Annotated in this window: 57 protein-coding genes, 1 pseudogene and 1 riboswitch (1 of these 59 only partly in view); of the genes and pseudogenes, 36 read left to right on the top strand and 22 right to left on the bottom strand. The window is 71.3% G+C overall.

From position 1 onward, the window contains the following. From ACWEBX_RS17720 to ACWEBX_RS17680, 9 genes are all read left to right on the top strand, one after another. Positions 1-832 carry the 3' portion of a sugar phosphate nucleotidyltransferase gene (locus ACWEBX_RS17720; protein ID WP_451885760.1) on the top strand. 1664 nt of this gene lie to the left of the window's left edge, so the window shows 832 of its 2496 coding nt (coding positions 1665-2496); the start codon falls outside the window, past its left edge; its stop codon occupies positions 830-832. 99 nt (positions 833-931) lie between these two features. Beyond that, complete coding sequence (locus tag ACWEBX_RS17715; RefSeq protein ID WP_451885759.1) at positions 932-1837, top strand: DUF881 domain-containing protein; 906 nt, start codon at positions 932-934, stop codon at positions 1835-1837. Continuing rightward, entirely contained in the window at positions 1834-2166 is a 333-nt protein-coding gene (locus tag ACWEBX_RS17710; protein WP_003988855.1) for a small basic family protein, read from the top strand. Before ACWEBX_RS17715 ends, ACWEBX_RS17710 begins: the two co-directional genes overlap by 4 nt. Before the next feature lie 5 nt (positions 2167-2171). Beyond that, a complete protein-coding gene (locus ACWEBX_RS17705) occupies positions 2172-3017 on the top strand; it encodes a DUF881 domain-containing protein (RefSeq protein WP_451885758.1) in 846 nt (281 codons plus the stop codon). A gap of 61 nt (positions 3018-3078) precedes the next feature. Further along, positions 3079-4035: an FHA domain-containing protein gene (locus ACWEBX_RS17700; RefSeq protein WP_451885757.1), complete on the top strand. Its 957-nt coding sequence runs from the start codon at positions 3079-3081 to the stop codon at positions 4033-4035. Positions 4036-4076: 41 nt separating this feature from the next. Continuing rightward, positions 4077-4832: a transcriptional regulator FtsR gene (gene ftsR / locus ACWEBX_RS17695; protein ID WP_451885756.1), complete on the top strand. Its 756-nt coding sequence runs from the start codon at positions 4077-4079 to the stop codon at positions 4830-4832. Positions 4833-4918: 86 nt separating this feature from the next. Beyond that, positions 4919-5392: a bifunctional nuclease family protein gene (locus ACWEBX_RS17690; RefSeq protein WP_006123076.1), complete on the top strand. Its 474-nt coding sequence runs from the start codon at positions 4919-4921 to the stop codon at positions 5390-5392. A gap of 218 nt (positions 5393-5610) precedes the next feature. Continuing rightward, complete coding sequence (locus ACWEBX_RS17685; RefSeq protein WP_451885755.1) at positions 5611-6285, top strand: MerR family transcriptional regulator; 675 nt, start codon at positions 5611-5613, stop codon at positions 6283-6285. Positions 6286-6354: 69 nt separating this feature from the next. Continuing rightward, positions 6355-7860: a DNA polymerase IV gene (locus ACWEBX_RS17680; RefSeq protein WP_451885754.1), complete on the top strand. Its 1506-nt coding sequence runs from the start codon at positions 6355-6357 to the stop codon at positions 7858-7860. On the opposite strand, the gene ACWEBX_RS17675 is transcribed toward ACWEBX_RS17680, so the two are convergent. Next, a complete protein-coding gene (locus tag ACWEBX_RS17675; RefSeq protein ID WP_326789027.1) occupies positions 7785-8153 on the bottom strand; it encodes a PRC-barrel domain-containing protein in 369 nt (122 codons plus the stop codon). The two genes, ACWEBX_RS17680 and ACWEBX_RS17675, sit on opposite strands and share 76 nt — an antisense overlap. Before the next feature lie 114 nt (positions 8154-8267). Next, positions 8268-8364, top strand: a riboswitch (glycine riboswitch). 178 nt (positions 8365-8542) lie between these two features. Between ACWEBX_RS17675 and gcvP the strand changes: the two genes are divergently transcribed. Then, entirely contained in the window at positions 8543-11428 is a 2886-nt protein-coding gene (gcvP, locus tag ACWEBX_RS17670) for an aminomethyl-transferring glycine dehydrogenase (RefSeq protein ID WP_451885753.1), read from the top strand. Positions 11429-11564: 136 nt separating this feature from the next. On the opposite strand, the gene ACWEBX_RS17665 is transcribed toward gcvP, so the two are convergent. Beyond that, the gene (locus tag ACWEBX_RS17665; RefSeq protein ID WP_355769682.1) at positions 11565-11771 is read right to left on the bottom strand and encodes a DUF5999 family protein; all 207 of its coding nucleotides are present in this window, start codon (positions 11769-11771) and stop codon (positions 11565-11567) included. A 396-nt stretch (positions 11772-12167) separates the two neighbouring features. Further along, entirely contained in the window at positions 12168-12752 is a 585-nt protein-coding gene (locus ACWEBX_RS17660; RefSeq protein WP_389837486.1) for a hypothetical protein, read from the bottom strand. Between the two features lie 539 nt (positions 12753-13291). On the opposite strand from ACWEBX_RS17660, the gene ACWEBX_RS17655 reads away from it, so the two are divergent. After that, complete coding sequence (locus ACWEBX_RS17655; protein ID WP_451885752.1) at positions 13292-14809, top strand: glutamate--cysteine ligase; 1518 nt, start codon at positions 13292-13294, stop codon at positions 14807-14809. Positions 14810-14828: 19 nt separating this feature from the next. Here ACWEBX_RS17655 and ACWEBX_RS17650 read toward each other — a convergent pair whose 3' ends face one another. After that, the gene (locus ACWEBX_RS17650) at positions 14829-16586 is read right to left on the bottom strand and encodes a VWA domain-containing protein (RefSeq protein WP_451885751.1); all 1758 of its coding nucleotides are present in this window, start codon (positions 16584-16586) and stop codon (positions 14829-14831) included. A 185-nt stretch (positions 16587-16771) separates the two neighbouring features. Between ACWEBX_RS17650 and ACWEBX_RS17645 the strand changes: the two genes are divergently transcribed. Next, positions 16772-17572: a CPBP family intramembrane glutamic endopeptidase gene (locus ACWEBX_RS17645; RefSeq protein WP_451885750.1), complete on the top strand. Its 801-nt coding sequence runs from the start codon at positions 16772-16774 to the stop codon at positions 17570-17572. On the opposite strand, the gene ACWEBX_RS17640 is transcribed toward ACWEBX_RS17645, so the two are convergent. Then, positions 17573-18385: a PhzF family phenazine biosynthesis protein gene (locus ACWEBX_RS17640; protein ID WP_451885749.1), complete on the bottom strand. Its 813-nt coding sequence runs from the start codon at positions 18383-18385 to the stop codon at positions 17573-17575. Between the two features lie 163 nt (positions 18386-18548). On the opposite strand from ACWEBX_RS17640, the gene ACWEBX_RS17635 reads away from it, so the two are divergent. Further along, positions 18549-19220 carry a PadR family transcriptional regulator gene (locus ACWEBX_RS17635; RefSeq protein ID WP_451885748.1) on the top strand — a complete coding sequence of 224 codons (672 nt, stop codon included), beginning with the start codon at positions 18549-18551 and terminating at the stop codon, positions 19218-19220. Positions 19221-19328: 108 nt separating this feature from the next. On the opposite strand, the gene ACWEBX_RS17630 is transcribed toward ACWEBX_RS17635, so the two are convergent. Next, complete coding sequence (locus ACWEBX_RS17630; RefSeq protein ID WP_451885747.1) at positions 19329-19757, bottom strand: type II toxin-antitoxin system Rv0910 family toxin; 429 nt, start codon at positions 19755-19757, stop codon at positions 19329-19331. 317 nt (positions 19758-20074) lie between these two features. On the opposite strand from ACWEBX_RS17630, the gene ACWEBX_RS17625 reads away from it, so the two are divergent. Continuing rightward, complete coding sequence (locus ACWEBX_RS17625; RefSeq protein ID WP_451885746.1) at positions 20075-20620, top strand: Clp protease N-terminal domain-containing protein; 546 nt, start codon at positions 20075-20077, stop codon at positions 20618-20620. A 116-nt stretch (positions 20621-20736) separates the two neighbouring features. Here ACWEBX_RS17625 and ACWEBX_RS17620 read toward each other — a convergent pair whose 3' ends face one another. After that, positions 20737-20874 carry a hypothetical protein gene (locus ACWEBX_RS17620; RefSeq protein ID WP_451885745.1) on the bottom strand — a complete coding sequence of 46 codons (138 nt, stop codon included), beginning with the start codon at positions 20872-20874 and terminating at the stop codon, positions 20737-20739. On the opposite strand from ACWEBX_RS17620, the gene ACWEBX_RS17615 reads away from it, so the two are divergent. Both ACWEBX_RS17615 and ACWEBX_RS17610 read left to right on the top strand, forming a co-directional pair. Continuing rightward, entirely contained in the window at positions 20875-21885 is a 1011-nt protein-coding gene (locus ACWEBX_RS17615; RefSeq protein ID WP_451885744.1) for an EamA family transporter, read from the top strand. It abuts the gene before it with no gap. 202 nt (positions 21886-22087) lie between these two features. Then, complete coding sequence (locus ACWEBX_RS17610) at positions 22088-23086, top strand: DMT family transporter (RefSeq protein WP_451885743.1); 999 nt, start codon at positions 22088-22090, stop codon at positions 23084-23086. Positions 23087-23242: 156 nt separating this feature from the next. Here ACWEBX_RS17610 and ACWEBX_RS17605 read toward each other — a convergent pair whose 3' ends face one another. After that, positions 23243-23935, bottom strand: a complete 693-nt coding sequence (locus tag ACWEBX_RS17605; protein WP_451885742.1) for a pyridoxamine 5'-phosphate oxidase family protein — start codon at positions 23933-23935, stop codon at positions 23243-23245. Positions 23936-23970: 35 nt separating this feature from the next. On the opposite strand from ACWEBX_RS17605, the gene ACWEBX_RS17600 reads away from it, so the two are divergent. Then, positions 23971-25302, top strand: a complete 1332-nt coding sequence (locus tag ACWEBX_RS17600) for an aminotransferase class I/II-fold pyridoxal phosphate-dependent enzyme (RefSeq protein WP_451885741.1) — start codon at positions 23971-23973, stop codon at positions 25300-25302. A 49-nt stretch (positions 25303-25351) separates the two neighbouring features. Here ACWEBX_RS17600 and ACWEBX_RS17595 read toward each other — a convergent pair whose 3' ends face one another. Continuing rightward, positions 25352-26287 (bottom strand): DMT family transporter, encoded by a 936-nt coding sequence (locus tag ACWEBX_RS17595; protein ID WP_451885740.1) that lies wholly within the window; start codon positions 26285-26287, stop codon positions 25352-25354. Positions 26288-26362: 75 nt separating this feature from the next. Between ACWEBX_RS17595 and ACWEBX_RS17590 the strand changes: the two genes are divergently transcribed. Beyond that, on the top strand, positions 26363-27265 hold the full coding sequence (locus tag ACWEBX_RS17590; RefSeq protein ID WP_451885739.1) for a LysR family transcriptional regulator: 903 nt from the start codon (positions 26363-26365) through the stop codon (positions 27263-27265). Between the two features lie 55 nt (positions 27266-27320). Here the strand turns inward: ACWEBX_RS17590 and ACWEBX_RS17585 are convergent, their stop codons facing one another. Further along, positions 27321-27788, bottom strand: a complete 468-nt coding sequence (locus tag ACWEBX_RS17585) for a pyridoxamine 5'-phosphate oxidase family protein (RefSeq protein ID WP_382797020.1) — start codon at positions 27786-27788, stop codon at positions 27321-27323. Between the two features lie 132 nt (positions 27789-27920). Between ACWEBX_RS17585 and ACWEBX_RS17580 the strand changes: the two genes are divergently transcribed. Continuing rightward, positions 27921-28559: a cysteine hydrolase gene (locus ACWEBX_RS17580; RefSeq protein ID WP_451885738.1), complete on the top strand. Its 639-nt coding sequence runs from the start codon at positions 27921-27923 to the stop codon at positions 28557-28559. Between the two features lie 54 nt (positions 28560-28613). On the opposite strand, the gene ACWEBX_RS17575 is transcribed toward ACWEBX_RS17580, so the two are convergent. Continuing rightward, a complete protein-coding gene (locus tag ACWEBX_RS17575; RefSeq protein ID WP_451885737.1) occupies positions 28614-29051 on the bottom strand; it encodes a Rieske (2Fe-2S) protein in 438 nt (145 codons plus the stop codon). A 220-nt stretch (positions 29052-29271) separates the two neighbouring features. Here ACWEBX_RS17575 and ACWEBX_RS17570 point away from each other — a divergent pair, with 220 nt between their 5' ends. The 7 genes from ACWEBX_RS17570 to ACWEBX_RS17540 all read left to right on the top strand — a co-directional run bounded on the left by ACWEBX_RS17570 (position 29272) and on the right by ACWEBX_RS17540 (position 35533). Beyond that, complete coding sequence (locus tag ACWEBX_RS17570) at positions 29272-30045, top strand: HipA family kinase (protein WP_451885736.1); 774 nt, start codon at positions 29272-29274, stop codon at positions 30043-30045. Next, on the top strand, positions 30042-30425 hold the full coding sequence (locus ACWEBX_RS17565) for a DUF3037 domain-containing protein (RefSeq protein WP_451885735.1): 384 nt from the start codon (positions 30042-30044) through the stop codon (positions 30423-30425). The genes ACWEBX_RS17570 and ACWEBX_RS17565 overlap by 4 nt, the downstream gene beginning before the upstream one ends. Positions 30426-30628: 203 nt before the next feature. After that, positions 30629-31390: a 3-oxoacyl-ACP reductase FabG gene (gene fabG / locus ACWEBX_RS17560; protein ID WP_151470604.1), complete on the top strand. Its 762-nt coding sequence runs from the start codon at positions 30629-30631 to the stop codon at positions 31388-31390. A gap of 17 nt (positions 31391-31407) precedes the next feature. After that, positions 31408-32169 carry an SDR family oxidoreductase gene (locus ACWEBX_RS17555; protein ID WP_451885734.1) on the top strand — a complete coding sequence of 254 codons (762 nt, stop codon included), beginning with the start codon at positions 31408-31410 and terminating at the stop codon, positions 32167-32169. A gap of 263 nt (positions 32170-32432) precedes the next feature. Beyond that, positions 32433-34013 carry an ABC transporter substrate-binding protein gene (locus tag ACWEBX_RS17550; protein WP_451885733.1) on the top strand — a complete coding sequence of 527 codons (1581 nt, stop codon included), beginning with the start codon at positions 32433-32435 and terminating at the stop codon, positions 34011-34013. A gap of 157 nt (positions 34014-34170) precedes the next feature. Beyond that, positions 34171-34854 carry a uracil-DNA glycosylase gene (locus tag ACWEBX_RS17545; protein ID WP_451885732.1) on the top strand — a complete coding sequence of 228 codons (684 nt, stop codon included), beginning with the start codon at positions 34171-34173 and terminating at the stop codon, positions 34852-34854. Positions 34855-34975: 121 nt separating this feature from the next. Further along, positions 34976-35533 (top strand): hypothetical protein, encoded by a 558-nt coding sequence (locus ACWEBX_RS17540; RefSeq protein ID WP_451885731.1) that lies wholly within the window; start codon positions 34976-34978, stop codon positions 35531-35533. A 26-nt stretch (positions 35534-35559) separates the two neighbouring features. Here the strand turns inward: ACWEBX_RS17540 and ACWEBX_RS17535 are convergent, their stop codons facing one another. Then, a complete protein-coding gene (locus ACWEBX_RS17535; protein ID WP_451885730.1) occupies positions 35560-35982 on the bottom strand; it encodes a hypothetical protein in 423 nt (140 codons plus the stop codon). A gap of 283 nt (positions 35983-36265) precedes the next feature. On the opposite strand from ACWEBX_RS17535, the gene ACWEBX_RS17530 reads away from it, so the two are divergent. Beyond that, on the top strand, positions 36266-37177 hold the full coding sequence (locus tag ACWEBX_RS17530) for a Gfo/Idh/MocA family protein (protein WP_451885729.1): 912 nt from the start codon (positions 36266-36268) through the stop codon (positions 37175-37177). Here the strand turns inward: ACWEBX_RS17530 and lnt are convergent. Both lnt and ACWEBX_RS17520 read right to left on the bottom strand, forming a co-directional pair. Beyond that, positions 37095-38681, bottom strand: a complete 1587-nt coding sequence (gene lnt / locus ACWEBX_RS17525; RefSeq protein WP_451885728.1) for an apolipoprotein N-acyltransferase — start codon at positions 38679-38681, stop codon at positions 37095-37097. The two genes, ACWEBX_RS17530 and lnt, sit on opposite strands and share 83 nt — an antisense overlap. A gap of 192 nt (positions 38682-38873) precedes the next feature. Beyond that, on the bottom strand, positions 38874-39359 hold the full coding sequence (locus ACWEBX_RS17520) for a nuclear transport factor 2 family protein (protein ID WP_451885727.1): 486 nt from the start codon (positions 39357-39359) through the stop codon (positions 38874-38876). Between the two features lie 184 nt (positions 39360-39543). Here ACWEBX_RS17520 and ACWEBX_RS17515 point away from each other — a divergent pair, with 184 nt between their 5' ends. Then, positions 39544-40284: an SDR family NAD(P)-dependent oxidoreductase gene (locus tag ACWEBX_RS17515; RefSeq protein WP_451885726.1), complete on the top strand. Its 741-nt coding sequence runs from the start codon at positions 39544-39546 to the stop codon at positions 40282-40284. 65 nt (positions 40285-40349) lie between these two features. Here ACWEBX_RS17515 and ACWEBX_RS17510 read toward each other — a convergent pair whose 3' ends face one another. Further along, the gene (locus tag ACWEBX_RS17510; protein ID WP_451885725.1) at positions 40350-40529 is read right to left on the bottom strand and encodes a hypothetical protein; all 180 of its coding nucleotides are present in this window, start codon (positions 40527-40529) and stop codon (positions 40350-40352) included. Positions 40530-40608: 79 nt separating this feature from the next. Between ACWEBX_RS17510 and ACWEBX_RS17505 the strand changes: the two genes are divergently transcribed. Continuing rightward, positions 40609-40770, top strand: coding sequence for a hypothetical protein (locus ACWEBX_RS17505; protein ID WP_451885724.1), 162 nt, complete (start codon positions 40609-40611; stop codon positions 40768-40770). A gap of 255 nt (positions 40771-41025) precedes the next feature. Then, entirely contained in the window at positions 41026-41418 is a 393-nt protein-coding gene (locus ACWEBX_RS17500; RefSeq protein ID WP_451885723.1) for a hypothetical protein, read from the top strand. 30 nt (positions 41419-41448) lie between these two features. Here ACWEBX_RS17500 and ACWEBX_RS17495 read toward each other — a convergent pair whose 3' ends face one another. Next, a complete protein-coding gene (locus tag ACWEBX_RS17495; protein ID WP_451885722.1) occupies positions 41449-42324 on the bottom strand; it encodes an undecaprenyl-diphosphate phosphatase in 876 nt (291 codons plus the stop codon). 205 nt (positions 42325-42529) lie between these two features. Beyond that, complete coding sequence (locus ACWEBX_RS17490; RefSeq protein WP_451885721.1) at positions 42530-42991, bottom strand: winged helix-turn-helix transcriptional regulator; 462 nt, start codon at positions 42989-42991, stop codon at positions 42530-42532. 158 nt (positions 42992-43149) lie between these two features. Between ACWEBX_RS17490 and ACWEBX_RS17485 the strand changes: the two genes are divergently transcribed. Then, positions 43150-44325, top strand: coding sequence for a thiolase family protein (locus ACWEBX_RS17485; protein ID WP_451885720.1), 1176 nt, complete (start codon positions 43150-43152; stop codon positions 44323-44325). 70 nt (positions 44326-44395) lie between these two features. Here the strand turns inward: ACWEBX_RS17485 and ACWEBX_RS17480 are convergent, their stop codons facing one another. Beyond that, positions 44396-45214 carry a TVP38/TMEM64 family protein gene (locus tag ACWEBX_RS17480; protein ID WP_451885719.1) on the bottom strand — a complete coding sequence of 273 codons (819 nt, stop codon included), beginning with the start codon at positions 45212-45214 and terminating at the stop codon, positions 44396-44398. A 50-nt stretch (positions 45215-45264) separates the two neighbouring features. On the opposite strand from ACWEBX_RS17480, the gene ACWEBX_RS17475 reads away from it, so the two are divergent. From ACWEBX_RS17475 to ACWEBX_RS17465, 3 genes are all read left to right on the top strand, one after another. Beyond that, positions 45265-45999, top strand: coding sequence for a DNA alkylation repair protein (locus ACWEBX_RS17475; RefSeq protein WP_451885718.1), 735 nt, complete (start codon positions 45265-45267; stop codon positions 45997-45999). Positions 46000-46317: 318 nt separating this feature from the next. Then, positions 46318-47487: an elongation factor Tu gene (gene tuf, locus ACWEBX_RS17470; protein WP_451885717.1), complete on the top strand. Its 1170-nt coding sequence runs from the start codon at positions 46318-46320 to the stop codon at positions 47485-47487. A 180-nt stretch (positions 47488-47667) separates the two neighbouring features. Next, positions 47668-48513 (top strand): spermidine synthase, encoded by an 846-nt coding sequence (locus tag ACWEBX_RS17465; RefSeq protein WP_451885716.1) that lies wholly within the window; start codon positions 47668-47670, stop codon positions 48511-48513. Here ACWEBX_RS17465 and ACWEBX_RS17460 read toward each other — a convergent pair. From ACWEBX_RS17460 to ACWEBX_RS17450, 3 genes and pseudogenes are all read right to left on the bottom strand, one after another. Further along, positions 48475-49839 (bottom strand): MFS transporter, encoded by a 1365-nt coding sequence (locus ACWEBX_RS17460; protein WP_451885715.1) that lies wholly within the window; start codon positions 49837-49839, stop codon positions 48475-48477. The two genes, ACWEBX_RS17465 and ACWEBX_RS17460, sit on opposite strands and share 39 nt — an antisense overlap. A 60-nt stretch (positions 49840-49899) precedes the next feature. Further along, complete coding sequence (locus tag ACWEBX_RS17455) at positions 49900-50946, bottom strand: hypothetical protein (RefSeq protein ID WP_451885714.1); 1047 nt, start codon at positions 50944-50946, stop codon at positions 49900-49902. 182 nt (positions 50947-51128) lie between these two features. Then, a pseudogene (locus ACWEBX_RS17450) lies at positions 51129-51562 on the bottom strand (hypothetical protein); the annotation flags it as partial. Between the two features lie 213 nt (positions 51563-51775). On the opposite strand from ACWEBX_RS17450, the gene ACWEBX_RS17445 reads away from it, so the two are divergent. Next, positions 51776-52213: a DUF4442 domain-containing protein gene (locus tag ACWEBX_RS17445; protein WP_103552027.1), complete on the top strand. Its 438-nt coding sequence runs from the start codon at positions 51776-51778 to the stop codon at positions 52211-52213. Between the two features lie 72 nt (positions 52214-52285). On the opposite strand, the gene ACWEBX_RS17440 is transcribed toward ACWEBX_RS17445, so the two are convergent. Next, on the bottom strand, positions 52286-52690 hold the full coding sequence (locus ACWEBX_RS17440) for a PaaI family thioesterase (RefSeq protein WP_451885713.1): 405 nt from the start codon (positions 52688-52690) through the stop codon (positions 52286-52288). 240 nt (positions 52691-52930) lie between these two features. Here ACWEBX_RS17440 and ACWEBX_RS17435 point away from each other — a divergent pair, with 240 nt between their 5' ends. After that, positions 52931-54793: a LamG-like jellyroll fold domain-containing protein gene (locus tag ACWEBX_RS17435; RefSeq protein ID WP_451885712.1), complete on the top strand. Its 1863-nt coding sequence runs from the start codon at positions 52931-52933 to the stop codon at positions 54791-54793. The last annotated feature ends 254 nt before the right edge of the window (positions 54794-55047 follow it).

Raw genomic sequence — 55047 nt, 5'->3', positions numbered from 1 at the left:
CGACGCCTCCAACGGAAGTGCCGGACTGGTGCTGCCCAGCCTGCTGGGCAAGCTCGGTGTGGACTCCCTGACCATCAATCCGGGCCTCGACGAGTCCAGGCCGACCGAGACGGCCGAGACACGGCGGGCCGGCCTGGTGCGGCTGGGCGAGATCGTCGCGTCCGCGCGGGCCGCGTTCGGAGTGCGCTTCGACCCGGTGGGCGAGCGGCTGTCCCTCGTCGACGAGAAGGGGCGGATCGTCGAGGACGACCGGGCCCTGCTCGTGATGCTCGACCTGGTGGCCGCGGAGCGGCGCAGCGGGCGGGTGGCGCTGCCGGTCACGACCACGCGGATCGCCGAGCAGGTGGCGGCGTACCACGGCACGCAGGTGGAGTGGACGACCACGTCACCGGACGACCTGACCCGGGTCGGCCGCGAGGAGTCGACGATCTTCGGCGGCGACGCGCGCGGCGGCTTCATCATTCCCGAGTTCAGCGGCGTCTTCGACGGCGCGGCGGCCTTCGTACGGCTCATCGGTCTGGTCGCGCGGACACAGCTCACGCTCAGCCAGATCGACGCCCGGATTCCGCGGGCGCACGTCCTCAAGCGGGATCTCGCGACGCCGTGGGCCGTGAAGGGTCTGGTCATGCGCCGGGTCGTTGAGGAGGCGGGAGACCGCTTCGTGGACACGACGGACGGCGTCCGTGTCGTGGAGACGGACGGGCGCTGGGTGATGGTGCTGCCGGACCCCGCCGAGGCCGTCACCCATCTGTGGGCGGAAGGACCGGACGACGCCTCCGCGGAGGCTCTGCTCGACGAGTGGGCGGCCGTCGTGGACAGCGCCGGCCGCTGAAACGTTCTCTTCACCCGTACGTGTCGGACAAGTGCCCCCAGGGGGCCTGTCCGGCACGTTGGTGGGGCCATTCGGAGGTAGCACCCACGACGTGCGACGATGTGCGGCATGCCGCAGCAGCCCCCCGTTCGGAGCAGCGCTCCGCGCCCCTCGCGCCCGGACGCCTCCATGTCGCTGCTCACCAACGTCATGGACCACAGCCTCGACGAGGGGTACGCCGAAGCGGCTGCCCGCAAGCGGGCCGAGGGCACAGGCGGCCTGCCGAAGACACTCAAGGCCAAGGCGGGTCTCGCCGCGGGTCTGGTGCTCGCCGCGCTCGTGGTCACCTTGGGAGCGGCGAACGCCCGGCTCGCGGCCCCTGTCGTGGCCAAGGAGCGCCAGGAGCTCATCGACCGCATCGAGCGCGAGACGACGGCCGCGGACAGGCTGGAGAACGGCGTCGACACCCTGCGCGCCGATGTCGGCGCCCGCCAGCGCGCGGCGCTGAAGAAGGACGGCGACGATCAGGCCGACCTGGTGAGCGTCCTGTCCGGTGCCACCGATGTGCACGGACCGGGCGTGAAACTCGTCGTCAACGACGCCAAGGAAGCCAGCACGGGCGGTGACGGCACCAATCCGCGGGAGACCTCGGGCTTCTCCGACACCGGACGGGTGCGGGACCGTGACATGCAGCGCGTGGTCAACGGTCTGTGGGAGTCGGGCGCCGAGGCCGTCTCCGTCAATGGACAGCGGCTGACCGCACTGTCGGCCATCAGGGCCGCGGGTGACGCGATACTGGTCGACAACAAGCCGCTGGTGCCGCCGTACACGGTGCTCGCGGTGGGGGACGGCCAAAGGCTCAGCACCAGGTTCCAGAACAGCGCCGACGGGCTGTATCTGCATGCCCTGCAGGAGAACTACGGCATCAGGACCGGCATCTCCGTCGAGGCGGACGTCCGGTTGTCCGCCGCACCGAGTGTGATCGTACGTACAGCAGAGCCGAGAACAGAGAAGGGCACACCGTGATCGCCGTACTGGGCCTCGTCGTGGGAGTCGTGGCTGGACTGTTGGTCCGGCCCGAGGTTCCGGCGGTCGTCGAGCCGTACCTTCCGATCGCCGTCGTGGCGGCGCTCGACGCCGTGTTCGGCGGTCTGCGCGCGATGCTGGACGGCATCTTCGACGACAAGGTCTTCGTGGTCTCGTTCCTGTCGAACGTGGTCGTCGCCGCGCTGATCGTTTTCCTGGGTGACAAGTTGGGTGTGGGTGCCCAGCTCTCCACGGGTGTCGTGGTCGTCCTCGGCATCCGGATCTTCTCCAATGCCGCGGCCATCCGCCGGCACGTGTTCCGGGCGTGAGGCCGATGAGCGACGAGAACGAAGCCGAGACCCCCGAGAACCCGCTGCGCAGGGAGCTGCCGGAAGAGGTCCCGGCGGCCGCGGAGGAGCCCGGGCCGCAGGTGGCCGAGGAGAGTGGCGTGCAGCCGCTGTCCGGCCGTCAGAGGCTGGTCAAGGGGCTGTGGCCGCCGCGGGTGTCGCGCGCCCAACTCATCGTCGCGGTGCTGCTGTTCGGTCTGGGATTCGGCCTGGCCGTCCAGGTGGCGTCCAACAGCGACGGCGACAGCGCGCTGCGCGGCGCGCGCCAGGAAGATCTCGTGCGCATTCTCGATGAACTCGACAGCCGGACTCAGCGTCTTGAGGACGAGAAGCAGGGTCTCGAGGATCAGCGCACCGAGCTGGAGAACAGCTCGGACCAGGCCGAGGAGGCCCGCAAGCAGACGGTCGAGAAGGAGAAGCAACTCGGCATTCTGGCGGGCACCGTGGCCGCGCAGGGGCCCGGCATCACGTTGACCATCGACGACCCGAAGGGGACGGTCAAGGCGGACATGCTGCTCGACGCCATCCAGGAACTCCGCGCCGCCGGTGCGGAGGCGATCCAGGTGAACGGCGTGCGCGTGGTCGCCGGTACCTATCTGTCCGACTCCGGGAGCGGAGTGAAGGTCGACGGGAACAAGATCACCCAGCCCTATCGTTTCAAGGTCATCGGCAAGCCGCAGGACCTTGAGCCGGCCCTGAACATCCCGGGAGGCGTGGTGCAGACACTGGAGAAGGAGCAGGCCACCGTCACGGTGGACCGCTCGACGAAGATCGTCGTAGATGCCTTGCGACCGGCGGAGCGGCCTGACTACGCTCGGTCGTCCTCCCGGTGAACGGCGGTCGGATGCCGGCCGTCGGGCGAGGGCGGGAGGTTGCGGGGGGTCGGCGCACCGAATGGGTGGTGCGTGGTGGAAACTGTCTGGTGGATACGGACGTTGTGAGGATGTCCGGGTCGACCGGTGTGTTCAATCAGGGTTCGTCCTGCCCCACGGGCGGGTCTGTTTCGGTCAAGGGGAATCGCCCGTGAAGTTGTTTGCGAAGTTGTTCGGCAAGAGCTCGCGAGAGGACAGCGGCGACAGCGCGGCTGCCCGCCATCGCGCACCGCGCCAAGGGGACGCGGAGTCCCAGAGCGGCGACCGCCCGCTGTTCCGGGACCAGGTCGGCGGTCCCGCTGGTCAGGGCGCGTCGTCTGTTGACCCTGGCCAGCCCGGCCGCATAGGTTTCGGAGAACCGTCAGCCTCGAGCGCGGGCGGAGGGTACGCCTCCGACCCGTATGCGTCCCATGCCCCTGGTGGGCAGCCGCGGCAGGAGGATCCGTCCATGTCGGCCCAGGTGTGTACGAGGTGCGGGAACCGCAACGCGGAGAACAGCCGGTTCTGTTCCAACTGCGGTGCGCCGCTGCGGGGCGGACCGGAGCGTCCGTCGGAGACGACGTCCACGATCTCCATCTCCGGCATCGAGGCCTACGACGCCGAGGTGACGGGCCAGACGCCCTCGCCGATGCTCTCCCCGGAGGCGCAGGCGGCCGTGGACGCGCTGCCGGTCGGTTCGGCGCTCCTGGTGGTGCGCCGTGGCCCCAACTCGGGCAGCCGCTTCCTGCTGGACGGTGAGCTGACCACGGCGGGGCGTCATCCGCAGAGCGACATCTTCCTCGACGACGTGACGGTGTCGCGCCGCCACGTGGAGTTCCGTCGCGTCGCGGACGGTTCGTTCACGGTCGCCGACGTCGGCAGCCTGAACGGCACGTACGTCAACCGGGAGCGGATCGACCAGGTCCCTCTGTCGAACGGTGACGAGGTGCAGATCGGCAAGTACCGGCTGGTCTTCTACGCGAGCCAGCGGGGCATCTGACCCTCCCCCGACTCCGTCCGGGGGCCACCGAGGGAATGTCCATGCTTCAAACACCGAGCGGCGGTGCCGGCAGCGGTACCGCCGCCGCGGACAGTGGGCTGATGAGCATCGGCGCGGTGCTGAGTCTGCTGCGCGACGAGTTCCCCGAAGTCACCATCTCCAAGATCAGGTTCCTGGAGTCGGAGGGGCTCGTCGAGCCACGGCGGACCCCGTCGGGGTATCGCAAGTTCAGCCCGGACGATGTCGAGCGCCTCGGCCATGTGCTGAGGATGCAGCGTGACCACTACCTCCCGCTGAAGGTGATCCGCGAGCATCTGGACGCGATGGCGCGCGGTGACCAGGTGCGTCTGCCCTCTGTCGGCCGCCAGCGTGACGCGGGGGAGCAGGAACCCCTCGGGGAGCTCTACGGCGAGCCCGAGGGCCCCACGGTGGCCCGGGTGGGCCGTGAGGAGCTGCTGGCCGCCGCCGAGATCGGTGAGCAGCAGCTCCAGGAGTGGGAGTCGTACGGACTGATCGGTCCGCTGCCCGACGGTGTCTACGACGCGGAGGCGGTGACCGTCGCCGCGCTCGTCGTCGAGCTGGGACGCTTCGGGATCGAGCCGCGCCATCTGAGGGCGATGAAGGCCGCGGCGGAGCGTGACGCGGGACTGGTGGACCAGGTGGTCGCCCCTCTGCGGCGCCACCGCAATCCGCAGACCCGGGCGCACGCGGAGGCCCGTACGAAGGAACTGGCGGGCCTCACGGTGAAGCTGCACGCTGCGCTCGTGCAGACCGCGCTGGGCGTGCGTCTGCGCTGATACGCGCCACCGGCGCGGACTGTGGATCGTCCACCCGTTCTGTGCCCGACTACCCAAACGTCCCGGGCACGGCCTAGGGTTGCTGTGTGAACGAGCTCGATGTCGTAGGTGTCCGGGTCGAAATGCCCTCCAACCAACCGATCGTGCTTCTGCGTGAAGTGGGAGGCGACCGCTACCTCCCCATCTGGATCGGACCGGGGGAGGCGACGGCGATCGCCTTCGCTCAGCAGGGCATGGCCCCCGCCCGACCGCTGACCCACGACCTGTTCAAGGACGTGCTGGAGGCCGTCGGCCAGGAACTCACCGAAGTACGCATCACCGACCTGCGTGAGGGCGTCTTCTACGCCGAGCTCGTCTTCGCCAGCGGGGTCGAGGTGAGTGCCAGACCGTCCGACGCCATAGCGCTGGCGTTGCGCACCGGAACGCCCATCTACGGCAGCGACGGGGTGCTCGACGACGCGGGAATCGCGATCCCGGACGAGCAGGAGGACGAGGTGGAGAAGTTCCGCGAGTTCCTCGACCAGATCTCGCCCGAGGACTTCGGCACCAACAGTCAGTGAGCCGGCCGGGCGGAGACGCGCTTCGGGCGGCATTTGCCTGCGGCGAGTGTGGTGTGCCGCGGCCCGCGCCGAGAGCATTCGGCTAGCCTTTCCCCGCGGTAGGGCACGGGAAACCACTCTTAGGGTGATAATCACCCGGCGTGCCGAGTGTGGCGATCGTTGACGCGCCCCGGGTGACTGCCTACCGTCGAGAAGGCAGGTCAAGGACGGAGGTCGGCGTGAGAAGCAGCGGCGACGGTACGGCTGGGGGTGCTCCCGGACACGGTCCGGGAGAGAGCGGCCCGTACCCTCCCCCAAGCTCTCGGCTCGGCTCGAGCAGGGGGCGCCCCCATCACGGCAGCGCGGCCGAACATGTTCCGGTGCGGTCGGCAGCAGTGCCCGACGAGGGAGGGACGGTTCCCGAGGAGGTCGGTTACCGCGGGCCCACGGCGTGTGCCGCCGCGGGCATCACCTACCGGCAGCTCGACTACTGGGCGCGGACCGGACTGGTCGAGCCCAGCGTGCGTCCCGCCTACGGGTCGGGGACGCAGCGCCTCTACAGCTTCCGGGACGTGGTGGTCCTGAAGATCGTCAAGCGGTTCCTCGACACCGGGGTGTCGCTGCAGAACATCCGCACCACGGTCCAGCACCTCAGGGAGCGCGGCTTCCAGGACCTGGAGCGCATGACGCTCATGAGCGACGGCGCGACGGTCTACGAGTGCACCTCCCCGGACGAGGTCCACGCACTGCTGCAGGGCGGCCAGGGCGTCTTCGGCATCGCCGTGGGCGTGGTGTGGCGGGACGTCGAGGGCGCCCTGTCCCAGTTGCACGGAGAGCGCGTGGACACCGGTGAGACGCTCCTCGCGCACCATCCCGCGGACGAACTGGCGCGCCGGCGCAACCGTGCGGTGTGAGCCGCATCCGATGACGCGATGCCCCGGTGGCCCGGGGCATTGTCAGTGGCGTAGGGCAGCATCGGAGATGTGAGAACCGCGCCCACGATCCTGCATCTCGACATGGACGCCTTCTTCGCCTCCGCGGAGCAGGCGTCCAAGCCGAGCCTGCGCGGGAAGGCGGTCGTCGTGGGCGGGCTCGGACCCCGTGGAGTCGTCGCCACCGCGTCCTACGAGGCACGCGTTTTCGGGGTGAACTCCGCGATGCCCATGGCCCAGGCCCGCAGGCGCGCACCGAACGCCGCCTATCTCGTGCCGCGCTTCGGGTTGTACCGAGAGGTCAGCGAGCAGGTGATGGCGCTACTGCGGGCCCTGTCGCCGCTGGTGGAGCCGCTGAGCCTGGACGAGGCGTTCGTGGACCTGGAGGCGGGCGGGGCGGCGTGGGACGAGGCGTCGGCGCGGCTGACCGGCGTCAAGCTGCGTGCGGACATCCGGGCCGTCACGGGGCTCACGGGATCGGTGGGTCTGGCGGCCTCCAAGATGGTGGCGAAGATCGCCTCGGAGCAGGCCAAGCCCGACGGTCTCGTCCTCATCGAGCCGGGCACCGAGCGGGCGCTGCTGGGGCCGATGTCGGTGCGGACGCTGCCGGGTGTGGGGCCGGCCACCGGCGACCATCTGCGCAGGGCCGGCATCACCAGCGTCGAGGAGCTCGCCGAGGCGGGCGAGGACGAGCTCGTACGACTCCTGGGGAAGGCTCACGGGCACGCGCTGTTCGCGATGGCGCTGGCCCACGACGAGCGGCCCGTGGTGGCCGAGCGGGAGACCAAGTCGGTGTCGGTCGAGGACACGTACGACGTGGACATCCACGACCGGGTCCGGGTGGAGCTCGAGGTGCAGCGACTCGCGGACCGGTGCGTGCGGCGGCTGCGCGGGGCCGGACTGTCGGGGCGGACCATCGTGCTGAAGGTCCGCCGGTACGACTTCTCGACGCTGACGCGGTCCGAGACGCTGCGGGGGCCCACGGACGACCCCGGCGTCGTCCGGGAGGCCGCCGCCCGGCTGCTGGAGGGCGTGGACACGACCGGCGGCGTCCGGCTGCTGGGGGTCGGTGTGTCCGGGCTCGCCGACTACACGCAGGAGGACCTGTTCGCGCAGGCACAGGCCGCGGCCGTGGGGGAGCCGGTGGCCGAGAAGCATGCCGGGGACGAGCCGGCCGAGGTGACCGGCGCGGCCGAGGTGGCGGCGGCCGAGCGGAGGTGGCCCTCCGGGCACGACGTGTGTCATGCCGAGTACGGGCATGGCTGGGTGCAGGGGAGCGGGCTGGGGCGGGTCACGGTGCGGTTCGAGACGCCGTACTCCGAGCCCGGCCGGGTGCGGACCTTCCGGACGGACGATCCGCGGCTCGAACCGGCCGACCCGCTGCCGCTGGTGGAGCGAGGACCCGAGGACGCCGGCGGGACGCCGGCGGGCCCCGGGCCGTCGGTGTCAGCGGCCGGGACGCGTGGTCCCGGCCCGGGGGCTCAGGTGTCCTCGGAGCCCGCGAGTCGGCCGAAGTCCCGGTCCGGTGGGGGCGGGGACGCCACGTCGAGGCCGTAGTGGTGGTAGAGCTGGAGCTCCTGTTCGGGGGAGAGATGGCGCCCGACGCCGAAGTCGGGGGCGTCCTTGATCAGGGCCCGGTCGAAGGGGATACGCAGGGTCCCCTCGATGATCTCGCTGGGCTCCAGGGGCACGAAGGCATCCCTGCTGAACAGCCCGGTGCGTATGGCCGCCCACTCCGGGACGCCGGTCGCGTCGTCGAGGTACACCTCGTCGATCGTGCCGATCTTGGTGCCGTTGCTGTCGAACGCCTTGCGGCCGATCAGGTTGCGCGGATCGATGTCGGTCTGCACGGTCCCTCCAGTGGTCGCAAACTCATCCGTAAGTACTACAAAAGAGCACATTTGTGAAGGCGGCCACTCGAGGGCTGTCGGCTTGTCCTCGCTGGTAGGCTGGCAAGCGGCTGCTGATCCCGTGCGGGAGAGTCCTCCGGATTTTCACCGGAGGCGCCGAAGGAGCAACTCCTCCCCGGAATCTCTCAGGCTCACGTACCGCACGGACGAGGTCACTCTGGAAAGCAGGGCGGGTGTCGATGGCCTCCGCTCTCACCGACGGTGAAAGCCGGGTTGTCCGCGGGACCATCCGGTGAAACTCTCAGGTTGAGATGACAGAGGGGGAGGCCGTCGGGGTACCCGTGCCGGGGTGCCCCTCGAAGGTCGCGTCAGACCAGGAGGCCTCCGCCATGACCGCCCCTCGCATTCCGCTCTCCGAGCTCGAACAGGGCATTCCCTTCGAGCAGCGCCACATCGGACCCGACTCCGAAGCACGGGCCAAGATGCTCGCGCAGGTCGGATACGGCTCGCTCGACGAGCTGACGGCCGCCGCGGTGCCGGACGTGATCAAGAACGTCGAGGCCCTGAACCTGCCGGCCGCGCGCACCGAGGCCGAGGTACTGGCCGAGCTTCGCTCCCTCGCGGACCGCAACCAGGTGCTCGGCTCCATGATCGGCCTCGGTTACTACGGTACGTTCACGCCGCCGGTGATCCTGCGCAACGTCATGGAGAACCCGGCCTGGTACACCGCGTACACGCCGTACCAGCCGGAGATCTCGCAGGGCCGTCTCGAGGCGCTGCTGAACTTCCAGACCGTCGTCGCCGAGCTGTCCGGGCTGCCGACCTCCGGCGCCTCCCTCCTCGACGAGGGCACCGCCGCCGCCGAGGCCATGGCGCTGTCCCGCCGCATGGGCAAGAACAAGAAGGGCCTCTTCCTGGTCGACGCGGACGCCCTGCCGCAGACCGTCGCCGTCATAGAGACCCGTGCGGAGCCGACCGGCGTCGAGATCGTCGTCGCCGACCTCGCCGACGGCATCCCGGCCGACCTCGCCGGGCGTGAGATCAACGGCGTGCTGATCCAGTACCCCGGCGCCTCCGGTGCCGTACGCGACATCAAGCCGCTCGTCGAGCAGGCACACGAGCTGGGCGCGGTTGTCACCGTCGCCGCCGACCTGCTCGCCCTGACCCTGCTGACCTCGCCCGGCGAGCTCGGCGCGGACATCGCCGTCGGTACGACGCAGCGCTTCGGCGTGCCGATGGGCTTCGGCGGTCCGCACGCCGGCTACATGGCGGTCCGCGAGAACTTCGCGCGCAGCCTTCCCGGCCGCCTGGTCGGCGTGTCCGTGGACGCCGACGGGCACAAGGCGTACCGCCTCGCCCTGCAGACGCGTGAGCAGCACATCCGCCGGGAGAAGGCGACCAGCAACATCTGCACCGCTCAGGTGCTGCTCGCCGTGATGGCCGGCATGTACGCCGTCTACCACGGCCCCGAGGGCATGCGGACCATCGCACGGCGTACCCACCGCTACGCCACGGTGCTGGCCGCCGGGCTCACCGCCGGCGGCGTCGAGGTCGTCCACGGCGCCTACTTCGACACGCTCACCGTGCGGGTCCCGGGCCGTGCCGCCGCGATCGTGGCCGCCGCCCGCGTCAACGGCGTCAACCTCCACCCCGTCGACGCCGACCAGGTGTCGATCTCGTGCGACGAGACGACCACCCGCGAGCAGCTCGCCGCCGTGTGGAGCGCGTTCGGTGTCGAGGGCGACATCGAGGCGCTGGACGCGAGCACCGAGGACACCCTGCCGGCCGCGCTGCTGCGCACCGACGCGTACCTCACGCACCCCGTGTTCCACGACCACCGCTCCGAGACGGCGATGCTGCGCTACCTGCGCAAGCTCTCCGACCGCGACTACGCGCTCGACCGCGGCATGATCCCGCTGGGCTCCTGCACCATGAAGCTCAACGCGACCACCGAGATGGAGTCGGTCACCTGGCCCGAGTTCGGGCAGCTCCACCCCTTCGTGCCCGCCGAGCAGGCACAGGGCTACCTGACGCTGATCCACGAGCTGGAGGACCAGCTCGCCGAGGTCACCGGCTACGACAAGGTGTCGCTCCAGCCCAACGCCGGTTCGCAGGGCGAGCTGGCCGGTCTGCTGGCCGTCCGCGGCTACCACCGCGCCAACGGCGACGACCAGCGCACCATCTGCCTCATCCCGTCCTCCGCGCACGGCACCAACGCCGCCAGCGCCGTGATGGCCGGTATGAAGGTCGTCGTCGTGAAGACCGCGGACGACGGCGAGATCGACGTCCAGGACCTGCGCGCCAAGATCGAGCAGTACCGCGACGAGCTGTCGGTGCTGATGATCACGTACCCCTCGACGCACGGTGTCTTCGAGGAGCACGTCGCCGACATCTGTGCCCAGGTGCACGAGGCCGGCGGCCAGGTCTACGTCGACGGCGCCAACCTGAACGCCCTGGTGGGTCTCGCCAAGCCGGGTCACTTCGGCGGCGACGTCTCGCACCTGAACCTGCACAAGACCTTCTGCATCCCGCACGGCGGCGGCGGCCCCGGCGTCGGCCCGGTCGGTGTGCGCGCACACCTGGCGCCGTACCTCCCGAACCACCCGCTCCAGCCCGAGGCGGGTCCCGAGACCGGCGTCGGCCCGATCTCGGCCGCTCCCTGGGGTTCCGCGGGCATCCTGCCCATCTCGTGGTCGTACGTCCGGCTGATGGGCGGCGAGGGCCTCAAGCGCGCCACGCAGGTGGCCGTGCTCTCCGCCAACTACATCGCCAAGCGCCTGGAGCCGCACTACCCGGTGCTGTACACCGGCCCCGGCGGTCTGGTCGCGCACGAGTGCATCATCGACCTGCGTCCGCTCACCAAGGCGACCGGCGTCAGTGTCGACGACATCGCCAAGCGTCTGATCGACTACGGCTTCCACGCGCCGACGATGTCGTTCCCGGTGGCCGGCACGCTGATGATCGAGCCGACCGAGTCCGAGGATCTGGGCGAGGTCGACCGGTTCTGCGACGCGATGATCGCGATCCGCGCGGAGATCGAGAAGGTCGGCAGCGGCGAGTGGTCCGTGGACGACAACCCGCTGCGCGGGGCGCCGCACACGGCCGCCGCGCTCGGCGGCGACTGGGAGCACCCGTACAGCCGCGAGGTGGCCGTCTTCCCGGCCGGTGTCTCGGCCGCCGACAAGTACTGGCCGCCGGTGCGCCGCATCGACCAGGCGTACGGCGACCGGAACCTCGTCTGCTCCTGCCCGCCGCTGGACGCCTACGAGGACTGATCAGCGCTCGGCACGTGGACGGCTACGAGGAGTGATCGTCCTCGGACATGCGTCGGGGCCGGTTCGGAGAGTGCGTCTCCGGGCCGGCCCCTCGTGTGTCTGGGCGGCCTGTCACGGCCGCCCGGGGTCGTGCGGCTCAGGCGGCCGTCATCACCTGCGCGCCGCCCAGCGGGCGGTGCGGGGCGATGATCTGACCGTCCGGCAGGAGCTCACCGGTGTCCTCGAAGAGCAGAACGCCGTTGCACAGCAGGCTCCATCCCTGCTCCGGGTGATGCGCCACAAGGCGGGCGGACTCCCGGTCGGCTGATTCGGCTGCGGGACACAGTGGCTGGTGCTGGCACATGGATGGGATCTTTCGCTGGGTCGAGATGTGAGTGATGGCTGTGGTGTCAGTCTTGCGGCTCGAGGTACTCATCGCCGCCCCCCGTTTGATGTGTGGTCTGGAACCCAGTGTTGCCCCACGGGCGCCAATCCGCAGGGATTTGAGGGCACCGCTTCTCACAGGTTGATGACGCATCACCCGTGCGGAGGGTTCACCCCAACTGCGCTGTCCTTTCGGGTGGTTCGAGGTAGCCGGATCGGGCTAGTCCGGTTGGGCGTGGAGCGCGTTTCTCCTCGTACGAGCGGTCTTCAGCGCTAACGAGCGAGCCGCTCTCCGGGTTCGTGACAGCGCCGTGCCCCGCGGCAGGTTTACCCGTGTGGGGCACGGCTGCGGGGCACGGGAGCGTGGATCGGGGGTTCAGGCGGGCGAGCTGAGCAGCGGTGCCGGGGTGACCCGGTGGGTGAGGACCGGCAGCAGTTCGGCGACGAGGTGCGGCCGGTGCGCGGCGATGCCGGGCGGGGCGGGTGCGAGCGGGACCAGGAGGTCGGTGGCGGCCGGATGGCCGGTGGCACCGTCCGCGGCGCAGTCGCCGTGCAGCCAGAGCGTCAGCATGTACAGCTCCGGCACGGACAGCAGCCGTGCCTGGTAGGGCTGTTGCATGGTCTCGGCCTGTCGCAGGGCGCGCTCGGTCGCGGTGATGTACGGGCCCTCGAAGAAGCGGGAGAAGGCCCAGCCGTCCGGGGTCAGCATGGTGTCGGCGGCGGCCACCGCGCGGTCGCCGCAACGGATCAGGAAACGCCACCCGGCGAGCCGGGTGGCGGAGGCGCCCTCGGGAGTGATGCGGTCCAGGACGTGGACGGGCAGCGGGAGTTCGGGGGTGACGGGTCCCTGTGCCAGGCGCAGGGACGGGGTACGGGCTTCGCGGACAGCGGTGGGGGAACCGAGTGCCGTGAGTACGGTGCGCAGGGCGGGCGCGGGAGCCGGGGGTACGTGCAGCGGCATGGTGGGTCGCCTCTCATTCGACAGGCACAGTGGCGCGAGGGCGGGGGCGGACGGCGCTGTCAGCTCTCGGGTCAGAGGGGCGAGGGGTCTGGATCTGCCGACAGGGTGTCGCCTGCCGTCGTCACCGTGACGACAGGACCTAGGACCGTGAGCGCCAACTCTCTGCCTCGGTAGCGGAGTTTATACGACGCGTGTTCAGCCGGTGTTTCGTCTAGTCGCCCCGAATTCGAAGAGCAAGTCGATATCCGGTCGGCGAAATGCGGGATTCATCCCGGTTCTGCGCGATCGAATCGCAGTGACCTCGGAATGCTTCGCCCGAGCGGTCGGCCGATTCTCGTCGGTGTTTTTCACGAGATCGTTCCGGCCGGTAAACTTGCTGAATGCTCCATGCCCGGTGAATGTGCCCGGGGCCGATGTCCAGACTAGCGGTCGAAGAGCCCGCGCGGGACGTTATGGATCGTGTTGCCTGGGCATCATCCCCCGTGACCCGGGACGCCAGGGCCGGAAGTCGGCCTGCCCATCCGAGGAGGGACACTTCGATGGGGGAGAAGGTCGTGGCAGGGACGTTCGGCCTGTCCGATCGGCAGCGCCACCGCGACAAGCTCCGACAGTGCCTGACGGGGCTGGAGCGACTGCTGGAGGAGAAGAGGTTCGACCGTCCGAAGAATCTGATGGGCCTGGAGATCGAATTGAATCTCGCGGGGCCCGACGGCTTGCCCAGAATGATGAACGGGCAAGTACTCGAAAGGATTGCGAGCCGCGATTTCCAAACAGAACTCGCCATGTTCAACCTGGAAGTCAACATAGCCCCACACCGGTTGGGCGGCCGGGTATTCGACCGGCTCGCCGAGGAGATCCGCACCTCGCTCGCCTATGCCCACCGAAAAGCCAGTGAGGTCGATGCCGGAATCGTCATGATCGGTATTCTGCCGACGCTCGGGCAGGACGATCTGGTGTCCTCCAACCTGTCGGAGGCCGACCGTTACACGCTGCTCAACGACCAGATCGTGGCCGCGCGCGGAGAGGATTTCGCACTCGACATCGACGGGGTGGAGCGGCTGGTCTGCAGGTCGGCGTCCATCGCGCCCGAAGCCGCCTGTACCTCCGTGCAGTTGCACCTCCAGGTCACGCCGGGCCGGTTCGCGGACGTGTGGAACGCGGCGCAGGCGGTCGCGGCCGCGCAGGTCGCGATCGGCGCCAACTCGCCCTTCCTGTTCGGGCGCGAGCTGTGGCGGGAGTCGAGGCCCCCGCTCTTCCAGCAGTCCACCGACACCCGGCCGCCGGAGCTGCAGGCGCAGGGGGTCCGGCCGCGCACCTGGTTCGGCGAACGGTGGGTCACCTCGGCGTACGACCTCTTCGAGGAGAACCTGCGGTTCTTCCCGCCTCTGCTGCCCTTCTGCGACGAGGAGGATCCGCTCGGCGTCCTCGACGCCGGGGGCGTGCCCAAGCTGGCCGAACTGGTGCTGCACAACGGCACGGTGTACCGCTGGAACCGGCCCGTGTACGGCATCGCCGACGGCGTCCCGCATCTGCGCGTCGAGAACCGGGTGCTGCCCGCGGGACCGACCGTCACCGACGTCATCGCCAACGCGGCCTTCTACTACGGCCTGGTCCGTGCGCTCGCCGAGGAGCAGCGTCCGGTGTGGACCCGGCTGTCCTTCGAGGCGGCCGCCGCCAACTTCGACGCGGCCTGCCGGCACGGCATCGACGCGCGCCTGGAGTGGCCGCGACGCGGCCGCTACGGCGGGACCACGCAGGTGGACGCGGCCAACCTGGTGCGCGACGAGCTGCTGCCGCTGGCCGCCGCGGGCCTGGACGCGTGGGGCATCGAACCCGCCGACCGTGACCTCTACCTAGGGGTGATCGAGGACCGGTGCCGGCTGCGCGTCAACGGCGCGACCTGGCAGGCGGCCACCTTCCACCGGGCCCTGGAGAAGGGGCTCGGCCGGGAGGCCGCGCTGGCCGCGACGACGCGGCGCTACGGCGAGCTGATGCATCTCGGTGAGCCCGTGCACACATGGCCGGTCGGGCTGCCGGAGCCGGTTCCGCTGGGGTGAGGCTCCGGGTGGGCCGCGGTCAGCTCGGGCTGCCCGCGCCCGCCGCCGTGATCGCCTTGAGCATCGCCGCGTGGATCTGCGAGGGCTCGTTGACCCGCTGGCCGGAGCCGCCGGTCGCCCGGGCGATCTCGTCGACCTCCCGGCGGTCGCTGTCGGGGCCCACCGCGATGGCGATGAGCGGCACCGGGCGCTCCGGGTCGGCCAGTTTCTGCAGCTCGGTGATGAGTTCGGACCGGGAGATGCTGCCGGGATCCCGGTTGACCCCGTCCGTGAGGACGACCAGCGCGTTGAACCGGCCCTTCGTGTAGGAGGCGACGGCCGCCTTGTACGCGGCGAGCGTGGTGTCGTACAGGCCGGTCTCTCCGTGCGGGACCGGCTTCAGGGACTTGAAGGCGGCGGCCAGTTTCGCGCGCTGGCCGCCCTTCTTCCCGCTGTCGCCGAGTCGCTCGGTCGGTACGAGGACGCGGTAGTCCTTGTCGCCGTCGAGCTTGGTGGAGAACGTCCACAGCCCGATCTCGTCCTCGGCGGCGAAGGTGGCGAGGGCCTGGAGCAGGGACTCCTTGGTGACGTCCATACGGGACCGGCCGTCGCCCGGCAGCGTCACGCCCATGGAGGAGGAGGCGTCGACGACCGTGGTGATCCGGGCGCTCTCCACGGTGATCGTCCACATCCCGAGGGCCTCCTGGAGCGTGCCCTTCGACGCGGAGTCGGCCAGGATGCGCGCGTACGGCTGCGGCGACCTGCCGCCGGCCTCGGCGACGAGGGTGGCCGCGGGGCTCTCCGCGTCGGTGCGGAACCCGAACAGCCGCAGGAACTGCCGGGGTGCCGCCTCGCCGAGCAGGGTCATGAACCGCAGCGCCGCGCGACCCTCGTCCGTGCTCAGCGCGGGCTCGTCGACCAGCGTGTACGGGTAGTCGAGCAGCGGCGAGCCGTCCTTGGGGTAGAAGAGGTCGAGGTCCTGAGCGCCGTCCTGAGCCCTGTTGTGCGCGAACGCGGCCTGCTCGGAGAGGATCAGGGCCTGATTGCTGTCGGCGCTGCTCCGCCCGTCGTGGGGCAGGGTGTCCAGGAGCGCGGTGTCGCTGTCGGACGTGCGCCGCGAGAGCGTCTTGGCCAGGGCCGCCGCCCGGACGTCGCCGTCCTTGAGGCCCGCGGTGGCCGCGCTGATCCTCGCCAGCGCGAGCAGTCCCGTCGAGCTGCGGGCGGGATCGACCGCGCCCAGCTTGAGCTTCTCGGCCCGCGTCGTGTCCCCGGCCAGCTCGGTCCAGGTGTACGTCTTGTCGGGCCAGCCCAGTGCCTTGGCGGCCGACGGGACGACGGCGACGCCGACGGGTGAGGAGGCGACGTTGCCCAGGCTGGTGACCTGCGTGGCGGAGGTGGTGCCGGTGACCCGCTCCACCCACGCGTCGGAGTCCGGCACCCACACCTGCACGTCGGACTTCTCGCCCGCTCCGAGCGAGGCGGCGACCTTGTACGAGTCGCGCGCGGTCACGCCGACGTCGAGACAGCGGCCGTCGGAGGTGACGTTCTTCTCGCGGGCGTCCTCGGCGACGGCCCTGAGCGCGGGCGCGATGTCCGGGGAGGCGGCCACCTCGATGTGCACCACGTCGTCCTCGCAGGAGCTCCCGAGGGAGAACAGGCCCCCGTGGATCGCGGCGGCCGTGCCTCCGGCGACGGTGAGGACGAGCGCCGTCGCGAGGGCCGTATTGCGGCGGCGTGCGCGGATCCGGGGGTCGGCGGAGCCCGCCCGTCGAGCATCGGGCAAGCTGTGTCGTCCCATGACGGTGAGGTCCTCCCGGGTGAGTCTGAGCCGTGAGACAGCCGCGGAACAGGGGGAGGGGGACGTACGGCCCCGTACGGTGCCCGCCCCCCGACGGCCTGTCGCGCACGATCTTCGCAACTTCTTTCGAGACCCTAGCGGGGCGCGGACGGGGATGCGGCGGGAATACCCAACTGGAGGCGGGAGTGCAGGTGGAGGCGGGACCGATGGCCGATTCTTTTCCGGCCGAGAGGCTGACCCGACGGATTCTCCGGGACGAGACGCTGCTCGTCCTGGCGCTGTCGCTCGGGGCGAGCGGAGTGTCCGCGCTGATCAGTTTCGTCGGATCGGTCACGAAACCCGGCGGGCTCAAGGACCAGGCGGCCACCCTCAACGCCTCGGCGGCGCCGGGCCGTCCCTGGCTCGACCTGGCCTGGCAGCTCTTCGGCATCGCGTCCGCCCTGGTGCCGGTCGCGCTCGTCGCGCATCTGCTGATCCGCGAGGGCCGGGGGCTGCGCGTGATCGGCTTCGACCGTACGCGTCCCTGGCCGGACCTCGGACGCGGTGCCATGGTCGCGGCGGTGATCGGCAGCGCGGGAATCGCCTTCTATCTGGCGGCGCGCGCGTTCGGCGCCAACCTCACGGTGGTGCCCGAGGCGTTGCCGGACGTCTGGTGGAAGTTCCCGGTGCTGATCCTCTCGGCCGTGCAGAACGCCGTGCTGGAGGAGGTCATCGTCGTCGGGTATCTGCTGCGCCGGCTCGGGCAGTTGGGCTGGACACCGGGGACGGCGCTGATGGCGAGTGCGGTGCTGCGTGGTTCGTACCACCTCTACCAGGGCATCGGCGGGTTCGTCGGCAACATGGTGATGGGTGTGGTCTTCGTCTATCTGTACCGGCGTTGGGGCCGGGTCGGGCCGCTCGTGGTCGCCCACTCGCTGCTCGACATCGGCGCTTTCGTGGGGTACGCGCTGCTCGCGGGCAAGGTGGGTTGGCTCCCGACGGCGTGATCACGGGACGAGCAGGTCGCCCTCGATGACCGTGACCGCGTGGCCCGAGAGCAGGGTGCGCTCGCCGCGTACCTCGGTGCGGACCAGGCCGGAGCGCGGGGAGGCCTGCAGGCCGGTGAGGGCGGGGCGGCCGAGGCGTTCCGACCAGAACGGGGCCAGGGCCGTGTGGGCGCTGCCGGTGACCGGGTCCTCGTCGATGCCGACGTTCGGGAAGAAGCCGCGGGAGACGAAGTCGTAGCCCCGTGAAGGGTCTTCGGCGCGGGCGGTCGCGATGATGCCGCGCTCCGAGTAGCGGGCGAGCGCCTTGTGGTCCGGCGCGAGGGCGCGGACCGTCTTCTCGTCGGCGACCTCGACCAGCAGGTCACCGGTGTTCGGGCCGGTGTCGAGGGTGCGCAGCGGTTCGGCGCCGAGCGCCCCTGCGACACCGTCGGGAATCTCGACCGGGGTGAGGGGCGCGGTCGGGAAGTCGAGCGTGATCGAGCCGTCGGCTTCGGGAGTGGCGATCAGGACACCGCTGCGCGTGGCGAAGCGCACCGGGCCCCGATGGGCGCCGGTGGTGACGAGGACGTGTGCCGCGGCGAGGGTCGCGTGTCCGCACAGGGCCACCTCGGTGGCGGGGGTGAACCAGCGCAGTGCCCAGTCGGCCTCGCCGCCCTCCGGGAGACGGTGGGTGAACGCCGTCTCCGCGTGGTTGACCTCCATGGCCACGTTCTGGAGCCAGGCATCGTCGGGGAAGGAGTCGAGGAGGAGGACCCCGGCCGGGTTGCCGGCGAAGGGGCGGTCGGTGAAGGCGTCGACGATACGAATCCGCATGTCCCGAAGCTAGCGGTCCCGGTCGGCCACCGGCCAAGGCCAATCGGGGGCGTCTGGCCCCATGCCAACACGGTGGGCTTTTCGGCAGGGGGTTGTCACGCCCACTCTTCCGATATATCGTTGACGCATCGCGACCGATCAACGATGGAATGGAGTGATGGCGATGCGTTCCCGTGGAGAAGACTTCGGCTACGAGCACGAACACGGACAGGGGCACCACGGCGGACCCGGCCGTCGGGGTCGGGGCGGCTTCGAGGGGCTGCGGGGGGCTTTCGGGCCCTTCGGGCCGGGTGGTCCCGGCGGCGGCCCCGGCGGTCCCGGCTTCGGCTTCGGTGGACCGGGCTTCGGCCCGGGCCCCTGGGGCGGGCGCGGCGGCCGGGGCGGGCCGCGGGGGAGGGCGCGGCGCGGCGACGTACGCGCGTCGATCCTCGCCCTGCTCAAGGACCGGCCCATGCACGGCTACGAGATGATCCAGGAGATCGCCGAGCGCAGCGGCGGGGCGTGGAAGCCCAGCCCGGGTTCGGTGTACCCGACCCTTCAGATGCTGGAGGACGAGGGCCTGATCGTCAGCGAGGCCGAGGGCGGCAAGAAGCTGTTCTCGCTCACCGAGCCGGGCCGCAGCGCGGCCGACGAGGGTCCCGATGCGCCCTGGGAAGACGCCGGGCGCGGGGTCGACTGGGAGACGCTGCACGAGATCCGGCAGGCCGGCTTCGGCCTCATGGAAGCCTTCGGCCAGGTCTGGAAGACCGGCAGCAAGGGCCAGCGCGAGAAGGCGCTGGCGGTCATCAACGAAGCCCGCAAGAAGCTGTACCTGATCCTCGCCGACGAGGACTGAGGGCGTGCTGTGGTACCTGCCGGCGCCCCGTGGAAGCGTTTCCGCGGGGCGCCTGTCCGTCTACGGGGGGCCGGGGGCCGCCTCGGGCAGCGCGCGGACGCGCGAGGCTCAGGCCACCAGTCCGGCCAGTTTGCGCAGCGACTCGTCGAGGGCGGCCGTCGCCGAGTCCTTGAGCTTGCCGGCCATCAACGAGACGGCCGCGCCCGTGAACTCCCCGTCGATCCGCACCGAGGTGGCGTCGCCGTCGGGGGCGAGCGTGTAGCGCGTGGAGACGTTCACCGACATCGGGCCCTTGCCGCGGATGGCCAGGGCGCGGCCGGGCTCCAGTTCCTCGATCGTCCAGGTCACCTCGGCCGGGAAGCCCATGAGCTTCATGTTCTCCGCGAACGTGCCGCCCACCTCGAACTTCTCCGGGCCGCCCTGCGGAAAGCTCGTGTGCGTCGCGTTCCACTCGCCGTAGGCGGACCAGTCCGTGAGCCGGTCCCAGATCTTCTCGGCGGGCGCCTCGATCCGTGCCTCCGCGCTGACTTCGGCCATGCGACCACCCCTTCGTGTCGGGCGCTGCGCCCGGCGCAGCTACGGTGTCGCGGAACGTAGCTCCAGGCCCCGGAACATTCAATACTGATGAACCGTCAGGAATTGTGGAGGGGCGGCCGACCCGGCACCGGCACGGGCGGCCGGCGAGTGCCGGCCGCGGGAAGGCGAGGCAAGGCGGCGCGCGCCGCCGGGAGGAAATCGGCGCGAAGTCATCCGCAGGGAGGAGGAACCGTACGGGGATGCCCACCCTGTGTCGGATCCGAAGATGCTGCCCGCCGCCGATGCCCCCGGGCCGCGAGGCTGATGAGGTGGAGGTTGTGCCGCCCCGTATTCCCGAGCAGTCCGCCGCCACGAGCGGACCGAAGCCTGCCGGCATCGAGGCCGGACTCGGCGCTGAGCTGGCCCCGGTGGTCTCCGGCGCGCGCCGAAGAGCGCTGCGCGACGGAGACCGGCAGATCGACACGGCCCATCTGCTGCACTCCCTGCTGGAGTGCGACCCCGAGGTGCGGGCCGTCTTCGAGGGCGGGCCGCAGCTCGCCCGGCTGCTCGGCTACCTCGTGCAGCGCAGCATCGGTTACGGACTCCGCTGGCAGAGCGCCGTCGAGAACTCCGGCGCGGCACCCGCGCAGGCCAGGGGGAGCTGGTCCCCCGTGGCGGCCGACGCGATGGGGGAGGCGTACGGGCGTGCCGTGCTGCGCGGCGACGGGCACGCCCGCGGTCTCGACCTGCTCGCGGCCGTCGTCGCCGACCCCCGGTCGCGGGCCGTCGAGGTCCTCGGACGGGCCGGTGTCGACCTCCGGCGGCTGCGGGAGCGCGTCGAGACCCGACACGAGGAGTGTGTCGGCCGGGGCGACGCGGGCTGACGGGTGACGCGGGCTGTCAGTTGACGCGGGGCGTCAGGTGACGCGGGCGGTCAGGGTGACGCGGCCGACAGGCGACGCGGGCCGCATCTGAGACGGGCGGTCAGGTGACCCGCGCCTTAGGCGAGGCGGGCTGACTTGGGTTCGGAGGGTTCCGGTCTGCCACCGTGCGTGCCGCCGGAGCGGGCCCGGTCCTCGGTCCAGCCGTTGAGACAGGTGTCTTCGGGGGTGACGGTCATGTCGTCGCCTGTCATCATGTGGCCGTGCATACGTCTCAGGGCAGTCAGGACAACCAGGGGAGAGGCGTCGGTCTGGGCCTGGCGCTCGTGTCGGCGGTCGCTTTCGGCGGATCCGGCGTCGCGGCCAAGCCGCTGATCGAGGCCGGGCTCGACCCGCTTCACGTGGTGTGGCTGCGCGTCGCCGGAGCCGCCCTCGTCATGCTGCCGCTCGCCGTGCGGCACCGGGCGCTGGTCAAGCGACGCCCCGCGCTGCTCGCCGGATTCGGTCTCCTCGGCGTGGCCGGTGTCCAGGCCTGCTACTTCGCCGCGATATCCCGCATCCCCGTCGGCGTCGCCCTCCTCGTGGAGTACCTCGCCCCCGCGCTGGTCCTCGGCTGGGTGCGCTTCGTGCAGCGCCGGCCCGTCACCCGTGCCGCCGCTCTCGGAGTCGTCCTCGCGGTCGGCGGACTCGCCTGCGTGGTGGAGGTGTGGTCGGGGCTCGGCTTCGACGCCGTCGGACTCCTGCTCGCGCTGGGCGCCGCCTGCTGCCAGGTCGGCTACTTCGTCCTGTCCGACCAGGGCAGCGACGCGGGCGACGAGGCACCCGACCCGCTGGGCGTGATCGCGTACGGGCTCCTCGTCGGCACCCTCGTCCTGACCGTGGTCGCGCGCCCCTGGACCATGCACTGGTCCGTTCTCGGGGGTGGCGCGGACATGAACGGGACGTCCGTGCCCGCCTGGCTGCTCCTCGGCTGGATCGTCCTCGTCGCCACCGTCGTCGCCTACGTCACCGGAGTCCTCTCCGTACGCAAGCTCTCCCCGCAGGTCGCGGGCGTGGTGGCGTGTCTCGAAGCGGTGATCGCCACGGTCCTGGCGTGGGTCCTGCTCGGCGAACACCTCTCGGCGCCCCAGATCGCGGGCGGCGCCGTGGTGCTGCTCGGCGCCTTCATCGCGCAGTCGTCGGCCCCGGCGAAACCCTCGCGGGAGCCGGTCGCGAGCGGGACGGGCGACGCGGAGCGAGAGTTGTCGGCCCATGGAACGGCCGTCTAAGGTGCTGATCATGCCTGCGACGCTCGTTCTTCCGCCTCCGGCCGCCTGAGGCGGGCGTACCGGAACACCGCCCGGCCCCGTGCCGGGCGGAACGGCGCTGCCCGCAGAAGAAGTCCGAGGACCTTCCGCACGCCCCTGCCCCCGCGGCACGGGCTGCGACGCGGTCCCTTCCCGAACTTCTGCGGAACTGCGGAGAGAACACGTGTCGAACACCGCTGTCGGCCTGCCCGTCGGGCGAGGCCTGCTCTATCTGATCGTCGCCGGTGCCGCCTGGGGCACCGCGGGCGCCGCCGCGTCACTGGTCTACCGGGCCAGTGACATGGGGCCGGTCGCTCTTTCCTTCTGGCGCTGCGCGGGCGGACTCGCCCTGCTGCTCGCCGTTCGCCTGCGCGGCGGCCCGCGCCTTCGCCCGCGCCTTCTTTCCGAACGGCAAGGGGAGCGCGACGCCCCGCGGGAGCCCCTTGGCCGCAAGGCGCTCCGGATCGGTCTGACCGGCCTCGGGCTGGCGCTCTTCCAGACGGCCTACTTCGCCGCCGTCGAGGCGACCGGACTTGCCGTGGCGACGGTCGTGACCCTGGGCGCGGGGCCCGTTTCTATCGCGCTCGGCGCCCGGCTGACGATGGGTGAGCGGCTCGGCCGGGGCGGTTGCGCCGCCGTCGCCGGGGCGCTGGCCGGACTCGGCGTACTGGTCCTCGGCGGCGGGGACGCCACCGTGCGCCCCTGGGGTGTCCTGCTCGCGGTGCTCTCCGCGGCCGGCTACTCCGCGATGACGCTGCTCACCCGGTGGTGGGGGCGCGACGGCCGCGTCGACGGGTCGAGCACGACCGTGTGGGCGTTCGCCGTCACCACCGCGTGCCTGCTGCCGCTCGGGCTCGCCGAGGGGCTGTTCCCGCACGCCGCCCAGCCCGCGCAGCTGCTGGCCCTGCTGGCGTACATCGCCGCCGTCCCCACCGCGCTGGCCTACGCGCTCTTCTTCGCCGGTGCCGCCGTCGTCCGCTCCGCCACCGTGTCCGTGATCATGCTCCTGGAGCCGGTCTGCGCGGCCGTGCTGGCCGTCGGGCTGCTCGGCGAGCGGCTCACCGCGGCGACCATCGGCGGCACCCTGCTGATGCTCGGCTCGGTCGCCGGACTCGCGGTGGCGGAGGCGCGTGCGGCGGGCGCGGAACGCGTCGCCGCGCCCGAGGAGGCGCTTCTCGTGTGACCCCCGCCGGGCGCCCCGCGTGAGGCGGCCGCAGTCGGGCGGGCGGGGGACCGGTACCGGTTCCGGTGAGGGCCGGTGCCGGTCCCGGCGCGGGGCGGGGCGGGGCGGGCCAGAGCCTGATCGTTCGCGACAGGTGTCGTGACCAGGCTGCGGGGTCTACAGGGCCTTCAGGTAGTCGGGCAGTCCGATGCCCGGTGCCAGGGTGTCCGCCGGGACCGGGACACCGTGGCCCTTGGTCAACGGGACCACGCCGGTCCAGTGGGGGAGGGAGAGATCCTCGGGGTCGTCGCTCGGGCCGCCGGTGCGCAGCTTGGCGGAGACCTCGTCGAGATCCAGGCTGATCACGGCCGTGGCGGCGAGTTCCTTGGCGTTGGCGGGGCGGGAGTCGGCCGAGCGGCCCGGGACGGCGTGGTCGACCAGCGCGTCCAGTGCCAGCCGCTTCTCCTCGGGGTCCGTCACCTGATGGGCGACGCCGTGCACGACCACGGAGCGGTAGTTGATCGAGTGGTGGAAGGCCGAGCGGGCCAGCACGAGTCCGTCGACATGGCTCACGGTGAGACAGACGGCCAGCCCGGGATCGGTCCCGCCCGTCATGCGCAGGGGGCGCGAACCCGTGGACCCGTGCACGTAGAGCCGCTCGCCGACCCGTGCGTAGAGCGTGGGCAGGACGACGGGCGCGCCGTCGCGGACGAATCCGAGATGGCAGATGTATCCCTCATCGAGTATCGAGTGCACCAGCTCCCGGTCGTACGCGGCGCGTTCCTTGGAGCGGGTGGGGACAGTGCGGTCGGTCGGGGTGTAGGCAGCGGACACCGTCGTCCTCGGCTGCTGGGTGCTCGTCTCCGACATTGCCATCTCCATTGCACTAGTGCATAATCTCTTTTGTGCTAGGAGAGTATCGGATCGAAGGGCGTCGCGCAGCCGAGATTGCCGCCGACGTCGAGCGGGCGGTCGGTGCGGGGGAGCTGGAGCCCGGCCAACTCCTGCCGCCCATGCGTGAGCTGGCCGAGGAACTCGGGGTCAACCCGAACACGGTCGCGGCGGCCTACCGCACGCTGCGCGAGCGCGGGGTCATCGAGACCGCCGGGCGCCGGGGCAGCCGGGTGCGCCCGAAGCCGGCCACCACGGGGCGGGAACACCTGCGTGTCGAGGTGCCCGAGGGGGTGCGGGACCTGGGCGAGGGCAATCCCGATCCGGCCCTGCTGCCGGCGCTCGCCGAGGCCTTCGCGGTGGCGGCAGCGGAGTCCGACCGGCATCCCGTGCAGTACGGGCAGGACCCCGTCGAGCCGGAGCTGGAGCGGCTGGCCCGCGCCGGGCTCGATGCGGACGGCGTGCCCGAGGGGCCCGTCGTCGTCACCTCCGGATCGCTCGACGCGATCGAGCGCGTCCTGATGGCCCACCTCAGGCCCGGCGACACCGTGGCCGTCGAGGACCCCGGCTGGGGCAGCCTGTTCGACCTGCTTCCGGCGCTCGGGCTGCGTACGGCAGGGGTCGGGGTCGACGACGAGGGCCCGCTTCCCGCCGACGTACGGCAGGTGCTGGCGGCCGGGGCGCGAGCCCTGATCGTCACCGACCGGGCGCAGAATCCCACCGGCGCCGCGGTCACCGCCGAGCGCGCGCGTGCCCTGCGCTCCGTGCTCCGGGAGTACCCGCGGACCCTGCTCGTCGAGGACGACCACGGCCATCAGATCGTCGACCTGCCCCTGCATCCCCTGGCCGGAGTCACGCGGAACTGGGCCTTCGTGCGGTCCGTCGCCAAGGCGTACGGGCCCGATCTGCGGCTCGCCGTGCTCACCGGAGACCCCGTCACCGTCGACCGCGTGCACGGGCGGCAGCGGGTCGGCCCCGGCTGGGTGAGCAGACTGCTGCAGAAAGCCGTGGTCCACCTGTGGACCTCCGGCGCGCTCGACGTGCCGGCCGTGGCGGCGGAGTACGGGGCGCGCCGCGACATGCTGATCGACGCCCTGCGGGAGCGCGGTGTCGAGGCGCGCGGACGCAGCGGGATGAACGTCTGGATCGCCGTCCCGGACGAAACCGGGGCCGTCTCCCGGCTGTTGCAGCGCGGCTGGGCGGTCGCGCCCGGCGCCCGCTTCAGGATGAGTTCGCCGCCCGGTGTCCGGATCACCGTCTCGACGCTTCGGCCCGAGGATGCCGGGCCGCTCGCGGACGCCGTCGCGTCCGCCGTGGGACCGGCCCCCGCGCGCCGTTACGTCTGAGCCGTGCCGCTCGGGTCGCCGAGCCGCGGCTCCGGGCGGGCCGCGGGTGTCACCGGCGCGGCTTCGCCTGGGTGAGGAACGCGCCCGCGAGGACGATCACCGCGCCGACCGGTGTCGACCAGGCCAGCGACTCGCCGAGGATCGCGACACCGGCGGCGGTGGCGATGACCGGGATGAAGTACGTGACCATCTGGGCCGTCGTGGGGCCGACCTCGGCGACGATGCCGTACTGGAGGAGCATCGCCAGTCCGGTGCCCAGTGCTCCGAGGGCGGCGATCGCGAGCAGCGGGACCCAGGCGACATGGCTCGGGAACGTGGTGAACAACGGCGTGACGAAGGCGAGTTGCGCGGTGGCCAGGAGCAGTTGGGCGCCGGTCATCGACAGATGGGAGTTGCCGGTGCCCGCCAGGGTCCGGCGGACGTATATCCAGCCGATCGGATAGCTCAGCGACGCCAGCAGGGCCATGGCCGTGCCCGTGGCGTCCAGGCCGTGGAAGCCCTGCCAGACACCGAGCACCGTCAGCACGCCCAGGAAGCCGATGCCGAGACCGGCCACTCTGCGCCGGGTCGGCCGGTCCTCGGAGAGGGCGACCAGGGACAGGGCCATGCCCCACAGCGGCGATGTCGCGTTGCAGATGCCGGCGAGAGTCGACGGGATCGTCAGCTCGGAGTAGGCGAAGAGGGAGAACGGCAGCGCGTTCAGCAGGAAGGCCGCGACCGCGAGGTGCCCCCAGGTGCGCGCCCCACGCGGCAGCCGCTCGCGCTTCACCGCCATGGCCGCCACGAGCACCGCGCTTCCGAACAGCAGCCGGCCGAAGGTGACCTGGAACGGCGCGTAGCCGTCCGTGCCGACCTTGATGAGCAGAAAGCTGAAGCCCCAGATCAGGGACAGGACGCCGAAGCGGATCCGCCAGTCGAAGGCGGCGCGGCGGCCGGGTGCGACGCCGTTCGGAGTGACGGGGCGGGGAGACGCGACGGTGCTCATGGGAGCAAGAATGCGGCACAACAATCTCGTAGCACAAGCGAGAATACTCAAGCGATATCTCGTAGTATCCCTTACATGTTGAATCTGGAGCGACTGCGCACCCTCGACGCCCTCGCCCGGCACGGCTCGGTGAGCGGCGCGGCCGAGGGGCTGCATGTGACCACGTCGGCCGTCTCCCAGCAGATGTCGAAGCTGGAGCGCGAGGTGGGACAGCAACTGCTCGCCAAGAACGGCCGGGGCGTGCGGCTGACGGATGCCGGGCGGCTCCTCGCCGAGCACGCGGCCCGCATCCTGTCCCAGGTCGAGCTCGCGCAGTCCGACCTGGAGGCGCAGCGCGGGCAGGTCGCCGGTGAGCTCAGGCTGTCCGCGTTCCCGACCGCGGCACGCGGACTGTTCCCGGCGGCGCTCGCGGAGCTGCGTGCCGAGCACCCCGGACTGCGGGTGCGCTCCAGCGAGCTGGAGCCGGAGGCCGGGGTCGCGGGAGTGGTGCGCGGGGACCTGGACCTCGCGGTCGTGCTCGACTGGTACAACAAGCCGATGCCCCTGCCCGAGGGGCTGGTGAAGGCGTCGATCCTCGACGACCCCGCGGATGTGGCGATGCCGGCCGGCCACCGGCTCGCGGGCCGCGCCGAGGTGGACCTCGGGGACTTCGCCGACGACGAGTGGATCACCTGGGCCGAGGGCGAGTTCTGTCACGAATGGCTGATGTTCACGCTGCGCTCCCAGGGCGTCGAGCCGCGCATCGGGCACCGCGCCGGGGAGACGCACACCCAGCTCGGACTCGTCGCCGCGGGACTCGGCGTGTGCGTGGCCCCGCTCCTCGGACGCCGTCCGATGCCCGAGGGGGTCGTCACGGTGCCGGTCCGGCAGCGTGTGCGCCGCCATGTCTACGTCGTGTGGCGGGCCGACGCCGACCGCCGGCCCTCGATCAGGGCGGCGGTGGACGCCTTGCGCAGGGCCGGCGAGGCCGTCGAGTGACGGGAGACGAAGGGCGGTTCGGCTCCGGCCGCATCGATGGAGTGTTCTGCTCCGGTCACATCGGGGGGAGCTTGCGGAAGTCCCACGAGGCGATCGCGGACGGTGTCAGCCGCATCCACGCGTGCCGGCCGTCGTGAGGCATCTCCTCCAGACCGAAGTTCTTGCGGGCGAACAGGATCTCGGGGACGTCGAGTTCGGCGCACAGCTCCCCGGTACGGGGGAACTCGCCGACGAACTCCACCGTGCCGGACAACTCGACGCCCCGCAGCTCCCCGTACTCCTCTCCGGAGTCGATCACCACCGCCACCCGCGGGTCGTTCCGCAGTTGCACCCACCGCTTGCTGCGCACCACGGAGTACAGCCACAGCGAGGTGCCGTCCCAGGCGAACCACAGGGCGCTCACATGCGGGACTCCGTCCTTCGACACGGAGGCGACGCGGCAGGTGCGCTGGGTGGTGAGGAACTCGTCCAGTTCACCGGGGGTCATCATGATCTTCCGGCCCCTGCGCTGAGTGACGGTCATACGGTCCCCTCGTGTTCTGTGTATCGGTATGTATCAAGTTTCTGACGTTCCGTCAAAATAATGAGCCGTCTTCCGTCCTCGCGCAACGGTCGCTACGCTCCGCCGTCCCGACCCGCGACGACAAGGAGAGCCATGCCGTCGTTCGAGCACCTCAGCGAACTCCTCGACCCCGTCGGCACGGTACTGCTCACCGTGGAGTGCCAACAGGGCGTCGTGGGCCCGGACAGCGCGCTGCCCGAACTCGCCCAGGAGGCACGGTCGTCCGGAGCGCTCGACCGGATCGCCCGGCTGGTGGCCGCCGCGCACGAGAGCGGGGTGCAGGTGATCCACGCGGTCGCCGAGCGCCGCCCGGACGGCCGCGGCGCCAACCACAACGCCCGGCTGTTCCGGGCGGCCGAGCGACTGCCCGTACGGCAGACGACCGGCACAGCGGCGGTGCGGATCGCGCCGCCCGTCGAGGTCTCCGAAGAGGACCTCGTCGTGCGGCGGCTGCACGGTCTGTCGCCGATCTCGGGGACCGACGTCGACCCGCTGCTGCGCAACCTGGGCTGCCGCACCCTCGTCGTGACGGGCGTCTCGGCCAACATCGCGATTCCCAACGCCGTGTTCGACGCCGTGAACCGCGGCTACACCGTCGTCGTTCCCGCGGACGCCGTCGCGGGGGTGCCCTCCGAGTACACCCCCGCGATGGTCCGGAACACGCTCGCGCTGGTCGCCACCATCACGACCACCGAGGACGTGCTCGCCTGCTTCGAACACCGCCGGCGCTGACGCCGGCGTCATGAGGAGACCTGCGTCGCGCGGGGCCGGCGACCCTCGGCGCGGTCAGGCGAGCTTGATGGCGTCCCCTTCGACGGTGATGTTCGCGGCGGCGAGCCCGGTCGTCGCGGGCCCTTTCTTCACACTGCCGTCGGTGGCGGAGAACTGGCTGTTGTGACAGGGGCAGGTGATGACGTTGTTCGCGATGCCCTTGACCGCGCAGCCCTGGTGGGTGCACTTCGAGGAGAAGGCCTTGAAGGTGCCCGCCGTCGGCTGGGTCACCACGACCCCCTGATCGGCGAAGACCTTGCCGCCGCCCTCCGGGATGTCGCTCGTCTTGGCGAGCTCCGTGCCGGCCGCGCCGTTGCCCGAGCCCACGCTGTCCGAGGCCTTGTCGTCCGCACCGCACGCGGTCAGCGCGACGGCGAGCCCAGCCGCGCCGACCGCCGCCACGACGGTGCGCCGGGCCGGTGCCTGTGCGGAGTGAAGCGATTCGCTGGTCATGCTGGCTTTCCCTTCAGCGGACATGATCTGCATCTGTCGAGAGGTACGGTCCACCAGCACGCGCTGTTCAGGCAATGGCGACTTCTTGACCTGATCCACAGCGTGCCGACAGCCGGGTGTGCGGCGGCGCGGTCCCCCCGGCCCCGGACATGGGCCACCGCTTCCGCCGCCGTCACCGGGTCGCGTCCCCCTGGCGGGACCACCCCAGTAACCTGGGGCGATGCTCAAGGAAGTGAACGCCTCCCGCTACATCACGCCGTTGCGCGAGGGCGGCTCGCTGCCGGGACTCGTCGAGGCCGACGACCTCGGGACGTACGTCATGAAGTTCACCGGCGCCGGACAGGGGCGCAAGACGCTCGTCGCGGAGGTCGTCTGCGGTGAGCTCGCCCGCCGGCTCGGCCTGCGGGTGCCCGGTCTGGTGACGATCGGCCTCGATCCGGTCCTCGGGCTCGGCGAACCGGACCAGGAGGTCCAGAACCTGCTGAAGTCGAGCGGCGGCCCGAACCTCGGGATGGACTTCCTCCCGCGCGCCATCGGCTTCGACCCCCTCGCTTTCGAGGTGAGCGCCGGGGAAGCCGGCCGGATCGTCTGGTTCGACGCCCTCGTCAACAACGTCGACCGCTCCTGGCGCAACCCCAATCTGCTGATGTGGCACGGCGATCTGTGGCTCATCGACCACGGCGCCACGATGATCTGGCACCACCACTGGCCCGGAGCCGAGACCTCCGCCGCCAAGCCGTACGACATCTCCGACCACGCGCTCGCCCCCTTCCGACCCGACATCGCCTCGGCCGCCGCCGAACTGGCCCCGCTGGTCACCGAGGAGCTGCTCGCCGAGGTCACGGCCGAGATCCCCGAGGCCTGGCTGGCCGGCGAACCGGGCTTCGACACGGCCGACGCGCTGCGGCGCGCCTACGCACGGCCGCTGCTGGCACGCGCCGCCGTCATCCACGAACGGATCAAGGGCCTCGACGGTACCGAGGGAGACAAGTGAACGGGCGGGACGTCTTCGAGTACGCGCTGCTGCGCGTGGTGCCGCGGGTCGAGCGGGGCGAGTGCTTCAACGCGGGCGTGCTGGTGTACTGCCGCGCCCACTCCTTCGTCGCCGCCCGTACCCATCTGGACGAGAGCAAGCTGTTCGCACTCGACCCGGACGCGGACGTGCAGGGCGTACGGGCCGCGCTGCGCGCCGTCGAGGGAGTCTGCGCCGGTGGAGAAGCCGCTGGTCAGGCGGCGGGCGACGATGCCGGGCGGCGTTTTCGCTGGCTGATCGCGCCGCGTTCGACGGTGGTCCAGCCGGGGCCCGTGCACACCGGCCTGACGGCCGATCCCGCGGCCGAGACCGAGCGGTTGCTCCAGCTCCTGGTCAGGTAATGGATCACATGCGCGCGGTGCGCCGTTGACACCGGGTGCCAGGGCTTCTAGCGTCACGTCTGCTGAAGGTACTAAGCGGTCGCTCACCGGACGGGCGTACCGTGTGAGCCGCGGGTCCTCCGGGACCCCGAAGACTCCGCAAGGTTGTCGAGACAGCTTGGCCGGGCTTGGGCCGGCTTTTCCAAGGGCGAGGAGAACCAGCAATGTCCACCACTGAGCAGCGCGTCGCCGTAGTCACCGGTGCCGCGCGCGGCATCGGTGCCGCGACCGCCGTACGACTGGCCGCGGAGGGCCGCGCCGTCGCGGTGATCGACCTCGACGAGGCCGCGTGCAAGGACACCGTCGAGAAGATCACGGCCGCCGGCGGCAAGGCTCTCGCGGTCGGCTGTGACGTCTCCGACGAGGCCCAGGTGGAGGCCGCCGTCGCGCGGATCGCCGAGGAGCTCGGCGCGCCTACCATCCTGGTCAACAACGCGGGTGTCCTCCGTGACAACCTCCTGTTCAAGATGAGCGCGTCCGACTGGGACACCGTCATGAACGTGCACCTGCGCGGCGCCTTCCTGATGGCGAAGGCCGTCCAGAAGTACATGGTCGAGGCCAAGTTCGGCCGCATCGTCAACCTGTCGTCGTCCTCGGCGCTGGGCAACCGCGGCCAGGCCAACTACTCCACCGCCAAGGCCGGTCTCCAGGGCCTCACCAAGACCCTGGCCATCGAGCTCGGCAAGTTCGGCGTGACCGCGAACGCCGTGGCGCCCGGCTTCATCGTCACCGACATGACCGCCGCCACCGCCGCCCGCGTCGGGATGGACTTCGACGACTTCCAGGCCGCCGCCGCGACCCAGATCCCCGTGCAGCGCGTCGGCAACCCCGACGACATCGCCAACTCCATCGCCTTCTTCACCGGCGAGGCCGCCGGATTCGTCTCGGGCCAGGTGCTGTACGTGGCCGGCGGACCGCTCAACTAGACGCAGGGGAAACGCACATGACCACGCTTCCCGAACTCTCGGGCAACGTCGCGCTCATCACGGGCGCGAGCCGCGGCATCGGCTACGGCATCGCGGAGGCTCTGATCGCCCGCGGCGACCGGGTCTGCATCACGGGCCGCAACGAGGACGCCCTCAAGGAGGCCGTCGAGACGCTCGGCGCCGACCGCGTCATCGCCGTGGCTGGCAAGGCCCACGACGAGGCCCACCAGGCCGTCGCCGTCGAGCGCACCATGGAGGCCTTCGGCCGCGTCGACTTCCTGGTCAACAACGCCGGTACGAACCCGGTGTTCGGGCCGATCGCCGAACTGGACCTCAACGTGGCGCGGAAGGTCTTCGAGACCAACGTCGTCTCGGCGCTCGGCTTCGCCCAGCAGACCTGGAAGGCCTGGCAGGGCGAGAACGGCGGCGCGATCGTCAACATCGCCTCGGTCGCCGGCCTCGCGCCCTCGCCGTTCATCGGCGCGTACGGCATCAGCAAGGCCGCGATGATCAACCTGACCGTGCAGCTCGCGCACGAGTTCGCGCCCAAGGTCCGGGTCAACGCCATCGCGCCCGCCGTGGTGAAGACGAAATTTGCGGCCGCACTCTACGAGGGCCGCGAGGCGGAGGCCGCCGCGGCCTACCCGCTCGGCCGGCTCGGCGTGCCCTCCGACATCGGCGGCGCCGCCGCTTTCCTCACCTCACGGCAGTCGGACTGGGTCACCGGTCAGACGCTCGTGGTCGACGGCGGGATGTTCCTCAACGCCGGAGTCGAGTGACACGAAGGCCGCGAAGACCGGTCGGCCGTACCCCGCGTTCGGGGTGCGGCCGACCGGTCTTTTTTGTTGAAAGTTGACAAAGGCTCAGCGTGTGTCGAGCGGCACGGAGCCCGCTGTGCGGAGTGCCGACACGTTCACAGCATGCTGACAACGTAGTCACATACATGCTGATCAAGTGCCCTGCCTGGGAAACACAGTTCCCCCGGCAGGGCGCTGCGGTATGGTCTGCCGACCCTTGGTACGGCGGATCCAGGAGTGTGTGCGTGTTCAACCGGAACCGATACCTGCGACAGCTCGCGGCGATCACGTCCATATCCCTGGTGGCCGCGTGCGGCGCCATCTCCAAGGGATCACCGGCCGACGAGGGGCCGATCGTCGTGGGCACCACCAGCGCCCCCAGCACCCTGGACCCGGCGGCCTCCTGGGACGGATCGTGGGAGTTGTTCCGCAACATCTACCAGACGCTGCTGAGCTATCCGACCGGCTCGGCGTCCCCGCAGCCCGACGCCGCCCGGAAGTGCGGGTTCACGGATGGAACCAACACCGTCTACCGCTGCGAACTGCGCCAGGACATGACGTTCTCCGACGGCGACCCGCTCGACGCGTCCGCCGTCAAGTACTCCATCGACCGCATCAGGAAGATCGGTGTACGCGGCGGCCCCGCCGGTCTGCTCGGCAGCCTCGACCGGGTGCAGGCACTGGGTGAGCGTGACGTCGTCTTCCACCTCAACAAGCCGGACGCCACCTTCCCGTTGGTCCTGGCCACGCCGGCGATGTCGATCGTCGACCCCGACGACTACCCCGCCGACGCCCTGCGGAAGGACGACAAGGTCTTCGGCTCCGGGCCCTACACGCTGCGCTCCTACACGGAGGGCAGGCAGGCCGAACTCGTCGGGAACGACCACTACGAGGGCTTCGCCAAGCGCAAGAACAACGCGGTGACGATCCGCTACTTCCAGGACTCGGCCCAGATGGTCGGGGCTCTGAAGGCCAAGAAGATCGACGTCACCTACCGCGGGCTCGCCGCCTCGGACATCGTCGCCCTCCAGGGGCAGGGCGACCGGCAGGACATCCAGCTCGTCGACGGAGCGGGCACCGAGATCAGCTATCTGGTCTTCAACCCCGAGGACCCGTGGGCGGGGAAGCTCGCCGTCCGCCAGGCGATCGCCCAGATCGTCGACCGCTCGGCCATCGTCCACAAGGTCTACCAGGACACCGTCGACCCGCTCTACTCGATGGTCCCCGCGGGACTGGCCGGGCACACCACCGGCTACTTCGACGCGTACGGCAGCCCCAGCCCGGCCAAGGCCCGCAAGATCCTGCACGACGCGCACATCGACCGACGCGTCCCGCTGACCCTCTGGTACACCACCGACCGCTACGGCTCCGAGACCGCCCCGGAGTTCGGCGAGCTCAAGCGCCAGCTAGACGCTTCAGGCCTGTTCAGCGTCACGCTCAGGAGCCGTCCCTGGAAGACGTACGAAGAGGGATACCGCAACGGCGAGTACCCGGTGTTCGGCCGCGGCTGGTTCCCCGACTTCCCCGACGCCGAGAACTTCATCGCGCCGTTCGTGGGGGAGCGGAACGCCCTCGGGACGCCCTATCCGACCCCGCGGATCACCGACGTCCTGCTGCCCGAGTCGCGTGGCGTGCGCGATCGCGGAGCGGTGGCCAAGCAGTTCGAGGAGGCCCAGAAGATCCTCCTCGACGACGCCCGGCTGCTGCCCCTGTGGCAGGGCAGGCAGTATGTCGCCGCGAACGAGGAGATCTCGGGCGGAGAACGGGCCCTGGACCCCTCGACGATCATGATGATGTGGGAGCTCGACCGCAAGATGAGCTGGTAGCGGACCGGCCGGACCGGGTGGCAGCGGGGTCCGCCGTGTGCGTCCGCGGGGGCACACCGTACCCGTCATCCGGCCCCGACGCGGGCCAGGAACCGATTGTCAGTGGGCGACGGTAGGTTCTTGGTCCGGAAGTCACCGCACATCGAAGGAAGTTGACGTGACCGATATCGCCATGTTGCCCGAGTCCTGGCGCGGCGTCCTGGGCGACGAGCTTCAGCAGCCCTACTTCAAGGAACTCACCGAGTTCGTCGAGGAGGAGCGCGCGAAGGGTCCCGTCTACCCGCCCCGGGAGGAGGTCTTCGCCGCGCTCGACGCCACCCCGTACGAGCGTGTGAAGGTCCTGATCCTCGGCCAGGACCCGTACCACGGCGAGGGCCAGGGGCACGGCCTGTGCTTCTCGGTCCGTCCTGGAGTCAAGACCCCGCCGTCGCTGCGGAACATCTACAAGGAGATGAAGGAGGAGCTGGGCACCCCGATCCCGGACAACGGCTATCTGATGCCGTGGGCCGAGCAGGGTGTGCTGCTGCTCAACGCGGTGCTCACCGTCCGCTCCGGCGAGGCGAACTCGCACAAGGGCAAGGGCTGGGAGAAGTTCACCGACGCGGTCATCCGCGCGGTGGCCGACCGCCCCGACCCGGCCGTCTTCGTCCTGTGGGGCAACTACGCGCAGAAGAAGCTCCCGCTGATCGACGAGGAGCGGCACGTGGTGGTGAAGGGGGCGCACCCGTCACCGCTGTCCGCCAAGAAGTTCTTCGGCTCGCACCCGTTCACGCAGATCAACGAAGCCGTGGCCGCTCAGGGCCATGAGCCGATCGACTGGACCGTCCCCGACCTCGGCTGACGCCGGACCGCTGGCCGGGCCCGTCACCGGCCTGGCCCAGCGGCCCACGGGGGCGCCTGAGCGCGATTGTCACCGGCTCCGGTTAGCTTCGTCAGGGACAGTGACGAGCCTGGAGGACGCGGTGGCGGAGCAACAGGAGCAGGCGGCGCCGGACGCCATGACGACCCGGATCGGACAGGCCGTCATGCTGCACCACGCCGGGGACCGCGAGGAGGCCCGGGGCCGCTTCCTGGATCTGTGGGGAGAGATCGGGAACGAGGGCGACGCGCTCCACCGCTGCACCCTGGCGCACTACATGGCCGACACCCAGGACGACCCCGCCGACGAACTCGCCTGGGACCTGCGGGCTCTCGCGGCGGCCGAGGAACTGAGCGACGGCGGCGTCGCCGAGCCCCACCAGTCGCTCGCCGTCCGCGCGTTCTACCCCTCGCTGCACCTGAACCTCGCCGCCGACTACGCGAAGCTCGGCCGCTCGGAAGCCGCCCGTACCCATCTGAACCGGGCCCGCGGCGCGGCCGGCGCCCTCGCGGACGACCGGTACGGCGACGGCGTCCGCGCGGCGATCGGCCGCCTGGAGCTGAGGCTCCGGGACACCGGCACCGCGGCGGACGCCGGTGGATCCGACCGCTTCGACGGCCCCGGGGGCGAGACCCTGGGCCCGCCGAGACAGCGCCCCTGACACCCGCGCCCATGCCGCGGCCGCTGTCAGTGTCCGTACGTCGTCGCGCAGAGGACCGCCTCCGGGCTGTCCGCCTTCCAGCCCCCGTACTTCCTGCCGAGCGCGCACACGTCCGGACGCTTCGGCACGGCCGGGGCGCCGGGCGGGGCGGCCGTACGGTGCCCCGGGTGCCGAGACTCGGGACGCGGGGCCGGGTGGGCGTGCCGCGGAGGGGCCGGGGGCGCCACGGCCCGCGGCGGGGGCGCCGCCCGGTGCCGGGCCGCCGTCTCGGGCGAGGGCTCAGGCGAGGGGCCGACGCGCTCCAGCGCCTTCCGCGCCGGTGCCTGCGCGATCCGGGGTCCCCCCTTGTCGTCCACATGCGGCGCGGTGGGGCCCGCCGGGGCGGCGGGAGACGCGGAGGCGGACGGCCGCTGGACGGTCACACAGCCGGAGAGGGCGGTGACTGCCACGGCGACCAGGAGCGTTGCGGTTGTCGTCGTTCGATGCACCCGCGCAACTCTGCTGGTTCCAGAGGGCTTCCAGGGAGCGGAGAGGCGCGGGATGCCCCACACGGGTGATCCTTCCGCTCCTCCGGTGGGCACGGGCATCGGCGAGCTGACAGGCTGCCGGGGCGTACATCGCTCGCAAACCGGCATCACCCGCCGACGGCCGCCGACTCGGGGCCGACCACCCGGGGACGGCGCGGCCGTATGCTTCCGACGGAACCCGCGTCGGCGAGTGAAGGAGACCCCTGTGAAGGTCGGCTGCATCGGACTCGGCGACATCGCGCAGAAGGCGTATCTGCCGGTGCTCGGCGTGCAGCCCGGGATCGAACTGCATCTGCAGACGCGGACGCCCGCCACGCTCGACCGGGTCGCCGACAGCCTTCACCTGCCGTCGGGCCGGCGGCACGGTGACCTGGAGTCCCTGCTTTCCCAGGACCTCGACGCGGCGTTCGTGCACGCGCCCACGGCGGCCCACCCGGAGATCGTCACCCGGCTGCTGGAGGCGGGCGTACCGACGCACGTCGACAAGCCGCTGTCGTACGAGCTGGGCGAGTCGGAGCGGCTGGTGCGGCTCGCGGAGGAGCGGAACGTCAGCCTCGCGGTCGGTTTCAACCGGCGTCACGCACCCGCGTACGCGCAGTGCGCCGAACACCCCCGCGAGCTGATCCTGATGCAGAAGAACCGCACGGGGCTGCCCGAGGAGCCGCGCACCATGGTTCTCGACGACTTCATCCACGTCGTCGACACCCTGCGCTTCCTGGTGCCGGGTCCGGTCGACGACGTGACGGTGCGGGCCCGGGCCGAGGACGGGTTGCTGCACCATGTCGTTCTCCAGCTCGCCGGGGACGGTTTCACGGCGCTCGGGGTGATGAACCGGCTGAGCGGATCGAGCGAGGAGATTCTCGAGGTCTCGGGCCAGGACACCAAGCGGCAGGTGGTCAATCTCGCCGAGGTGATCGACCACAAGGGCCAGCCGACCGTGCGCCGGCGCGGCGACTGGGTCCCGGTGGCCCGGCAGCGCGGCATCGAGCAGGCCGTCCTCGCGTTCCTCGACGCCGTGCGCACCGGAAAAGTGCTCAGCGCCCGGGACGCGCTGGCGACTCACGAGTTGTGCGAGCGGGTGGTACAAGCGGTTCAGGAGCGGTCCGCCGCAGCCTGAACGTGCGCGTGCCCTCCGCCACGCACAATGCCGCCATCACCAGCAGGGCACCGTGCACCGGCCAGTCGCCGAACCGGACGTACGGGGTGACGCCCCGGGCCAGCGGCACGTCGTACAGCATCGCGTCGCTCGTGTCCGTGCCGAGCCAGGACCCGATGCTTCCGCCGTCCGGGCCGTAGACGGCGGAGACTCCCGTGAGCGTCGCGTGCACCATGGGCCGGCCGGTTTCCGCGGCACGCAGCGCGGCGAGCGAGGCATGCTGCTCGGGGGCCCAGCTCCGCTGGAACGACGACGTCGAGGACTGGGCCACCAGCACCTCGGCGCCGTCCTTGACGAGGTTGCGGCTCATGTCGGGGAACGCCGTCTCGAAGCAGATCATGGGGCCGACACGCAGCCCGTGCCCGACGTTCATCACCACCTGTTCGGTGCCCCGCATACGGTCCTCGCCCGCGGCCTTGCCGACGGAGGTGGCCCAGCCGAGCAGGGAGCGCGCGGGCACGTACTCGCCGAACGGGACCAGCCGCATCTTGTCGTAGCGGTCGCCGGTCGGGCCGTGCGGTCCCACCAGGACCGAGCTCTTGTAGATGCCCGGCCGGTCCGAGCGGCGCGCGTCGACGTTCACCAGGATGTCGGCGCCGACCTCGCGGGACAACGCCGCGACGCGCAGCGCCAGATCGGGCCGGTCGGCCAGGTCGAAGCCGACGCTGCTCTCGCCCCAGACGACCAGGTCGGCGCCCTGGCCCACGAGTTGACGGGTCAGCGCCTCCTCGCGCGCGAAGCGCCTGTCACCGCTCGTGCTCCCGTCCACGACACCGGGCTGCACGACCGCGATCCGCACCCGGCCGTCGACGTCCGGGCGCGGCGACCACACCCAGGCCGCCGAGGTCGCGGCGGCCGTCGCGACCAGTCCGGCCACCGCGGGCATACGGGACTCACGCACCGAGACCAGCACGGCGACCGCGATGTTGACCGTGACGACCAGGAAGCTGAGCAGCCACACCCCGCCGACCGAGGCCAGCCTCAGCGCCGGCTCCACCTGCCACTGACTCGACCCGAGGAGACCCCAGGGACCGCCCAGGCCCTGCCAGGACCGGGCGAGTTCGACCAACAGCCATCCGGACGGAAGGACGAGGAGGGCGGCGCCGACCCGGCCCGGTGAGGGCAGCCCGGCCAGGAACCGCCGGACGAGCCAGCCCCACGGAGCCCACAGCGCGCCGAGCAGCGCCGCTATGACCACCGTGAAGACATGCAGGCTCGGCAGCAGCCAGTGGTGCACGGCGAGCATGAACCCGAACCCGCCGAACCAGCCGTCGTACGCGGCACGCCTGCCCGTGGGGGCCGAGCGCGCCAGGAGGATCCAGGGCACCAGGGCCACGTACGCGAACCACCACCACGACAGGGCGGGGAACGCCAGCATCGGCAGCGCGCCCGCCAGCGCGGCGACGACATCGCGCCGCCAGGGGGAGACCAGCCATGGGCCGAACGCTCGGTCGGGCCTGTTCATCCTTCGCCTCCCTGCCCCGGGGTCCCTCCAGTGTGCGCGTCGGCGGCGATCTACGACAGGGGGCGTGGTGATCAGAAGGGGGCGCGTCGGCGGGCGGGCGCTCCCGGGTCGCCGGGGGCCGTGCGGACCCCCGGGAACGCGCGGGCCGGGCGGAAGGGAGAAGGGGGTCGGCAGGCACCGGGCGTCGGTGGCTCAGGTCTGGGCGGGTGTCTGTCGGGGCTGCGGCATGCGGCGCCATTTTTCCTGGACGGTCACCTGGCTCAGTCGCCAGCCGTCGCCGGTGCGCAGCAGGCCGAAGGCGTACCGGCCGCCGCACACGAGGTCGGGCGCGGTCGAGTCGCCGTCCTGCCCGGCGAACCGCATCGGATTGATGTAGTCCGCCCGCACCTCGGCCGTGTCGCCGGTGTCCTGGTCCAGGACACCGAACCGCACCCGCCGGTTGACGATCAGATGCTGGCGCATCGCGAACAGGTCGAGGCTCTGCGCGAGCCACCCGGCGACCTCGGCGGCGTCGCCCTCGATGCCCCCTGCCGAGCGGTAGTCGGCCCGGCCCTTCGGCGCGAACAGCCCCCGGTATCCCTCCCAGTCGCCGTCGTCCACGGCCACCGCGTACGCGGTGACGATCTCGTCCACGGAGATCCGGTCCAGCACGGTCGCGAGCTCCACACGCTGCGTCATCGGCTCAGTGTTCGCCACTCCGCCTGCCACGCCAAGGGGCCGTGCGGGGATATTCGGTGTCCGGAAGGGGCGGAGACTCCGTGCCGAGGTCGGTGTGGGTCTGCGATCGTGGGTGATCCATGATCGACCCGCGTGTTCCCCGACCATGGGGATCGCGGTGGGGCGTCGCGTCCAGGAGGCTCGTATGGCACGTCCGGTCACGATCGTCACGGGGGGCAGCCGGGGGATCGGTGCCGCGACCTGTAAGCGGCTCGCCGCGGACGGGCATGACGTGGCCGTCGGCTACGTGAGCGACGGTGCGGCCGCCGAGCGCACCGCGGCCGCCGTCCGTGAGGCCGGGGCGAGCTGTGTCACCGTACGGGTGGACACCTCCGACGAGGCCGCCGTCGAGCGGCTCTTCGACACGGCCGCGGACCGGCTGGGGCCGGTGACGGGGCTGGTGAACAACGCCGGGGTGACCGGACCGCTCGGGCGGCTCGCGGACGCCGACGCCGCGGATCTGCGCCGCGTGGTCGAGGTCAACCTGCTCGGCACGCTGCTCTGTTCGCGCCGTGCCGCCCGGTCCATGGCCGCACGGGGAGGAGGGGCCATCGTGAACGTGTCCTCGGCGGCCGCCACACTCGGCAGTCCCGGCGAGTTCGTGCACTACGCGGCGAGCAAGGCGGGCGTGGACGCGCTGACCGTGGGGCTCGCCAAGGAACTCGGTCCCGACGGCATCCGTGTCAACGCGGTCGCGCCCGGCATGATCGACACCGAGATGCACGCGACCATGGGCGCCCCGGGCCGCGCCGAACGGGCCGCCTCGTCGATTCCACTGCGTCGCGTGGGCGCCGCGGAGGAGATCGCCGCGGCCATCGCGTGGTTGCTGTCGCCCGAGGCGTCGTACACGACGGGGGCGGTGCTTCGGGTGTCGGGCGGGCGCTGAGTCCGCGGGGGTGAGGCGGGTGTCCGGGGTGGTGGGCCTGCGTGAACCGCGGGGCGCGAACGGTGCTACGCCGCTTCGATGATCTCGCCGCGAATCGCCTCGGCCCACTTCACGATCAACAGCTCGTACTCCGCCCGCTCCTGTGCGGACAGGGAGCCGCCCGTCCGCGTCCACAGGGCGCGGATCTGTTCGTTCAACGCGGCGGCAGACCGCACGGAACCAGGCGGAGTGACATCGGTGGACATGCGGACCAGCCTAGGCGCAAGGACTGACACTGCGCTACCGGGCGGCTACGCACGTCGTATGTGCTGCGTCACGGTGTTCATGAGCAAGGCCCCTCTGGTGGCCGAACTCCGCCCTCAGTGGCTGGAGTTGGTCCTGTGGTGGTCGGAACGGCGACGGCACTCGAAGGGTCAGCCGTTGGGCACGCCCGTCTCTGCCCGTTCCGCCCAGACCCGCGCCGCGAGCGCCTCCGCCTCCTCCTGAGGGATACCCGCCCGCACGAGGATGACCCCGCGGCTGCCATCCGGGAACTTCACACTGCGCGCTTCGGTACCCAACCTGCCCTGCGCGGGATCTTTCGGCATGCTCCACCTCCAGTCGGAGAGACCACGCTAAAGCTCCGCGACCCGGTCCGCAGAACAGTTCGGCCAGACGGCCCACAGCGCCCACCTGCGAGAACGTCTCCCGTCGGGGTGGGCGTAGCTGTGCGACGCGGTCGGGGTGCGGTAATTTCGCTCCATGGGGTGGGGGGATCTGGTCACCGCGATCGTCGGCGTGCTGGTCGGCGTCATGGCCACGGAGGGCGTGCACTACTGGCGGTCCCGGGTCGAGAACCCCGCGATCCGCCTGCTGGTACGGCACAACGCCGATCCGGGTGACTACGGGCTGGCCAATGTCGGATACGCGAGTGCCTACCGTGTGGGTGTCTCGGTCGGCTGGGCCACGCCGAGGGGGCACTTCCGGCCCCACCATCACATCAGGCAGTGGAACGAGGTTCCCGCCGGTGCCGAGTTGCGCTTCCAGGTGCCGCCCCAGGAGAGCCGCGGCGACGGAGCGGTCCTGTGCGTCGCCTGGCGCGAAGGGCCGGAACCCTTGAGCCGGCGCCGGACGCAGCTCTGGCCGTTGGCGTGAGACCCGTGGACACCCCGGGGAGCGAACGGCTCAGCCGGAGGACTCGGCGGCGTGCGGGCTGAGGACGTCGGTGCCGACCAGGCCGATGATGACGAATCCGAGGGCGATCCGGTACCAGACGAACGGCATGAAGCTCTTGTGGGAGATGAACTTCATGAACCACGCGATGACGGCGTATCCGACCGCGAAGGCGATGACCGTCGCGAAGACGGTCGGTCCCCAGGAGACGTGACCCTCCGCGGCAGCGTCCTTGAGTTCGAAGGTGCCGGACGCGAGGACGGCCGGCATGGCGAGGAGGAAGGAGTAGCGGGCCGCCGCCGCGCGGCTGTAGCCCATGAACAGGCCGCCACTGATGGTGGCGCCGGACCGGGAGACACCGGGGACCAGGGCCATCGCCTGGCAGACGCCGAACAGCAGGCCGTCCCTGGTGTTCAGGTCCTCGAGCACCTTGCGCTGCTTCGCCGCCCGGTGCCTGCCGCCCGTCTCGTCGCGGGCCGCGAGCCGGTCGGCGATGCCTATGACGATGCCCATCACGATCAGCATGGTCGCGGTGACGCGCAGATCGCGGAACGGTCCCTCGACCTGGTCCTTGAGCGTGATCCCGAGCACGCCGATCGGGATCGAGCCGACGATCACCAGCCAGCCCATCTGGGCGTCATGGTCGCGGCGCATCGCCTTGTTCGTGAGCGAGCGGAACCACGCCGACAGGATCCTTCCCACGTCCTTGCGGAAGTAGATCAGCACCGCGGCCTCCGTGCCGAGCTGCGTGATCGCGGTGAACGCCGCGCCGGGATCGTCCCAGCCCGCGAAGGCCGCGGTCAGCCGCAGATGCGCGCTGGAGGAGACGGGAAGGAATTCGGTCAGCCCCTGGACGAGTCCGAGGACGAGGGATTGAAACCAAGACATGAAGTTACGTGGTCCAAGTGCTGATCGTGGAAAGGGAGATGGGCACGCCTGACCGCGGTGCGCGGCGATCGCGAACGCTCAGGGAAGCCTAACCGGCGCGGCCGACAGCCCGGCCACGGGGGTTTCGGTGACGGTCCGCCCACCCTGCGCAGCGGTTCGGCCGGCCGTTCCCGTCACCCCTCGCTCGCTGCTCCCCGTACGGCGGCTACTCCGTCACCGGTCCCGTCACCGTCCAGCCCGGGGCCTGCGGGTGGGCCATGAGGGAGTCGTCTTCGACCTGCTCGCCGCACTCCCGGCAGACGACCCGGGGGACCAGTTCGTGGCCGCAGGTGTGCTCCAGCACCATGGGCCGGAAGCCGTCCTCCTGGAGGTGCCGGTCGCCCCAGGACATCAGCATCAACAGGACGGGGCTCAGTTCGAGGCCCGCGCGCGTGGGCCGGTACTCGTAGCGCTTGGGGCGGTCGCTGTACTCCGCCTTCTCCAGCAGCCCGGCGTCGACGAGGCGCTTGAGCCTGGCCGTCAGCACGTCGCGAGGGGCGCCGATGTTGCGCGCGAGCTGGTCGAAGCGCGTCGCGCCGAGCGACACCTCGCGCAGGACCAGCAGGGAGTACTTCTCGCCGACGAGAGCGAGCGTCGCGGCGATCGAGCAGGGGCGGGGGTCCTTCATGCCGCCAGTCTACGAAGGTGGGTTGGATGTTCCAACTCACTAGGTTACTCTTGGGTCACTTAGTGGGTTTGGAAATCCAACTCACTCGGTTCGGTGACCGGTCCCGTCCGGTGACCGGTTCCCTGACCTCAGACACCGACCGACCTGAGAGGCATCCCATGCGTGACGCCGTGATCGTCGAAGCCGTACGCACCCCCGTGGGCAAGGGCAAGCCGAACGGTTCGCTCGCCCACGTCCACCCCGTGGAACTCCTCGCCCACACCCTCCGCACGCTCGTCGAACGCTCCGGGATCGACCCGGCGCTGATCGACGACGTCATCGGCGGCACCGTCGACCAGGTCGGCGAGCAGGCCATGAACACCACCCGTTACGCCGTGCTCTCCGCGGGATTCCCCGACACCGTCCCGGCGACCACCGTGGACCGCCAGTGCGGCTCGTCGCAGCAGGCGGTGCACTTCGCCGCGCAGGGCGTCATGTCGGGGGCGTACGACATCGTCGTGGCCTGCGGCGTGGAGTCGATGAGCCGTGTACCGATGTGGTCCAACGTGCCGGCGGGCGCGGACCCCTTCGGCCCCGGCGTCGCGGAGCGCTACCCCGAGGGTCTGGTGCCGCAGGGCATCAGCGCCGAACTCATCGCCGCCAAGTGGGGCATCACCCGCGAGCGGATGGACGACTTCGCGATCGGCTCGCACCGGAAGGCGGCACAGGCGTGGGACGGCGGTCTGTTCGACGCCGAGGTCGCGCCCCTGGAAGGTCTCGCCCGGGACGAGAGCGTCCGTCCCGGCAGCACCCCCGAGGTGCTCGCCGGACTGAAGCCCGCGTACTACGACCCCGGCTTCGCCGAGCGCTTTCCGCAGATCGACTGGTCCGTCACGGCGGGCAACGCGAGCCCGGTCAACGACGGCGCCTCCGCCGTGCTCATCATGTCGAGCGAGACCGCCGCCCGCCTCGGCCTGCGGCCCGTGGCCCGTCTCCACAGCTTCGCCGTCACCGGCTCCGACCCGCTGCTGATGCTCACCGGTGTCATCCCGGCCACCGAGAAGGTGCTGCGCAAGGCCGGTCTCGACCTCGGTGACATCGACCTCTTCGAGGTGAACGAGGCCTTCGCCGCCGTCGTCCTCGCCTGGCAGCAGGAGACGGGCGCCGACCTGTCCAAGGTCAACGTGCACGGCGGAGCCATCGCGCTCGGCCACCCGCTCGGCGCCAGCGGCACCCGCCTCACCACGACCCTCGTCCACGCCATGCGCGCCCGGGGTGCCCGCTACGCGCTGCAGACGATGTGCGAGGCGGGCGGACTGGCGAACGCGATGATCCTGGAAGCGGTGCGTCCGTAGCGGGCGCGTCCGCAGCGCTCGCGGTCGTAGTGGCGCGCGGTCGTTTCCTCGTACCGGTGTCGTGCGGGTCTCAATGGCCGCGCAGGTGGTGGCGCTTGCGCCAGGCCACCACCGTTCCGGCCAGGGCGGGGACCGTGATCAAGGCCATCGCGATCAGGAACGCGGGAGAGGTCGGCGAGGACGCACGGGCGCCGGCGACGGCGTACGCGGCGGTGTTCGGGATCGAGCCGAGCGCCGTCGCGACCAGGAAGGGCAGCCAGCCCATGCGGGACACGGCCGCGCAGTAGTTCGCCGCCCAGAACGGCACACCGGGGAACAGCCGGGCCACCATCATCGAGCGGAAGCCGTGCCGGCTGAGCTGGCCGTCAGCGGCCTTCAGCCAGCGGGCCCGCAGCAGCGGCCGCAGCGCCTCCTGCCCGAGGATCCGGCCGAGTCCGAACGCGGCACCCGCGCCGAGCACCGTGCCCACCAGCGCGGTGCCCAGGCCCATCTGGGAGCCGAACACGGCACCGGCCGCCAGATTGAGCAGCGGCCGGGGCACGAAGGCGACCGTGCACAGCCCGTAGGCCCCGGCGAACGCGACGGCCGCCGCGGTGCCGCCGAGCTGAGGCGGCCAGCCGTCGGCGAGCAGCCGCTGCGGGTCGAAGAGGAACACGCTCGACGCGGCCGCCGCGAGCAGCACGACCAGCAGGGAGAGCCGCGCCCAGGGTGAGAGCAGCGCTCTCAGGAGGCGTGCGGCCGGATCGGTGCGCAGGGCGGTCGGGACCGCGGGTGCGGCGACGGCGATCTCCGAGCCCACGACCAGGTCGGTGGCGACGGTGAGCTCCGTGGCGGCGGCCTGGGGAGTGGCCGTGGCGGTGCCCCCAGAGCGGGTGGTGGCATCGAGCATTCCGGTGACACTAGCCGACGCGTGTGTGTGATCGCCGTATGGTTCGTCTCATGGGCGTCACAGCTTCCGGAACGTCGGGTGCGCGGTTCGAGGTGCCGGACAGCGCGCTCGCGGACATCCTCCTGGAGCGGCTCACCACCGTCTATCCGGCGGCGGCCGACCCTGACCGGGCCGCGTCCATGCGCGCGTACATGAAGGACATCGCTCCCTTCCTCGGCCTGACGACACCCGAGCGCCGCACCCTCTCCCGCACCGTGCTCCTGGACACCGCCCGGCCCGACGAGAAGGACTGCGCCGCGCTCGCCCTGCGCTGCTGGCGGCTGCCGGAACGCGAGTACCAGTACTTCGCCGTCGACTATCTGCGCCGCCATGTCACCCGCCTGTCGTCGGGCTTCCTTCCGGTGGCCCGGCATCTCGTGTCCACCGCCTCCTGGTGGGACACCGTCGACGCGCTCGCCGCGCACGTGGTGGGAGGTCTGGTGGCCGCCGACCCGCGCCTGCGCACCGACATGGACGCCTGGATCGAGGACGACGATCTGTGGGTCGCCCGTACGGCGCTGCTCCATCAGCTCCGGTACAAGGAGGCCACCGACACGGGGCGGCTCTTCGCGTACTGCGTACGGCAGGCCGGCCATCCCGACTTCTTCATCCGCAAGGCCATCGGATGGTGTCTGCGCGAGTACGCCAAGACGGACCCGCGCGCCGTACGGGACTTCGTCGCCGCCGAGCGGGCGCAACTCGCGCCGCTGTCCGTGCGCGAGGCGCTCAAGAACATCGGTCCCTGAGGCCACTGACGCCCCTCGCGCCACACCGGTCCGCGGGGCACCGAAAATCATTCGACGCGAGGGGACCCGTCGGAGATGATCTCCTCATGTTCCGGTACGCCTTCCTCCTCGCAGCATCCGCAGTCGCGGATGCGCCGAAGGCTGCCGTCCAGATCATCACGGCAGCCGTCGACGGCGCCCGAAGCTGACCCTTCCCGGATCGTCCGGCGGACCCCGCAGGGGGAGGGTCGGTCACTCCTGGGGGTCCCCGTCCCGGCCGGTACGCGCCGGGGCCATCACTCAGCTCCGCTGACACCGAAGAGGCTTCGAGGAACCGCCATGCCCAAGACGGCTTACGTGCGCACCAAACCGCACCTGAACATCGGCACCATGGGTCACGTCGACCACGGCAAGACCACCCTGACCGCCGCCATCACCAAGGTCCTCGCCGAGCGCGGCTCCGGCACCTTCGTCCCGTTCGACCGGATCGACCGGGCGCCGGAGGAGGCCGCGCGCGGCATCACCATCAACATCGCGCACGTCGAGTACGAGACCGACACCCGGCACTACGCGCACGTGGACATGCCGGGCCACGCCGACTACGTCAAGAACATGGTCACCGGCGCGGCCCAGCTCGACGGGGCGATCCTCGTCGTGTCCGCGCTGGACGGGATCATGCCGCAGACCGCCGAACACGTGCTGCTCGCCCGGCAGGTGGGCGTCGACCACATCGTCGTCGCCCTCAACAAGGCCGACGCGGGCGACGAGGAGCTCACGGACCTGGTCGAGCTGGAGGTCCGCGAGCTGCTCTCTGCCCAGGGCTACGGGGGCGACTCCGTGCCCGTCGTGCGGGTGTCCGGCCTCAAGGCTCTCGAGGGGGACCCCCGGTGGACGGCGGCGATCGACGCGCTGCTCGACGCCGTCGACACCTATGTGCCGATGCCCGAGCGCTATCTCGACGCGCCGTTCCTGATGCCGGTCGAGAACGTGCTCACCATCACCGGACGCGGAACGGTCGTCACCGGTGCCGTGGAGCGCGGCACGATCCACGTCGGCGACCGGGTCGAGGTGCTCGGCGCGGGCGTCGACACGGTGGTCACCGGCCTGGAGACCTTCGGCAAGCCGATGGAGGAGGCGCAGGCCGGCGACAACGTGGCGCTGCTGCTGCGCGGGGTGCCCCGCGACGCGGTACGCCGCGGGCACATCGCCGCCGCCCCCGGCAGTGTCGTACCCAGCAGCCGTTTCACGGCGCGGGTGTACGTCCTGTCGACGCGCGAGGGCGGCCGTACGACAGCGGTCTCCACCGGGTACCGGCCGCAGTTCTACATCCGCACCGCGGACGTGGTCGGCGACGTCGACCTCGGCGAGGCGGCCGTCGCCCGGCCCGGCGACACGGTCGTCATGACCGTCGAGCTCGGGCGCGAGGTGCCGCTGGAGCCGGGCCTCGGCTTCGCGATCCGTGAGGGCGGCCGCACGGTCGGCGCCGGGACGGTGACGTCGGTCGGCTGACGCCCGGCCGCGGACAGGGAAGCGGGGCCCGCCACGATGTGGCGGGCCCCGCTTCCCCTCGCCCGGCACGGCCCCGGTCGGGGGTGCCCCGGCCGGTCCGTTCGCGGTGCCGCGGAGGCCCTGTCCGCGGCGTTGTGGCCTGCTCCGTTCGCGGCGCCGCGGGTACCGCACAATGGACCCGTGGACGAGCCGATACCCGTGATGCGGGCCGTGGATCACGGGACCGCCAAGCTGATGCCCGACGTGGACCGCGAGCGGGCCTGGCTGCTGACCGTGGACGGCGCACCCCAGTCGTACGTCGACCTGGACGAACCGACGCACCTGGAATTCGAGTACACCCGGCGCCTCGGCCACGTGCTGGACACGGTGGCGGAGGCGGGGCGCGCCCTGGACGTGCTGCACCTCGGCGGCGGGGCGCTGACCCTGCCCCGCTACGTCGCGGCCACCCGGCCCGGTTCACGCCAGGACGTGATCGAGGCGGACAAGGGCCTGCTGGCCCTGGTCGGCGCGTGTCTGCCGCTGCCCGGCGGCTCGGGCATCGAACTGCACCACGCCGACGCCCGCGCCTGGATCGAAGCCGCCGCCCCCGCCTCCGCCGACATCCTGATCGCGGACGTCTTCGGCGGCTCGCGTGTACCGGCGCACCTGACGTCCGTCGCGTACGCGAGCGCCGCCGAGCGTGTGCTGCGCCCCGGCGGCTTCTACCTCGCCAACCTCGCGGACGCGGCGCCCTTCGCCTTTCTGCGCTCCCAGCTCGCCACGTTCTCCACCGTGTTCGAGGAGATCGCCCTCATCGCCGAACCCGGCGTGCTGCGCGGCCGGCGCTTCGGCAACGCCGTGCTCGTGGCCTCCCACCAGCCGTTCGACACGGCGGCACTGGCCCGGCGCACCGCCGCCGACGCCTTCCCTGCCCGCGTCGAACACGGCCCCGCGCTGCGGGACTTCATCGCGGGCGCCGCTCCGGTGCGCGACGAGGACGCTGTTCCGTCACCCGAGCCGCCCGGCGGGTCCTTCGGCATCGGCTGACGCCGGCTTCGTGCCGGGCACCGCGGCGGGAGCACCCTGCGCCACCGCCCGGGACCGCCGCGTCAGATTGCGGACGTCCGGGACGCACAGCACGGCCGCCGTGGCCACCACGACGAGCGTCGCGCAGCCCCACAGCGCGGGCGTCCGGCCGAAGGCCTGCTCCGCGGGACCCGCCAGCGCCGTGGCCAGCGGGACCATCGCGATCGAACCGAACCAGTCGTACGCCGACACCCGCGAGAGCTTGTCCTCGGGGATCTCCTGGTGGAGCGCCGTCATCCACGACACACCGAACACCTCTATCGCCAGACCGCTGACGAACATCACCGCGTACAGCGGTCCCACCGGCAGGGGGACCGCGAGCGCGGCGGCGGGTGCCGCGAGCGGGAAGACGCACAGGGTGCCCGTGAGCAGCAGGCGACGGGGCTTCCAGCGGGTCATGAGCAGCGCGCCGCCCACGGTCCCGGCGCCGAACGCGCCGAGCGCCAGGCCCCAGGGTCCCGCCCCGCCCAGACTGTCCCGGGCGACCAGCGGACCGTAGACCGCGTCAGCCGCTCCGACGACCGCGACCACGACGGAGAACTGCGCGACGATCGTCCACAGCCAGGGACGCCCGACGAATTCGTGCCAGCCGTCGCGCAGATCGGCGAGGAGGCCGCCGCCCGGTTCTCGCGGCGGTATGTGGCTGACGTCGAGGAAGGAACGCAGCGCGCCGGCGGCCGCGAAGGCCACGGCGTCCACGGCGAGCACCCAGCCCGGTCCGATGACGGCCACCAGGGCGCCGCCCAGGGCCGCGCCGCCGACACCCGCACCCTGCATCGCCATCCGGAACATCGCGAACGCGCGGCTCGCCTGCTCCCCGCGGACCGAGGACATGAGCATGCCCTCGGCGGCCGGGTTGAAGAAGGCCTGCCCGGTGCCGCCGAGCGCGGACAGCAGCATCATCTGCCACAGCCGTGCCTCGCCGGAGAGGACGAGTACGGCGAACGCCGCCTGCGACACACAGTTGAGGGCGTTGGCGGCGACCATCACCCGGTGCCGCGGCAGCCGGTCCGCGACGGCTCCGCCGATCAGCAGGAACAGCACCAGCGGCACGGTCCGTGCCGCGGCCACCAAGCCGATGTCGCCTCCGTCGCCGCCCGCGGCGAGCACCGCGAACGCGGCGGCGATCAGCGCGCCCTGGCTGCCCAGGTTGGTGACGACGGCGGCGGCCGTCAGAAGGGTGTAGTTCCGGCCCGCCCAGGAGGGGCGGCGGGAGGGTCGGGCGCGGTCGGCGGCTGAGGTCACCGGGAGACTATCGCCGCCCGGTGCCCGACTTGCCAAACCCATGACCTGCACCCTTGCGGGTATTCACCCCCGTGAGCCGGTCTCCGCGGCGCCCGCTCGGGCTCAGGACCCGGTCGGGTCGCCGTGCAGCCGTACGGTGCCGAGGATCTTCTTCACGGTCGCGTCCGGGATCTCCTCCGAGACACCCTTGGCGCCGTAGAGCGTCCAGGACACGAAGTCGCCCGCCGAGTTCTTGAAGGCGAAGGTGGTCGCCTTGCCGTCGGAGTCGCACTTGCCCTTCTTGGGGACACCCTTGGAGTACGTCGTCGCGACGCTGCCCTTGATGCCCGCGGCCGTGGTGTACGCCTCGGGCTTGCCGATCTTCAGCAGCTTCTTCGAAGCGTTCTTCTGATCGGTGTAGCCGCCGAAGACCCACCACGCGGAGTCGTTGCGCGCCACGTCGTCCGTGTTCTTGGCGCCGCTCTGGCCCTTGGTGCCCGCGGCGGCGAGCGAGGTGTCCTCGGTGCGGCCGTCCTTGTTCGCGTCGGACGAGCACCACTTCTCCTTGAGGAACGCGGGCGCGGACATGCCGATGAGCACGGAGCCGTCGCCCTTCTTGTCGTCCTCGAAGCCGATGAAGGTGCCGGAAGTGCTGACGTTCCAGTCCGGCGGCACGTCGAACGCGGTGCCCCACTTCGGGTTCACCACGACCTTCCAGCCGGCGATCGTCGCCTTCTCGTCGTCGCCGCCGCGCGGGTCGGCCTCGCTCGCGCTCGCGCTCGCCGACGTGGACGCCGACGCCTTCGGGGACTTGGACGTGTCCCCGCCGGCCTTGTCGTCCGAGTCGCCGTTTCCGCCCAGGACGAGGTAACCGGTGACCCCGGCGGCGATCACGACGGCAAGGGCCGCGACGATCGCGGTGATCTTCGTCCTGTTACCGCCACCGCCCCCGCCGTTGCCGCCGGGCACCTGGGGCGAGCCGAGGGGATCCGACGGCGCTCCCCACTGAGGCTGCCCCGGCTGCTGTCCGTACGGGCCGGGCTGCGGGTACCCCGGCTGCTGGTATCCCGGCTGCTGGTACGGATTCGGCTGCTGGTAACCCGGCTGCTGATACGGGTTCTGGTCCTGCGGATTCTGCTCGCCCCCGGGCGGCTGCTGTCCTGGCCACATGGCTGGTAACGATAGAGGGGCCTGTGACCCGGGTGCCACGGCGGTCCCCGAAACGACCGCGCCGTCAGGCCACTTGTCCCATTGATCCCGGCTCGCACCGCATCTGATGCCCGCTCGCACCGCATCTGATGCCGGCTCAGGCCGTGCTCGGGTCTCCGTCCTTGACGCCCACCGGTCCCGGCTCAGGCCCCCGTCGGGTCACCGTGCAGACGCACGGTGCTCAGGAACCTCAGAATGGTCGCGTCGGGATCTCGTCCCGCACGCCGGTGGCTCCGTAGAGATTCCACGCCACGAAGTCGCCCGCGGAGTTCCTGAATCCGAACGTGACGGCCTTGCCGTCGCTCGCGCACTTCCCCTTCCGGGGCGTGTTCTCGGACCTGGCCCAGGCGACGCTCCCGGTGATCAGCGGTTTGTCGTCGGCCTTCGCGTCGTGCTTCTCGAACCCGGTCGACGTGCCCGGCGAGGCCGCCTCCCAGTCCGCGGGGACGTCGAAGGCTGTGCCCCACTCGGGGTTGACGACGACCTTCCAGCCGGGGACGGTCGGCTGCTCGACGGCTCCGCCGCGCGGGTCGCCGTCGGACGGGGAGGCGCCCGGTGTTCCTGCGGGTCCGTCCCCGCGGGTTCCGCTCGCCTCCGGGCGCCTGCTGTCGTGGCCGCATGGGCCGTCACGTCAGTGGCGCCTGTGAAACGTTTCTGTCACCGCGTTTCGTCAGGCCTGTACTGGAGTGCGGCTCCGCCTGTGCAAGGACTGATCGACTTCGGCGCCAGGTCAGGGGGCTGGCCAAGGGTTGCTACCCATGGGTAACATCGTCGTATGAGCGCAGACCAGATGACGATCGGCGAGATGCTCGCCGCGACCGTGCCGATGGCCCGGACCCTGAACCTCGAGTTCGTGGAGACCACTCCGGAGAAGGCCGTCGTGGCGCTCCCGGACCAGGGCGACTTCCACAACCATGTCGGCGGACCGCACGCCGGCGCCATGTTCACGCTGGGGGAGTCGGCGAGCGGGGCCATCGTGCTCGCCGCCTTCGGGGACCAGCTCTCCCGCGCCGTGCCGCTCGCGGTCAGCGCCGAGATCGCGTACAAGAAGCTCGCGATGGGCCCCGTCACGGCCACCGCCACGCTCGGGCGGCCCGCCGCCGACGTCGTCGCGGAGCTCGACGCCGGTCAGCGCCCCGAGTTCCCCGTCGCCATCGCCATCCAGCGCGGTGACGGCGCGGTGACCGGCGAGATGACGGTCATCTGGACCCTCCGGCCGAACGGCTGAGACGGACTTCACCTACAGGGCCCTGATCGGGAGTGCGAGCCGGTCGGGGCCCTGGGCCGTCGCCGGGCCGCTTCAGCCGCGCGGCACGCGAATGCTCACCGTCTGGGTGACCCGGGTGCAGAGCCGGTGGCCGTCGTCCTCGATGTCGCATTCCACGACCGCAGTGTCGCGTCCCACCCGCAGCACGCGGGCCTTCGCGTACGCGGCTCCCTCGCGTACCGGCCGCAGGAAGTGCGTGGTCGAGGTGGTGGTGGCGGGGACCGCGCCCGCCGGGCCGTTCAGCGCGGCGCACACCGCCGAGGCGACGTCGGCCAGGCCCATCAGCGCGCCCCCGTGCAACCCGCCTCCCGCGGTGGACAGTTCGGGCACGAAATCGAGTTCGGCGTCCACTCCCTCGGCGGACAGAGTCGTGAAGCGAACGCCCAGGGTCCTGGCGTAGGGGGCCATCGCGTAGATGTCGTCGGCGGTGACGGTCACATCGGGCTCCTTGTGGGAGTGGCGGGACGCGGATCGATGATCCTTTCTATCAACTCCCTTGCTGTGAGGGGGCGTTCCGGCGGTGCGGAATGTGTGCGCGATCCGGCCGTCCGTCGCGCCGGCGTGCCGGACGCCAATCGTGCGGCGAACACAACGCGTCGTTCAGCTCACTGCCACTGCCCGGTCATGGCCGGTCACCACCGTGCCCCCTGACAGCGATCCCGCTCACCTGGAGGGCACATGGGCACGGCAGGACAGCAGAACGGGCCGGACAGAAGGGCGTTGCTGCGCGCGGCGGTCGCCGTCCCGGCGGCCGGCGCGGCGACGGCGGCCTTCGAGACGGCCCCGGCACGGGCCGCGACCACGGGCGGGGGAGGCCGGTTCGACACCGAGAGCCCGCGCTTCACGCTGGCCGTGCTTCCCGACACGCAGTACCTCTTCGACGCCGACAGCGCGGACCCGGAGCCGCTGCGGGAGACCTTCCGGTACCTCGTCGCGGAGCGGGCCGAGGCCAACATCGCCTTCATGACGCACCTCGGCGATGTCACCGAACACGGCACCGAGGACGAGATCGGACGCGCCGCCGACACCTTCCGCACCCTGCACGGCAAGGTCCCCTACAGCGTCCTGGCCGGCAACCACGACATCCCCTCGTCCACCGACGACCAGCGCGGAGACACGGCCTACCTGGCCGCGTTCGGCCCCGAGCGCTACGCCTCCATGCCCACCTTCCGCGGTGCCTCCCCCGACGGTTACAACAGCTACCACGTGCTGCGCGCCGCCGGCCGGGAGTGGCTGGTGCTCGCCCTGGACTGGAGAGTGTCGGACAAGGGACTGCGCTGGGCCCAGGGTGTCCTGGACGCCCATCCGACGCTTCCCGCCGTGCTCACCACACACGACATCGCGTGGTCGGACGACGACGGCAGGGCGCAGCTCTCCGACAACGGCGAGCGCCTGTGGGACGGGCTCGTCCGCGGCAACGACCAGATCTTCCTCGCCCTCGGCGGCCACTACTGGCCACCCGGGCGCACGGTCCTGACCAACGACGACGACAACGATGTCCACGTCCACATCACCAACTACCAGGACCGCTACTACGGCGGCGCCGGGATGATCCGGACCTACTCCTTCGACCTGGCCAGAGGCGTCATCGACGTGGAGACGTTCGCGCCGTGGTTCCTCGCCCGCGACCCGGGGAAGCGGACTCCGCTGGAGGCCGAGACGATCGAACTGACCGGTCCTGTCGACCGGTTCGGCCTGCGCATCGACTTCGACGAGCGTTTCGAGGGCTTCGCGCCCGTCGTCCCGCCGAAGCCGCGCCCCGCCTCCGCCGTGATGCCGCACGGCACGGTGGCCTACTGGCGCTTCGACGGCTCCGGGACGGTGCCGGGTGCTCCTGTCGAGGACGGCACGGTCGTACGGGACCTCACCGGCCACGGGAACGACCTGACCGTGAGCCGGCTGCACGCGAGCGGCCCGGCCGTCCTGACCTGGTCGGCGGACCACCACCCGGGCCAGCCCGCCCACGCCAGCCTCCGTTTCGACGGCGGGAAGAGCCCCGACCGCGGCGCCATCCTCACGACGCGGGCCGGGGCCGTCCTGAACAGCGCGAAGTTCACGCGGGGCTACACCATCGAGACGTTCGTCAAACTGCCGGATCCCTTCGAGGGCGATCACGCCTGGATGGGCATCCTGAGCTGGGAGGGCCGCAACGGCGACGCGGGAAAGACGACCGGCTGGTCTCCGCTGGAGCCCACCTGCAGCCTCAATCTGTCGCCGGAGCGGTTCCTGCAGTTCGTCGTGTATCCGGAGCGGCAGGACGCCGACCCGACCTCGTGGAGTCACGCGCTCCCGGTCGGCCGCTGGACGCATGTCGCCGTAGTGAACGACGGCCGCCGCACCGTCCTCTACGTCGACGGCTCGAAGATCGCCCGCAACCCCGCACAGCCGTCCACCGGGATCGCGACACTCGGCAAGCCCTTCGTCATCGGTGCCACCCAGTTCGACGAGACCTTCGGTCAGGGCTTCTACGGCTGGATCGGCGACACCCGCGTCGTCGACCACGCCCTGCCCGCGCGGGACTTCCTCAAGCCTCCGTCCTAGAGCACCTGTTCCCTTCCGGCCGTCCATGCCCGACCCTGGCCTTCGGGTGGTGGGGGGGGGCGCCCCGGGGGCCGGGGGGGGGGGCCGGCTCGGGGGGGGGGTGGCGGTGGGGTCGCGGGGGGGGGGGCGGGGGGGGGGGGGGGGGGGGGGGGGGGGGGGGGGGGGGGGGGGGGGGGGTGGGGGGGCCGGCCGGTGAAGCGGTACGAGCTGACGGTGATGGGGACGACCGATCTCCACGGTCACGTGTTCAACTG

The sequence above is a fragment of the Streptomyces sp. NPDC005070 genome, from assembly GCF_053600395.1.
Note: the sequence above shows the minus strand (reverse complement) of the source record. Positions and strands in the feature narration are given on the sequence as shown.

Bases quoted from the DNA above. Each gene is read 5' to 3' on its own strand.
- ACWEBX_RS17715 (WP_451885759.1), top strand. From the start codon at position 932: ATGTGCGGCATGCCGCAGCAGCCCCCCGTTCGGAGCAGCGCTCCGCGC.
- ACWEBX_RS17705 (WP_451885758.1), top strand. From the start codon at position 2,172: ATGAGCGACGAGAACGAAGCCGAGACCCCCGAGAACCCGCTGCGCAGG.
- ACWEBX_RS17700 (WP_451885757.1), top strand. From the start codon at position 3,079: ATGGGTGGTGCGTGGTGGAAACTGTCTGGTGGATACGGACGTTGTGAG.
- ftsR (WP_451885756.1), top strand. From the start codon at position 4,077: ATGCTTCAAACACCGAGCGGCGGTGCCGGCAGCGGTACCGCCGCCGCG.
- gcvP (WP_451885753.1), top strand. From the start codon at position 8,543: ATGACCGCCCCTCGCATTCCGCTCTCCGAGCTCGAACAGGGCATTCCC.
- ACWEBX_RS17665 (WP_355769682.1), bottom strand. From the start codon at position 11,771: ATGTGCCAGCACCAGCCACTGTGTCCCGCAGCCGAATCAGCCGACCGG.
- ACWEBX_RS17660 (WP_389837486.1), bottom strand. From the start codon at position 12,752: ATGCCGCTGCACGTACCCCCGGCTCCCGCGCCCGCCCTGCGCACCGTA.
- ACWEBX_RS17655 (WP_451885752.1), top strand. From the start codon at position 13,292: ATGGGGGAGAAGGTCGTGGCAGGGACGTTCGGCCTGTCCGATCGGCAG.
- ACWEBX_RS17650 (WP_451885751.1), bottom strand. From the start codon at position 16,586: ATGGGACGACACAGCTTGCCCGATGCTCGACGGGCGGGCTCCGCCGAC.
- ACWEBX_RS17640 (WP_451885749.1), bottom strand. From the start codon at position 18,385: ATGCGGATTCGTATCGTCGACGCCTTCACCGACCGCCCCTTCGCCGGC.
- ACWEBX_RS17635 (WP_451885748.1), top strand. From the start codon at position 18,549: ATGCGTTCCCGTGGAGAAGACTTCGGCTACGAGCACGAACACGGACAG.
- ACWEBX_RS17630 (WP_451885747.1), bottom strand. From the start codon at position 19,757: ATGGCCGAAGTCAGCGCGGAGGCACGGATCGAGGCGCCCGCCGAGAAG.
- ACWEBX_RS17620 (WP_451885745.1), bottom strand. From the start codon at position 20,874: ATGATGACAGGCGACGACATGACCGTCACCCCCGAAGACACCTGTCTC.
- ACWEBX_RS17605 (WP_451885742.1), bottom strand. From the start codon at position 23,935: ATGTCGGAGACGAGCACCCAGCAGCCGAGGACGACGGTGTCCGCTGCC.
- ACWEBX_RS17595 (WP_451885740.1), bottom strand. From the start codon at position 26,287: ATGAGCACCGTCGCGTCTCCCCGCCCCGTCACTCCGAACGGCGTCGCA.
- ACWEBX_RS17590 (WP_451885739.1), top strand. From the start codon at position 26,363: ATGTTGAATCTGGAGCGACTGCGCACCCTCGACGCCCTCGCCCGGCAC.
- ACWEBX_RS17585 (WP_382797020.1), bottom strand. From the start codon at position 27,788: ATGACCGTCACTCAGCGCAGGGGCCGGAAGATCATGATGACCCCCGGT.
- ACWEBX_RS17580 (WP_451885738.1), top strand. From the start codon at position 27,921: ATGCCGTCGTTCGAGCACCTCAGCGAACTCCTCGACCCCGTCGGCACG.
- ACWEBX_RS17575 (WP_451885737.1), bottom strand. From the start codon at position 29,051: ATGACCAGCGAATCGCTTCACTCCGCACAGGCACCGGCCCGGCGCACC.
- ACWEBX_RS17570 (WP_451885736.1), top strand. From the start codon at position 29,272: ATGCTCAAGGAAGTGAACGCCTCCCGCTACATCACGCCGTTGCGCGAG.
- fabG (WP_151470604.1), top strand. From the start codon at position 30,629: ATGTCCACCACTGAGCAGCGCGTCGCCGTAGTCACCGGTGCCGCGCGC.
- ACWEBX_RS17555 (WP_451885734.1), top strand. From the start codon at position 31,408: ATGACCACGCTTCCCGAACTCTCGGGCAACGTCGCGCTCATCACGGGC.
- lnt (WP_451885728.1), bottom strand. From the start codon at position 38,681: ATGAACAGGCCCGACCGAGCGTTCGGCCCATGGCTGGTCTCCCCCTGG.
- ACWEBX_RS17520 (WP_451885727.1), bottom strand. From the start codon at position 39,359: ATGACGCAGCGTGTGGAGCTCGCGACCGTGCTGGACCGGATCTCCGTG.
- ACWEBX_RS17515 (WP_451885726.1), top strand. From the start codon at position 39,544: ATGGCACGTCCGGTCACGATCGTCACGGGGGGCAGCCGGGGGATCGGT.
- ACWEBX_RS17510 (WP_451885725.1), bottom strand. From the start codon at position 40,529: ATGTCCACCGATGTCACTCCGCCTGGTTCCGTGCGGTCTGCCGCCGCG.
- ACWEBX_RS17505 (WP_451885724.1), top strand. From the start codon at position 40,609: ATGAGCAAGGCCCCTCTGGTGGCCGAACTCCGCCCTCAGTGGCTGGAG.
- ACWEBX_RS17500 (WP_451885723.1), top strand. From the start codon at position 41,026: ATGGGGTGGGGGGATCTGGTCACCGCGATCGTCGGCGTGCTGGTCGGC.
- ACWEBX_RS17495 (WP_451885722.1), bottom strand. From the start codon at position 42,324: ATGTCTTGGTTTCAATCCCTCGTCCTCGGACTCGTCCAGGGGCTGACC.
- ACWEBX_RS17490 (WP_451885721.1), bottom strand. From the start codon at position 42,991: ATGAAGGACCCCCGCCCCTGCTCGATCGCCGCGACGCTCGCTCTCGTC.
- ACWEBX_RS17485 (WP_451885720.1), top strand. From the start codon at position 43,150: ATGCGTGACGCCGTGATCGTCGAAGCCGTACGCACCCCCGTGGGCAAG.
- ACWEBX_RS17480 (WP_451885719.1), bottom strand. From the start codon at position 45,214: ATGCTCGATGCCACCACCCGCTCTGGGGGCACCGCCACGGCCACTCCC.
- ACWEBX_RS17475 (WP_451885718.1), top strand. From the start codon at position 45,265: ATGGGCGTCACAGCTTCCGGAACGTCGGGTGCGCGGTTCGAGGTGCCG.
- tuf (WP_451885717.1), top strand. From the start codon at position 46,318: ATGCCCAAGACGGCTTACGTGCGCACCAAACCGCACCTGAACATCGGC.
- ACWEBX_RS17460 (WP_451885715.1), bottom strand. From the start codon at position 49,839: ATGGGTTTGGCAAGTCGGGCACCGGGCGGCGATAGTCTCCCGGTGACC.
- ACWEBX_RS17455 (WP_451885714.1), bottom strand. From the start codon at position 50,946: ATGTGGCCAGGACAGCAGCCGCCCGGGGGCGAGCAGAATCCGCAGGAC.
- ACWEBX_RS17445 (WP_103552027.1), top strand. From the start codon at position 51,776: ATGACGATCGGCGAGATGCTCGCCGCGACCGTGCCGATGGCCCGGACC.
- ACWEBX_RS17435 (WP_451885712.1), top strand. From the start codon at position 52,931: ATGGGCACGGCAGGACAGCAGAACGGGCCGGACAGAAGGGCGTTGCTG.